At 68.4% G+C, this 56,317-nt stretch carries 52 protein-coding genes, 2 tRNA genes and 4 pseudogenes (1 of these 58 running past the window's edge); 34 read left to right on the top strand and 24 right to left on the bottom strand.

All coding sequences use genetic code 11. From position 1 onward, the window contains the following. The first annotated feature begins 130 nt into the window (after nucleotides 1-130). A complete protein-coding gene (locus BLV25_RS02665) occupies nucleotides 131-1,486 on the top strand; it encodes a glycine cleavage T C-terminal barrel domain-containing protein (RefSeq protein WP_092730632.1) in 1,356 nt (451 codons plus the stop codon). A gap of 15 nt (nucleotides 1,487-1,501) precedes the next feature. Here BLV25_RS02665 and BLV25_RS02660 read toward each other — a convergent pair whose 3' ends face one another. After that, on the bottom strand, nucleotides 1,502-1,771 hold the full coding sequence (locus BLV25_RS02660) for a hypothetical protein (protein WP_021074978.1): 270 nt from the start codon (nucleotides 1,769-1,771) through the stop codon (nucleotides 1,502-1,504). A gap of 230 nt (nucleotides 1,772-2,001) precedes the next feature. On the opposite strand from BLV25_RS02660, the gene BLV25_RS02655 reads away from it, so the two are divergent. From BLV25_RS02655 to BLV25_RS02640, 4 genes are all read left to right on the top strand, one after another. After that, entirely contained in the window at nucleotides 2,002-3,219 is a 1,218-nt protein-coding gene (locus BLV25_RS02655) for a hypothetical protein (protein WP_092730630.1), read from the top strand. Between the two features lie 172 nt (nucleotides 3,220-3,391). Beyond that, nucleotides 3,392-4,087: a helix-turn-helix domain-containing protein gene (locus tag BLV25_RS02650; RefSeq protein WP_092730768.1), complete on the top strand. Its 696-nt coding sequence runs from the start codon at nucleotides 3,392-3,394 to the stop codon at nucleotides 4,085-4,087. Between the two features lie 343 nt (nucleotides 4,088-4,430). Next, on the top strand, nucleotides 4,431-5,096 hold the full coding sequence (locus BLV25_RS02645; RefSeq protein ID WP_021074975.1) for a helix-turn-helix domain-containing protein: 666 nt from the start codon (nucleotides 4,431-4,433) through the stop codon (nucleotides 5,094-5,096). 46 nt (nucleotides 5,097-5,142) lie between these two features. Continuing rightward, a complete protein-coding gene (locus BLV25_RS02640) occupies nucleotides 5,143-6,282 on the top strand; it encodes a CBS domain-containing protein (RefSeq protein ID WP_021074974.1) in 1,140 nt (379 codons plus the stop codon). Nucleotides 6,283-6,351: 69 nt separating this feature from the next. On the opposite strand, the gene radB is transcribed toward BLV25_RS02640, so the two are convergent. Beyond that, nucleotides 6,352-7,062, bottom strand: coding sequence for a DNA repair and recombination protein RadB (gene radB, locus BLV25_RS02635; RefSeq protein WP_021074973.1), 711 nt, complete (start codon nucleotides 7,060-7,062; stop codon nucleotides 6,352-6,354). A gap of 157 nt (nucleotides 7,063-7,219) precedes the next feature. On the opposite strand from radB, the gene BLV25_RS02630 reads away from it, so the two are divergent. From BLV25_RS02630 to BLV25_RS02615, 4 genes are all read left to right on the top strand, one after another. Then, complete coding sequence (locus BLV25_RS02630; protein WP_021074972.1) at nucleotides 7,220-7,594, top strand: nuclear transport factor 2 family protein; 375 nt, start codon at nucleotides 7,220-7,222, stop codon at nucleotides 7,592-7,594. 57 nt (nucleotides 7,595-7,651) lie between these two features. Then, nucleotides 7,652-8,947 (top strand): TIGR00341 family protein, encoded by a 1,296-nt coding sequence (locus BLV25_RS02625; protein ID WP_321166976.1) that lies wholly within the window; start codon nucleotides 7,652-7,654, stop codon nucleotides 8,945-8,947. Between the two features lie 184 nt (nucleotides 8,948-9,131). Beyond that, nucleotides 9,132-9,893, top strand: a complete 762-nt coding sequence (locus BLV25_RS02620) for an SIMPL domain-containing protein (RefSeq protein ID WP_092730628.1) — start codon at nucleotides 9,132-9,134, stop codon at nucleotides 9,891-9,893. An 85-nt stretch (nucleotides 9,894-9,978) separates the two neighbouring features. After that, on the top strand, nucleotides 9,979-10,395 hold the full coding sequence (locus BLV25_RS02615; protein ID WP_021074969.1) for a MoaD/ThiS family protein: 417 nt from the start codon (nucleotides 9,979-9,981) through the stop codon (nucleotides 10,393-10,395). A gap of 28 nt (nucleotides 10,396-10,423) precedes the next feature. On the opposite strand, the gene hmgA is transcribed toward BLV25_RS02615, so the two are convergent. Further along, nucleotides 10,424-11,638 carry a hydroxymethylglutaryl-CoA reductase (NADPH) gene (gene hmgA / locus BLV25_RS02610; RefSeq protein ID WP_021074968.1) on the bottom strand — a complete coding sequence of 405 codons (1,215 nt, stop codon included), beginning with the start codon at nucleotides 11,636-11,638 and terminating at the stop codon, nucleotides 10,424-10,426. 140 nt (nucleotides 11,639-11,778) lie between these two features. Between hmgA and BLV25_RS02605 the strand changes: the two genes are divergently transcribed. The 6 genes and pseudogenes from BLV25_RS02605 to trpG form a co-directional block, all read left to right on the top strand. Then, complete coding sequence (locus BLV25_RS02605) at nucleotides 11,779-13,443, top strand: amidohydrolase (protein ID WP_092730626.1); 1,665 nt, start codon at nucleotides 11,779-11,781, stop codon at nucleotides 13,441-13,443. Nucleotides 13,444-13,665: 222 nt separating this feature from the next. Beyond that, the gene (locus BLV25_RS16645) at nucleotides 13,666-13,806 is read left to right on the top strand and encodes a rubrerythrin-like domain-containing protein (protein ID WP_021074966.1); all 141 of its coding nucleotides are present in this window, start codon (nucleotides 13,666-13,668) and stop codon (nucleotides 13,804-13,806) included. Nucleotides 13,807-13,982: 176 nt separating this feature from the next. After that, complete coding sequence (gene trpD, locus BLV25_RS02600; protein ID WP_092730624.1) at nucleotides 13,983-15,035, top strand: anthranilate phosphoribosyltransferase; 1,053 nt, start codon at nucleotides 13,983-13,985, stop codon at nucleotides 15,033-15,035. Then, on the top strand, nucleotides 15,035-15,679 hold the full coding sequence (locus tag BLV25_RS02595; protein ID WP_021074964.1) for a phosphoribosylanthranilate isomerase: 645 nt from the start codon (nucleotides 15,035-15,037) through the stop codon (nucleotides 15,677-15,679). The genes trpD and BLV25_RS02595 overlap by 1 nt, the downstream gene beginning before the upstream one ends. Then, a complete protein-coding gene (gene trpE / locus BLV25_RS02590; protein WP_092730622.1) occupies nucleotides 15,676-17,421 on the top strand; it encodes an anthranilate synthase component I in 1,746 nt (581 codons plus the stop codon). Before BLV25_RS02595 ends, trpE begins: the two co-directional genes overlap by 4 nt. Next, a pseudogene (gene trpG / locus BLV25_RS02585) lies at nucleotides 17,418-18,014 on the top strand (anthranilate synthase component II); the annotation flags it as partial. The gene trpE and the pseudogene trpG, both read left to right, overlap by 4 nt. A 149-nt stretch (nucleotides 18,015-18,163) precedes the next feature. Here the strand turns inward: trpG and BLV25_RS02580 are convergent. Further along, nucleotides 18,164-18,412 carry a hypothetical protein gene (locus BLV25_RS02580; RefSeq protein WP_021074961.1) on the bottom strand — a complete coding sequence of 83 codons (249 nt, stop codon included), beginning with the start codon at nucleotides 18,410-18,412 and terminating at the stop codon, nucleotides 18,164-18,166. A gap of 444 nt (nucleotides 18,413-18,856) precedes the next feature. Between BLV25_RS02580 and BLV25_RS02575 the strand changes: the two genes are divergently transcribed. Continuing rightward, nucleotides 18,857-22,021 carry an adenosylcobalamin-dependent ribonucleoside-diphosphate reductase gene (locus tag BLV25_RS02575; protein ID WP_092730618.1) on the top strand — a complete coding sequence of 1,055 codons (3,165 nt, stop codon included), beginning with the start codon at nucleotides 18,857-18,859 and terminating at the stop codon, nucleotides 22,019-22,021. An 87-nt stretch (nucleotides 22,022-22,108) separates the two neighbouring features. On the opposite strand, the gene BLV25_RS02570 is transcribed toward BLV25_RS02575, so the two are convergent. The 6 genes and pseudogenes from BLV25_RS02570 to BLV25_RS02540 all read right to left on the bottom strand — a co-directional run bounded on the left by BLV25_RS02570 (nucleotide 22,109) and on the right by BLV25_RS02540 (nucleotide 28,074). Next, nucleotides 22,109-23,095 carry a phytoene/squalene synthase family protein gene (locus BLV25_RS02570; protein ID WP_092730764.1) on the bottom strand — a complete coding sequence of 329 codons (987 nt, stop codon included), beginning with the start codon at nucleotides 23,093-23,095 and terminating at the stop codon, nucleotides 22,109-22,111. A 211-nt stretch (nucleotides 23,096-23,306) separates the two neighbouring features. Further along, nucleotides 23,307-23,396: an HVO_2523 family zinc finger protein gene (locus tag BLV25_RS18085; protein WP_303645821.1), complete on the bottom strand. Its 90-nt coding sequence runs from the start codon at nucleotides 23,394-23,396 to the stop codon at nucleotides 23,307-23,309. A 247-nt stretch (nucleotides 23,397-23,643) separates the two neighbouring features. Next, nucleotides 23,644-24,501 (bottom strand): annotated as a pseudogene (gene cruF / locus BLV25_RS02560) (bisanhydrobacterioruberin hydratase); the annotation flags it as partial. Then, nucleotides 24,491-25,561, bottom strand: a complete 1,071-nt coding sequence (locus BLV25_RS02555; RefSeq protein ID WP_256335639.1) for a prenyltransferase — start codon at nucleotides 25,559-25,561, stop codon at nucleotides 24,491-24,493. The gene BLV25_RS02555 and the pseudogene cruF, both read right to left, overlap by 11 nt. A 20-nt stretch (nucleotides 25,562-25,581) precedes the next feature. Further along, complete coding sequence (locus BLV25_RS02545) at nucleotides 25,582-27,153, bottom strand: phytoene desaturase family protein (protein ID WP_343123926.1); 1,572 nt, start codon at nucleotides 27,151-27,153, stop codon at nucleotides 25,582-25,584. 30 nt (nucleotides 27,154-27,183) lie between these two features. Next, entirely contained in the window at nucleotides 27,184-28,074 is an 891-nt protein-coding gene (locus BLV25_RS02540; RefSeq protein ID WP_092730612.1) for a dihydrodipicolinate synthase family protein, read from the bottom strand. Nucleotides 28,075-28,211: 137 nt separating this feature from the next. Between BLV25_RS02540 and BLV25_RS02535 the strand changes: the two genes are divergently transcribed. The 4 genes from BLV25_RS02535 (at nucleotide 28,212) to hmgB (ending at nucleotide 33,287) form a co-directional block, all read left to right on the top strand. Next, nucleotides 28,212-29,561: a sodium-dependent transporter gene (locus BLV25_RS02535; protein ID WP_021073322.1), complete on the top strand. Its 1,350-nt coding sequence runs from the start codon at nucleotides 28,212-28,214 to the stop codon at nucleotides 29,559-29,561. Nucleotides 29,562-29,677: 116 nt separating this feature from the next. Then, nucleotides 29,678-31,075, top strand: coding sequence for a sodium-dependent transporter (locus tag BLV25_RS02530; protein WP_092730610.1), 1,398 nt, complete (start codon nucleotides 29,678-29,680; stop codon nucleotides 31,073-31,075). A 73-nt stretch (nucleotides 31,076-31,148) separates the two neighbouring features. Further along, entirely contained in the window at nucleotides 31,149-31,835 is a 687-nt protein-coding gene (locus BLV25_RS02525) for a type IV pilin N-terminal domain-containing protein (protein WP_092730608.1), read from the top strand. A 108-nt stretch (nucleotides 31,836-31,943) separates the two neighbouring features. Next, nucleotides 31,944-33,287: a hydroxymethylglutaryl-CoA synthase gene (hmgB, locus tag BLV25_RS02520; RefSeq protein WP_021073319.1), complete on the top strand. Its 1,344-nt coding sequence runs from the start codon at nucleotides 31,944-31,946 to the stop codon at nucleotides 33,285-33,287. A gap of 42 nt (nucleotides 33,288-33,329) precedes the next feature. Here the strand turns inward: hmgB and BLV25_RS02515 are convergent, their stop codons facing one another. Then, on the bottom strand, nucleotides 33,330-33,743 hold the full coding sequence (locus BLV25_RS02515; RefSeq protein WP_021073318.1) for an RNA-binding domain-containing protein: 414 nt from the start codon (nucleotides 33,741-33,743) through the stop codon (nucleotides 33,330-33,332). After that, nucleotides 33,740-34,420 carry an AAA family ATPase gene (locus tag BLV25_RS02510; protein WP_092730606.1) on the bottom strand — a complete coding sequence of 227 codons (681 nt, stop codon included), beginning with the start codon at nucleotides 34,418-34,420 and terminating at the stop codon, nucleotides 33,740-33,742. The genes BLV25_RS02515 and BLV25_RS02510 overlap by 4 nt, the downstream gene beginning before the upstream one ends. A gap of 133 nt (nucleotides 34,421-34,553) precedes the next feature. Here BLV25_RS02510 and BLV25_RS02505 point away from each other — a divergent pair. Next, nucleotides 34,554-34,628, top strand: a tRNA-Arg gene (locus BLV25_RS02505). 328 nt (nucleotides 34,629-34,956) lie between these two features. On the opposite strand, the gene BLV25_RS02500 is transcribed toward BLV25_RS02505, so the two are convergent. The 3 genes and pseudogenes from BLV25_RS02500 to BLV25_RS02490 form a co-directional block, all read right to left on the bottom strand. Further along, nucleotides 34,957-35,244, bottom strand: coding sequence for an amphi-Trp domain-containing protein (locus BLV25_RS02500; RefSeq protein ID WP_092730604.1), 288 nt, complete (start codon nucleotides 35,242-35,244; stop codon nucleotides 34,957-34,959). Nucleotides 35,245-35,335: 91 nt separating this feature from the next. Continuing rightward, nucleotides 35,336-35,628, bottom strand: a pseudogene (locus BLV25_RS02495) (P-type ATPase); the annotation flags it as partial. 112 nt (nucleotides 35,629-35,740) lie between these two features. After that, on the bottom strand, nucleotides 35,741-37,126 hold the full coding sequence (locus tag BLV25_RS02490) for a permease (protein WP_039400732.1): 1,386 nt from the start codon (nucleotides 37,124-37,126) through the stop codon (nucleotides 35,741-35,743). Between the two features lie 180 nt (nucleotides 37,127-37,306). Between BLV25_RS02490 and BLV25_RS02485 the strand changes: the two genes are divergently transcribed. From BLV25_RS02485 to BLV25_RS02475, 3 genes are all read left to right on the top strand, one after another. Continuing rightward, nucleotides 37,307-37,681 (top strand): SHOCT domain-containing protein, encoded by a 375-nt coding sequence (locus tag BLV25_RS02485; protein WP_021072772.1) that lies wholly within the window; start codon nucleotides 37,307-37,309, stop codon nucleotides 37,679-37,681. 265 nt (nucleotides 37,682-37,946) lie between these two features. Further along, on the top strand, nucleotides 37,947-38,420 hold the full coding sequence (locus BLV25_RS02480; RefSeq protein WP_021072773.1) for a pyridoxamine 5'-phosphate oxidase family protein: 474 nt from the start codon (nucleotides 37,947-37,949) through the stop codon (nucleotides 38,418-38,420). Nucleotides 38,421-38,512: 92 nt separating this feature from the next. Continuing rightward, the gene (locus BLV25_RS02475) at nucleotides 38,513-39,730 is read left to right on the top strand and encodes a CBS domain-containing protein (RefSeq protein WP_092730600.1); all 1,218 of its coding nucleotides are present in this window, start codon (nucleotides 38,513-38,515) and stop codon (nucleotides 39,728-39,730) included. 109 nt (nucleotides 39,731-39,839) lie between these two features. Here the strand turns inward: BLV25_RS02475 and BLV25_RS02470 are convergent. The 3 genes and pseudogenes from BLV25_RS02470 to BLV25_RS02460 form a co-directional block, all read right to left on the bottom strand. After that, nucleotides 39,840-41,627 (bottom strand): annotated as a pseudogene (locus BLV25_RS02470) (HVO_2922 family protein). Between the two features lie 111 nt (nucleotides 41,628-41,738). Beyond that, nucleotides 41,739-42,215 carry an HNH endonuclease gene (locus BLV25_RS17625; RefSeq protein ID WP_218128593.1) on the bottom strand — a complete coding sequence of 159 codons (477 nt, stop codon included), beginning with the start codon at nucleotides 42,213-42,215 and terminating at the stop codon, nucleotides 41,739-41,741. A gap of 447 nt (nucleotides 42,216-42,662) precedes the next feature. Beyond that, nucleotides 42,663-42,734 (bottom strand) — tRNA-His (locus BLV25_RS02460). Between the two features lie 161 nt (nucleotides 42,735-42,895). Here BLV25_RS02460 and BLV25_RS02455 point away from each other — a divergent pair. Then, a complete protein-coding gene (locus BLV25_RS02455) occupies nucleotides 42,896-43,351 on the top strand; it encodes a DUF5814 domain-containing protein (protein WP_021072779.1) in 456 nt (151 codons plus the stop codon). A 39-nt stretch (nucleotides 43,352-43,390) separates the two neighbouring features. Here BLV25_RS02455 and BLV25_RS02450 read toward each other — a convergent pair whose 3' ends face one another. After that, nucleotides 43,391-44,533 carry a thiolase family protein gene (locus BLV25_RS02450; RefSeq protein WP_092730596.1) on the bottom strand — a complete coding sequence of 381 codons (1,143 nt, stop codon included), beginning with the start codon at nucleotides 44,531-44,533 and terminating at the stop codon, nucleotides 43,391-43,393. Nucleotides 44,534-44,679: 146 nt separating this feature from the next. Here BLV25_RS02450 and BLV25_RS02445 point away from each other — a divergent pair, with 146 nt between their 5' ends. Next, on the top strand, nucleotides 44,680-46,056 hold the full coding sequence (locus tag BLV25_RS02445) for an ATP-binding protein (RefSeq protein WP_021072781.1): 1,377 nt from the start codon (nucleotides 44,680-44,682) through the stop codon (nucleotides 46,054-46,056). Nucleotides 46,057-46,070: 14 nt separating this feature from the next. Here BLV25_RS02445 and BLV25_RS02440 read toward each other — a convergent pair whose 3' ends face one another. Next, nucleotides 46,071-46,577 carry a hypothetical protein gene (locus BLV25_RS02440; protein WP_021072782.1) on the bottom strand — a complete coding sequence of 169 codons (507 nt, stop codon included), beginning with the start codon at nucleotides 46,575-46,577 and terminating at the stop codon, nucleotides 46,071-46,073. A gap of 163 nt (nucleotides 46,578-46,740) precedes the next feature. Next, nucleotides 46,741-47,286, bottom strand: coding sequence for a DUF1684 domain-containing protein (locus BLV25_RS02435; protein WP_092730594.1), 546 nt, complete (start codon nucleotides 47,284-47,286; stop codon nucleotides 46,741-46,743). Between the two features lie 129 nt (nucleotides 47,287-47,415). On the opposite strand from BLV25_RS02435, the gene BLV25_RS02430 reads away from it, so the two are divergent. The 4 genes from BLV25_RS02430 to BLV25_RS02415 all read left to right on the top strand — a co-directional run bounded on the left by BLV25_RS02430 (nucleotide 47,416) and on the right by BLV25_RS02415 (nucleotide 50,673). After that, entirely contained in the window at nucleotides 47,416-47,907 is a 492-nt protein-coding gene (locus BLV25_RS02430; RefSeq protein ID WP_092730591.1) for a CBS domain-containing protein, read from the top strand. 117 nt (nucleotides 47,908-48,024) lie between these two features. Then, nucleotides 48,025-48,945 carry a DMT family transporter gene (locus BLV25_RS02425; protein ID WP_092730589.1) on the top strand — a complete coding sequence of 307 codons (921 nt, stop codon included), beginning with the start codon at nucleotides 48,025-48,027 and terminating at the stop codon, nucleotides 48,943-48,945. A 153-nt stretch (nucleotides 48,946-49,098) separates the two neighbouring features. After that, entirely contained in the window at nucleotides 49,099-49,752 is a 654-nt protein-coding gene (locus tag BLV25_RS02420; RefSeq protein WP_092730587.1) for a potassium channel family protein, read from the top strand. Between the two features lie 249 nt (nucleotides 49,753-50,001). Beyond that, nucleotides 50,002-50,673 (top strand): DUF7384 family protein, encoded by a 672-nt coding sequence (locus BLV25_RS02415; protein ID WP_394327109.1) that lies wholly within the window; start codon nucleotides 50,002-50,004, stop codon nucleotides 50,671-50,673. Nucleotides 50,674-50,974: 301 nt separating this feature from the next. On the opposite strand, the gene BLV25_RS02410 is transcribed toward BLV25_RS02415, so the two are convergent. Beyond that, nucleotides 50,975-51,601, bottom strand: coding sequence for a non-canonical purine NTP pyrophosphatase (locus BLV25_RS02410; RefSeq protein ID WP_021072788.1), 627 nt, complete (start codon nucleotides 51,599-51,601; stop codon nucleotides 50,975-50,977). Between the two features lie 103 nt (nucleotides 51,602-51,704). Beyond that, nucleotides 51,705-52,757: a siroheme decarboxylase subunit beta gene (ahbB, locus tag BLV25_RS02405; RefSeq protein WP_021072789.1), complete on the bottom strand. Its 1,053-nt coding sequence runs from the start codon at nucleotides 52,755-52,757 to the stop codon at nucleotides 51,705-51,707. Nucleotides 52,758-52,956: 199 nt separating this feature from the next. Between ahbB and BLV25_RS02400 the strand changes: the two genes are divergently transcribed. From BLV25_RS02400 to BLV25_RS02385, 4 genes are all read left to right on the top strand, one after another. Beyond that, the gene (locus BLV25_RS02400) at nucleotides 52,957-54,126 is read left to right on the top strand and encodes an anthranilate phosphoribosyltransferase (RefSeq protein WP_092730585.1); all 1,170 of its coding nucleotides are present in this window, start codon (nucleotides 52,957-52,959) and stop codon (nucleotides 54,124-54,126) included. A gap of 128 nt (nucleotides 54,127-54,254) precedes the next feature. Further along, entirely contained in the window at nucleotides 54,255-54,761 is a 507-nt protein-coding gene (locus tag BLV25_RS02395; protein WP_021072791.1) for a hypothetical protein, read from the top strand. Between the two features lie 89 nt (nucleotides 54,762-54,850). Next, complete coding sequence (locus BLV25_RS02390) at nucleotides 54,851-55,426, top strand: DUF5812 family protein (protein ID WP_256335632.1); 576 nt, start codon at nucleotides 54,851-54,853, stop codon at nucleotides 55,424-55,426. Between the two features lie 86 nt (nucleotides 55,427-55,512). Then, nucleotides 55,513-56,124: a TIGR00296 family protein gene (locus BLV25_RS02385; protein WP_021072793.1), complete on the top strand. Its 612-nt coding sequence runs from the start codon at nucleotides 55,513-55,515 to the stop codon at nucleotides 56,122-56,124. Nucleotides 56,125-56,148: 24 nt separating this feature from the next. Here BLV25_RS02385 and BLV25_RS02380 read toward each other — a convergent pair whose 3' ends face one another. Then, a protein-coding gene (locus BLV25_RS02380; RefSeq protein WP_021072794.1) for a nicotinate phosphoribosyltransferase crosses the window boundary here: on the bottom strand, nucleotides 56,149-56,317 show its 3' end. Its footprint extends 992 nt past the window's final position; only the last 169 of its 1,161 coding nucleotides appear in the window; its start codon lies beyond the right edge, outside the window — the gene reads right to left on this strand; its stop codon occupies nucleotides 56,149-56,151.

Here is a 56,317-nt window from a genome sequence, read left to right as displayed (position 1 = left end):
CTCTCCGGGTAAATGCACTGTATGAGGCCTGAAAAGCCATATTCGGAGATCGGATCGGATTCCGAACACGTCGCGGTCTCGAAAGTGACGCCTTTCTTTTATAGTGGTGGGGAACTGACACCGTGTACCGATGTCACAAGACGACCATCCGAACCATCCGAGCGTCGACCAGTCCGACCGCGTCCTTCCCAGGAACCTCCGACAGACGGGGGATCCCGGCATCGAGATGCTGGTGTCCACGCGCGTCCGCAAGTCGCCCTTCTTCCACAAGTCGTTCAACGAGGAGGGCGCCTGGCGGTGTACGGTTTACAACCGGATCTATCACCCGCGCGGGCTCGTCGAGCCCGAGGACGGCGGCGCGATGGCCGAGTACGAGGCGCTGACGAACAGCGTCACCCTCTGGGACGTCGCCGTCGAGCGCCAGATCCGGGTCAAAGGCCCCGACGCCGAGGCGCTGACCGACTATCTCATCACGCGCGACGCGACCGACATCGAGCCGATGCACGGGCGGTACGTCATCCTCTGTAACGAGGACGGCGGGATCCTCAACGACCCCGTCCTGCTGCGGGTCGCCGAGGACGAGTTCTGGTTCTCCATCTCCGACTCCACGCTGATGCAGTGGATCCAGGGCGTCAACGTGGGGATGGACTTCGACGTCGAGGTCGACGAGATCGACGTCGCGCCGATGCAGATCCAGGGACCGCTCTCGGAGGACGTGATGGTCGAGGTGGTCGGCGAGGAGGTCTCGGAGATCCCCTACTACGGTCTGATGGAGGCGGAGATCAACGGCGCCGAGGTGCTGGTGAGCCAGACCGGCTTCTCCGGCGAGAAGGGCTTCGAGATCTACGTCAAGGACGCCACCAAACACGCCGAGCGCGTCTGGGACCCCGTCCTCGACACCGTCAAGGACCACGGCGGGATGCAGATCGCGCCGGGCCACCACCGGCGGATCGCGGCCGGCATCCTCTCGTGGGGACAGGACATGGACCACGAGACCTCGCCGTTCCAGGTCAACCTCGGCTACCACGTCCCCGACGACAAGGACGGCGACTACATCGGCAGGGAGGAGCTGGAGCGGCAGAAGGCGCGGATCGAGGACGGCGAGTATCCGTTCAACCTCAAGCTCGTCGGGTTGAAACTGGCCGGCGAGCCGATCCGCGATTACGCGTCCGACTTCTGGCTGATCTCCGACCCCGAGACGGGCGAGGAGTGCGGCTACGTCACCTCGCCGTGGTGGAGCCCGGACCTCGAGACCAACATCGCGCTCGGGTTCGTCCCCGCCGAGAAGCTCGAGGCGCCGCTCGACGACCGCGTCTACGACGCCGACCTCGACACCGAGTTCCGCGTCCACCTCCCCGACGAGTACGCCGAGGAGCCGGGCGAGCCGGTGTTCGCGACCGTCGCGAAGGTGCCGTTCAAGGAGTCCGTCAACCCGAGCGCCCGCGAGCAGGCCAAGCTGAGCGCCAAGCAGGAGGCCGAGGAGTAATACGCGGAGGAGGGCTCAGCCCCGCCGGCGCTCGCGCTCCCGGTAGACCGGGCGGAGGTCGGTGGCGTCCTTGTCGTACCCGAGCCAGACGCTCAACGCGGCGGCCGCGAACACGAGATACACCGGGAAGCACGCCACCAGGAGGAAGCCGACGAGGAGCAGCGAGGCCTCGCCCGCAGCGTAGAGGCCGGCCATCGCGACCACGCCGAGAACGGCGGCGGCGATCAGTCCCAGCCGGAACGCGTGCGCGGCGTCCGGGCCCGGTGCGGTCTTCACCCGTTCCATTGCGTCACGGTCCGTGATGCGGGAATAAAACGGTGTCACTTCGCCGGTTTCGCCGTCGCGTGTCACCCAGTGACGACCTCGCACGGCACCGTCGGCCGATCCCATACGACACCGTCGGCCGATCCCATCTGGCACCCTCACGGCGGATCCGCCCGACGCCGACCGATTTAAAAACCTTCATAATTCATCGTGTGTCTTCATGCGGCCGCAGCGCGATGGGTCCGTATATCATGGGCATCGGTAACCGACTCCAGGAGCTGGGCCGGTTCCTCGACGAGTGCGAGCGTCGCGGCGAGGCCGTCGACGACGTCGACGTGGCGGCGATCACCGGCGTCGAGGCGGACCGACTCACGGCGAACCTCGAGGTGACGCTCTCGATCGATCCGACCGCGGACCGGACCGCCCTTCGGGACCCGCGTGTCGGCCCCGACGGAACCGTGCGGTTCGCGCTCGCGTCGACGACCGAACTGACGCCCGCGACCGACCACGACGTCGCGGCGCGTCCGACCGGCGCCGATCTCGGCGCGGACGGGACCGTCACGGTGACGCTCGCGGCGACGGTTCCGGCGGATGGCCCCCGGGCCGACGGGTTCGATCCGGCCGTCGAAGCGGATGGGGACGCCGAGACCGGGAACGCCGAGGTCGCGGCCGATGTCGCCGACGTCGACGCGGCCGTCAGCGAGGACGACGCGGATGCGGGCGCCGCCGAGGACGACGCGACCGAAACGGCGCTGCCGACCGTGGCGGGATCGGAGACGGCCGAACCGGGTGAACCGGCGGACGCTGACACGTCGGCGACGGCGTCCTCCGTTGACGGCCAGGCGGCGTCGGTCGATGCCCGAACGGACCCGGACGATCGCGAGACCGCGACCACGTTCACATCCGACCGCGACGTGCCGCCGTTTAAGGATCCCGACCTGCTGGCGGAGGTCTACGAGGCTTGCGGGACGTTCGCCGAGATGGCCGATGCCCTGGAGATGGACGTCACCGGCGAGACGGTCCGCCGGTACATGATAGACTACGACATCCACGAGCCGAACACCTACCGGACCGGCGACGCGGCGGACGACGCCGACGACCGGCGGGACGACGCGACGTCGGCGACCGGCCCGTCGACCGAGACCGACCGGCCCGCCTCGGATTCCGATTCCCGCGACGTCGATCACCCGACCCCGTCCGCCGACGCCGACCAGCCCGTCGTCCTCTCGGACGGGATCGGTCTCCCGGAGGACGTGACCGTCGACGCGCTCATCGAGACGGTGATGCGGTCGAACACGATCTACGAGGTCAAACGCGACGTCGACGTCGACCGCGAGGACGCCCTCGAGCTGCTCAGGGAGCTGAACCTCCTGGAGTTCGTCGTCGGCCAGCTCGCCACCGAGGGGGAACGCGAGACGACCCGCGAGGACATCATCGAGTGTCTCCGCGAATCCTCGGCCGCGCAGTGACTCGCCGGCGAACCGTCGATCCGCTTCGGCGGCGTGACTCGGCCGGTCGACGTACGCTCGACCTGACGGCGTACGCTCGACCTGACGACGTACGCTCGACCTGACCACTCGACCGATACCGCCGGTGGAACTTTCCCGTGCGAGCGCATCCCTCCGATCGGACACCCCGTCGATGACCACCTTCGCCGAGGTACGGTTCGCCCACGAGGACGGCGCGCTCGCGGACACCTTCGCGTCGGCCCCGGAACTGGACGTGCGCGTCCTGCCCGAGACGAGCACGGACCCCGAACGCGAGGTCTACGTGCTCAAGTTCGGTACGACGCCTCCCGACGTGGTCGCCGAGACCCTCGAGCGGGACCGGACGGTCGAGACGGTCCACCCGATGCCCGAGTTCGACCGGCGGAACCTCTGGGGGGTCACCTTCGCGGAGACCGCGGTCCTGCTCGCACCCCAGGTCACGCGCCACGGCGGGTTCGTGATCGACGCCCGGAGCGCCGCGCCGGGACCCGAACCGACGCCACGGGGCTGGCACGAGCAGTGGCTGCTCCCCGACCGGGAGGCCCTCCACGACGTCTGGCAGCACGCCCGCGAGGCGGGCTTTTCCTTCGAGGTCGTCGACGTCCGGCAGCTGCCGGGCGCCGACACGGAATATCCGGTCCGCGACGCGCTCACGGAGAAACAGCGCGAGGCGCTCGTCGTCGCCTACGAACTCGGCTACTTCGCGGACCCCCGTGAGGCCTCCCTGGCGGACGTCGCCGCCGAGCTCGGCTACTCCGCCTCGGCGGTCGGCGGCCGTCTCAAACGCGGGATCCGTGCCCTGATCGAACGGACCCTCCTCGTGGATCGGCCGGATCGACCACGCCAGTGATGCAGCGGGCTCGTCCTCGATTCGTTCTCGACTCGTCCTCGATTCGTTCTCGACTCGTTCTCGATTCGGTTTCGACGCGTTTTCGGGTCGTTTCGGGCAAACGTTTTATGCCGGATCGACGAAGGTGACGCATCCGACGATCCGTGATCACTGATACCACTGTGGTGGGTGGCCGGGGAAGGCGTAACCGACCCCCGTCGACCGAGCGGCGATCATCCGTTGACCGACGTCCGGCAACGGAACGGCACCTCCCCCCGACTCCTGCCCGACTGCTGCGCGACCGCCGCGCGGCAGTTCCGCGCGGGCGGTCGACGGGGAGCGCACAGCCACGCCGACACACACGATGATCGTCTCGACCAGCGTCTACGTCGCCCATCCCGACCTCGCGCTCTCGCCCACGATCCGGGCGCTCCCGGACGCGGAGATCGGCGTCGTCTCCGACACGGGAACCGACCCGGTTCACGACGGTCACGTCTTCTGGGTCGAAGCTCCCGACTTCACGGCGTTCGAGGAGGCGCTGGCGGCGGACCACACCGTCGCGTCCTTCACGTCGGTCACCGAGTCCGACCCGCGCCGCACCTACCGGATCGAGTACACCGACGCCGCGACGCTGATCACGCCGCCGGTCTCGGCCGCCGGCGGGCTCGTCCTCGAGTCACGGAGCCACCGCGACGGCTGGAAGCTGCGCCTGGAACTGCAGGACCACGAGACGATGGAGGAGCTGAGCGCCTTCGCCGACCGAAACGGGATCCGGTTCACCGTCCTCGAGCTCCGGCAGACCGAGGACCCGGCCGAGGAGTCGGCGTTCGGGCTGACCGAGCCACAGATCGAGGCGCTGGTCAACGCCTACCGCAACGGCTACTACGACGATCCCCGCGAGATCACCCTCGAGGGTCTCTCGGAGCTGCTCGGGATCTCGCGGACGGCCGTCAGCGGTCGCCTCCGTCGCGGATCGGCGCGACTGATCGAGGAGGTCCTCGTCGACGATGAGCCCCTCGACGAGGAGTGACTCCCGTACTTTCAATACCCGTCCGGCTCTAGGTTCCGATTGGACCATGAACATTGCTGATATCGCGGTGCCGGAATACGTCGAGGTCGACGTCGACGAGCGTCTCGCCAAGGTCCGCTCCCTCTTCGACCGGGAGAACCCGAAGGGCATCATCGTCACCGAGGACGGCGATTACGCGGGGGTCGTCGGGGAGAAACAGCTGATCCGCTCGCGGATGGGCGACGACACCAAGGTCTCGGCGGTGATGAAACCGGCGCCCGAGATCGCCCGCCGTGAGGACATCCGGGAGGCCGCCCGGCTGCTCATCGAGGGGAACGTCAAGATCGCGCCGGTGTACGACGGGGAGAAGCTGTACGGGATCATCACCGAGGACGGGATCCTCGAGGCCGTCATCGACAGCCTCGACGCCAACACCGTCGACCAGGTGTACACGGCCGACGTGGTCACCATCGGCGAGAAGGAACACGTCGGGCAGGCGATCAACCGGCTCCGGAAACACGGCATCTCGCGGCTCCCGGTGCTCAACGAGGCCGGGAGCCTCACCGGGGTCGTCACCACCAACGACATCGTCGACTTCGTCGTCCGCGACCAGGACCGACAGGGCAGCGGCGACCGCGCGGGCGACATCGACCGAATGCTTGATCTGCCGGTCTACGACCTGATGTCGAGCCCGGCGCTCACCGCGCGCCCCGACGAGACCACCAAGGCCGCCCTGGAGCGGATGTTCGACAACAACGTGGCGGGGCTCGTCGTCACGCCGGACGACGAGGGGTCGGTCACCGGGATCATCACCAAGACCGACATCCTCCGGTCGCTCACCTTCACCGAGGAGGAGTCGATGGACGTCCAGATCACCAACATCGAGCTCCTCGACACGATCTCCCGCGACCACGTCATCGAGTCGATCCAGGACGTGACGAACAAATACGAGAAGATGCAGGTGCTCCACGCCCACGTCCGGCTGCAGGAACACAAGGAGAAGCTCCGCGGCACCCCGCTCATCCAGTGTCAGATCCGGCTGCGCACGAGCAAGGGACAGGTCATCGGCACCGGCGAGGGCTACGGCGCCGAACACGGCTTCCACGTCGCGCTCGACAAGCTCGAGCGGAACGTCCTCGAACTCAAGGGCGTCAACGCCGACGAGGAGTACCGCGGCCAGCTGCTCCGGAAGCTCGGCGAGCTCTAGACGTCGCCGACGACGCTCGCTTTTTTGGCCGGTCCGTCCGCGACGTGGACGGCGTCGATCCCCCTCGATTCAAAAGGGGTCGGGCCCGCCCGACGGGCCCGCGGGCTCGATCCCCGATCCGGTGATCCGGAACGTCGCCTGGTCCCCGGTTTCCTTCGACCGGTGTTTCTCGAGGGTCGCCCGACGGTTCCCGCCGCGGAAGCGGTCGACGCGGAGCACCACGCCGGTCCAGTGTTCCAGGGTGTGTCCGCCCAGCGGCCGGGCGCGGTCGCTTTCGGGGTCGGTGAACACCTGGTTGGTGATCACGACCGCCAGGTCGTGGCGTCGCGCCAGCGAGAGGAGGTGGGTGACCTGGTCGGCGACCTGCCGGAGCGACTCGCCGCGCTCGGCGTCCCCGGTTCGTTCGAGCCGGTAGAAGCCGGTCGCGGAGTCGAGGACGATCAGGTCGACCTCCGTGGCGAACTCGGCGGCGTCCCGGACCGCCTCCTGCTGGTCGGCGAAGTCGTACGCCTCCGTGATGATCAGCCGGGAGGCGACCGACTCGACGTCGCCGTCGGTTTCCGCCGCGGCGATCTGGCGGAACCGATCGATGGAGAGGCCCTCCGTGTCGATGTACAGCACGCTTCCGCCCTCGGCGGCGACCTCGACGGCCGCCGACAGCGCCAGGTTCGTCTTGCCCGCCGCCGGCGGGCCGTAGATCTGCGTGACGACGCCGCGCTCGAACCCGCCGCCGAGCAGGTCGTCGATCGGGTCACAGCCGAGTGAAACGGGGTCGCTCACCCGCGGTGATACACCCGCCCCCGAGAAAAGCGGCGCGGATCGGCCACGGACTGGTCGTCGTCCGCGACCCGAGGTCCTCCGTTCGGGCTTGCACTTGTGACGGTTCCGACGGATCGGCACCCGTGACGTTTTGAGCCGGGGGCCACACCGGTCACCTATGGGCGGGCACGACGCGCGACCGGACGGGACCGAGCCGCGGAACCGAGCCCGGCGGTACTACGAGGCGATCGACGCCGGCGACTACGCGACGCTTCGGGAGCTGCTCGCGCCGTCGTTCGTTCACGACCGTCCGGATCGAACCCTGGAGGGGCGCGACCGCTTCGTCCGGTTTATGCGCGAGGAGCGACCCCGGACCGACACGCGCCATACGATCGACGGCGTGTACGCCAACGGCGAGGACGTGGCGGTTCGGGGACGGCTGCTCGACGACGCGGGCGCGGAGCTGTTCGCGTTCGTCGACGTCTTCGAGGCCGTCGACGACGGGACGGACGAGGACGTGGTCTTCGCCACTCTGCGGACGTATACGCGGTGACGTCGCGCCGGTTCGACGACCCCGGGTTTTTAACTCATCACGACGCCACCGGGAACTGTGCGACTCGTCCAGGTGATGATCCCGGCCGGCAAGCGCGCGGCGATCCTCGAGGCGCTCGACGACGAGGGGATCGACTACGTCGTGACCGACGAGACGAGCGGCCGCAAATACACGGGCGTCGTCTCGTTCCCCCTGCCGACGGCCGCGGTCGAGCCGGTCCTCGACCGGCTGCGCGAGGTCGGGATCGACGAGGAGACCTACACCGTCATCGTCGACGCCGAGACGGTGATCTCCCGGCGCTTCGAGCAGCTCGAGGAGCGGTACGCCGAGGAGTCCGAACACAGCCAGGACCGGATCGCCAAGGAGGAGCTCCAGACCAAGGCGACGGACCTCGTCTCGGGGATCCGGACGTACGTCCTGATGACGGTCATCTCGGCGGTCATCGCCACCGCCGGGCTGCTGCTCGACTCGCCCGCGACGGTCGTCGGATCGATGGTGATCGCGCCGCTCATCGGCCCGGCGATGTCGGCCGCCGTCGGGACCGTGGTCGACGACGACGAGCTGTTCGATCGCGGCGTCCGGCTCCAGGTGCTCGGCGTGGTCCTGGCGGTCGGGTCGGCGGCCGTCTTCGCGGCGGGGCTCCGGGCGCTCAACCTCGTCCCGCCCGGCCTCGATCCGCTCACGCTTGCGGAGGTCTCCGAGCGGCTCGCCCCGAACGTGCTCGTCCTCGCGGTGGCGCTCGGGGCCGGGATCGCGGGCGTCCTCTCGCTGATGACCGGCGTCTCCTCCGCGCTCGTCGGCGTGATGATCGCCGTCGCGTTGATCCCGCCCGCCGCGGCGGTCGGGATCGGGATCGCCTTCGGCATCCCGCGACTCGCGCTCGGGGCGGGCGTGCTCGTACTCGTCAACGTCCTCTCGATCAACCTCGCCGCGCTGGTCGTCCTGTGGTACGAGGGCTATCGCCCGGACTCGTGGTTCCGCGAGGCGGAGGCCAAGTCGGCGCTGTTCAAGCGTGCGGCGCTGCTGGTCGCGGCGATCGCGGTGCTGTCGGTCTTCCTCGGCGGCGTCACCTACGACACCTACGTCGCGTCGACGACCGAACAGGACGTTCGCGAGGCCGTCGAGGCCGAACTCGAGCTCGCGGAGGCCCAGCTGGACCTCATCGAGCTCGAGATGCAACGAACCGGTCGGATACCGCCCCTCCGGACCGAACGCGTGGTGATCACGGTCGGGGCCGAGCCGGGAGCGACCGTCTCCGGGCTCGCGGATCGGCTCGACGCCCGGATCCAGCCGGTCGTCGAGGGGCCGGTCGCGGTCGAGGTCCGCGTCCTGACCGTCGACCGCTCGGGGTGACCCGCCCGTAACGGCGAACTGCTCGCTCGATCCGGCCCGACTCCGACGCGGCCGACACGGCCGACGCACGCGGTAGCTGACGCGGGCGGTGGCCGAGGCGAGCAGCGGATGCCCAACAACGATGGCACAAGCGGCTCTTTGTGCCATCGCTGCCTTAAGGGCCGTCCCCGTCCCAGGGACGCGTATGGACAGACGACTCATCGGCGCGCTGGTGGTCATCGCCGCGGTCCTCCTGGCCGGCTGTGCCGGCGTTTCCGGGGACCCCGCCGCCACCGGGGCGACCGACGCGGCACCCGACCGAACCGTGGAAGTGACCGCCGACGGCGAGGCGACCGCCGAGCCCGACCGGGCGACGATCACCGTCGCCGTCGAGGCGCGCGGGAACTCCTCGCAGGCGGTCCGCGAGGAGATCGCGGCCGACGAGTCCGAACTCCGGTCGGCGCTCGCGGACTGGGGCATCCCCGACGACCGGATCCGAACGACGCGATACGACATCCGCGAACGCCATCCGAGACCGGAGGCGGAACGTGAGGGTGCAGAGCCCGAGTACGTCGGGGTTCATCAGTACGAGATCGAGCTCCACGACGTCGACGCCGTCGGCGAAGTCATCGACGTCGCGGTCGACGCGGGCGCGGACCGCGTGCAGCGCGTTCAGTTCGGGCTGAGCGAGGAGCGCGAGGCGGAGCTGCGCACGACGGCCTTCGAGAACGCCGTCGAGAACGCGGACGGCCGCGCCCGGATGCTCGCGAACAACACCGGGCTCGAGATCGTCGACGTCTACACGATCTCGACGATGGACGACCACGTCTCGCCGTACCGCGCGGAGCCGATGGCGGTCACCGAGGACGCCGCGGGGAACGGCGGCGCGACGACCTCGATCGAGACCGGCGACGTGAGCGTCGACGTGCAGGTGCACGTGGTCTTCGAGGCCGAGACGACCGATTGAGGATCGAGGCCGGGACGACCGTTCGAGATTCGAGACGAACATCTTCGGGAAGGTGAATAGGGGCGTGGAGAACCAACATCCCGATATGCAGACGACAACCGAGGCCGCGGGGCAGGACGCGCCGGCGGAGCGCTCGACGGAGACGACGGTGACGGTTCGCTGTACGGGCCACGTCCGGACCGCGCTCGACCGGTCGGAGTTCGAGTACCGGTTCGAGGGCGACACGCTGCGGGAGTTCCTCGACGCCCTCTTCGCGGACTACCCCGAGCTGCAGGACCTCCTCATCGCCGAGTCCGAGGACGAGTCGACCGCGCACGGCTGGGCGCCCACGCCCGAGGAGCTGCCGGGCACGTGGCGCAAGAACCCCGTTGGCGAGCAGACGGTCGCGTACGCCCGCGTGCTCGTGAACGGCCGGTTCAACGAGAACCAGGAGGGGTTCGATACGGAACTCGACGACGGCGACCGGGTCGCGCTGGTTTACCCGTTCATCTTCTGCTGTTAGCAGTTGTTAGCGTGGTCCGGGCGGTGCACTACCGTCCCAGATCGGCGTGCGCCGACGAGAGGTGTCGCGACCCGAGCGCGGCCAGCAGCGACAGCTCGCCGGCGAGCGCCCCGACGGCGATCGCCTCCGCGAGCGCGTCGGCGTTGCTGCCCGCCGGGTTGCCGCCGCCGCGGACGCCGAGGATCTCGAGGCCCTCGGCCTGGGTCGGGAGCTTCGTGCCGCCGCCGACGGTGCCGACCTCCAGGCTCGCGATCGAGACGGAGACGTAGAGGTCGCCGTCGTCGGTCACCTCGGCGGTCGTGATCGCGTTGGATCCCTCGACGACCTGCGCCGCGTCCTGGCCGGTTGCGAGGAACATCGCGGCGACGACGTTCGCGACGTGCGCGTTGAACCCGAGGGAGCCGGCCTTCGCCGACCCGACCAGGTTCTTCCGGGTGTTTATCTCGGCGACCGCCTCGGGGGCGGTGTGGAGCCGGTCCGCGACCACGGCCGCGGGGATCGTCACGTCGGCGGTCACCGAGCGTCCACGTCCCTCGATCGCGTTGATCGCGGCCGGCTTCTTGTCGGTACAGAGGTTCCCGGAGAGCGCGACCAGCGAGGCGTCCGTCTCCGCCTCGATCAGCTCGCAGGCCTCGCCGGTGGCGATGGTGGCCATGTTCATCCCCATCGCGTCCTTCGTGTCGTAGCGGAACCGGAGGTAGACGTTGTTGCCGACCACGTAGGGCGTGACGTCGGTCACCTCCCCGTGACTGGTCGTCGACTCGGCCGCCTCGCGGAGCCGGTCCGCGTTGTCGCGCGTCCACGCCGCGAGCGCCTCCGACTCGACGATCCCGTCGGTTTTGAACGCCGGCGCGCGGGTCATCCCGGTCTTCGTCACGCGCGCGGTCGCGCCCCCGGCCGCATCGAGCACGCCACAGCCGCGGTTGACCGACGCGACGAGCGCGCCCTCGGTGGTCGCGAGCGGGAGATAGCGCTCGCCCGAGAGCGCCCCGCCCGAGACGGTCACGGGGCCCGCGACGCCGAGGGGGATCTGGACCGCGCCGATCATGTTCTCGACGTTCGGCTCCGCGGCGGCGGCCTCGAAGGCGTACGCGCCGGTCGTCTCCAGGTCGGCTCCCGACGCCTCGGCGACGAGCAGCCGTCGTGCCGCGGCCGCCGCGTCCGCGTCGGCGTGGTCCTCGAGTTCGTGCAGGCGGATCTCGCCCTCGCGGACGCGCGCCGCGAGCTCCTCGGCGGATGACATACGCGGGTGTGCTCGCGGCGCGGGCTAAGGCGTGTCGGTTCGACACCCCGACGCGGAATCGGCATTCCGACTCGAAGCCCGAACCGGCATTCCGACTCGGAGCCCGAACCGTTAACCCGATTCGCGCCGGTCGAACGGGTATGACCGACGCCGCGGACCTCGTCCTGCTGGACGGGGAGATCCACACGCTCACGGACCCGGACGAGACGCACGAGGCGCTCGCGGTTCGGGACGGCGAGATCGTCCGTCTCGGGTCGAGCTACGACGTCGAGTTCCTCGTCGGGACCGGGACGACCGTCATCGACCTCGACGGACGCGTCCTCCTGCCGGGATTCATCGACGCGCACACGCACGTGACGACCGCCGGCCGGAAGCTCGTGCACGCCGATCTGTCGGCCGCGACGGGGCCGGCCGACGCCGTCGACCGGCTGCAGGCGCGCGCCGACGAGCTGGACGAGACCAAGGAGTCGGCCGATGCGGAGACGTCGGTCGATGCGGAGACGTCGGCCGATACGGAGGAACACGTCGACGCGACGGAGGATACAGCCGGCGACTCCTGGGTCATCGGTTACGGCTACGACGAATCGACCTGGAGCGAGGACCGGTACCTCACCCGCGAGGATCTCGACGGCGTAGAGACGGACCGGCCGGTGGTCGCGTTCCGGGAGGATATGCACGTCGCCTCGGTCGACTCGGCCGTCCTGGACCGGTTCGCCGGATCGATCCCCGACGACTGCCTGCGGACCGACGCCGGCGAGCCGACGGGCGTGGTCGTCGAGGAGGGGATCGACCCCATCCGGGACGCCACCGACCCGGACCTCGCCGAGACGCGCGAGCTCGTCACGGCAGCCCTCGCGGCGGCCGCCGAGAGGGGGATCACCGGCGTTCACGACATGGTTCGCCGCTCGCACGCGCCCCGCGTCTACCGGGAGCTCGACGCGGCCGACGAGCTGCCGGTCCGCGTCCGGATCAACTACTGGAGCGACCACCTCGACGCGCTCGTGGAGACCGGGCTCCCGACGAACGCCGGGACCGACTTCGTTCGGGTCGGCGCGATCAAGTCGTTCACCGACGGCAGCTTCGGGGGGCGCACGGCGAAGCTCTCCGAGCCCTACGCCGACGCGCCCGGCGAGACCGGCCAGTGGGTCGTCGAGCCGGACGAGCTGGCCGCCCTCGCGGCCGATGCCGCCGGAGCGGGCTACCAGGTCGCCGCCCACGCGATCGGCGACGAGGCGATCGACGCGGTCCTCGACGCCTACGAGGAGGTGGCGGAGGCGAGTGATGCCGATGCCGGCGCGGGTGCCGCGACCGCCGGCGAGGCGCGGCATCGCGTCGAACACGTCGAGCTGGCGACCGACGAGGCGATCGACCGGATCGCCGCGGGCGACGTCGTCGCCTCCGTCCAGCCGAACTTCCGCAAGTGGGCGGTCGACGGCGGCCTCTACGAACGCCGGCTCGGCGACCGAACCGCGAGGACGAACCGGTTCCGCGACCTGCTCGACGCCGGCGCGGCCCTCGCGTTCGGTTCCGACGGAATGCCGATGGACCCCCTCGTCGGGCTCCACTGGGCGGTCAACGACCCCGCCGGGGACCAGGACCTCTCGGTCACCGAAGCCCTGCGTGCCTACACCCGTGGCGCCGCCGCCGCCGGCTTCGACGAGGACCGACTGGGCACGATCGAGGTCGGGAAGCGGGCCGACCTCGTCGCGCTCGGCGACTCGCCGTGGGAGCGTCCAGACTCGCTCCGTGACGTCGACGTCGACCTGACGGTCGTCGACGGCGGGGTCATTTATAAGGATCTCTGACCTCCGATCGAGCGTATTTATCGGAATCCGACCGCAGTCGCGGATTATTTATCAGTATATTCGACGGCAAGCGACCGTCTCGAGTCATCCGTTCCGTGAGCCATCTCACCATACGCCGTGAGAATCGGGACCGATGATCGAGATCGACGGCCATCAATGCCTCTGATCAATATAAGGTGTTTCAGGGTTTGAATTATATGTATCGAACGTTCTATTCGTAATATGCGACCAAAAACTGACGTCGAAACCGAATCGGTATACGAATGTTTCGACTGTCTCGCTCGAACGGTCGACCCCGAGACCCCGACCTGTGACGACTGCGGCGGCGACCTGTGGCACATCGGCCGATCGCGCGACATGTGAGTCGTCGACCGCCACACTCCGGCTGCCGACCGTCACATCCGTTTTTTCGTTCTTGATCGCGAGTGATCTCCATCTCGAATGGAGGCCTTCACGCCGGGGCCGCGTCGCCGACGACACGCTTAAGACGATGTACAGATATGTACACTACAAGACGAACCTATACATCGGTGTCCACAATGAACATCACAACCATCATCGAACGCGTGACCGAGGGCGAGGACCTGACCGTCGAGGAGGCCCGGGAGGCGGCCCGCATCGTCTTCGAGGAGGCCACGGAGGCACAGATCGGGGCGCTGCTGGCCGCGCTTCGGACGAAGGGCGAGACCGAGACGGAGATCGCGGGGTTCGCGACGGGGATGCGCGACGCGGCACGGACGATCGACCCGGACCGGGAGTACCTCGTCGACACCTGCGGCACCGGCGGCGACGACTACGACACGATCAACGTCTCCACCACCGCGGCCATCGTCGCGGCCGGGGCCGGTGCCGCCGTGGCCAAGCACGGCAACTACTCGGTCTCGTCCTCCTCGGGGAGCGCCGACGTGCTCGAGGTGGCCGGCGCCGACGTCGAGGCCGAGCCGCCGGCGGTCGAGGCGGCGATCGACGAGGACGGCATCGGCTTCATGCTCGCGCCGGTGTTCCACCCCGCGATGAAGGCCGTGATCGGCCCGCGCAAGGAGCTCGGCGTCCGGACGGTCTTCAACGTGCTCGGACCGCTCACGAACCCGGCCGGGGCGGAGGGACAGGTCCTCGGCGTCTACGACGCCGAACTCGTCCCGCAGATCGCCCGGTCGCTCGCACACATGCCCGTCGAGCACGCGCTGGTCGTCCACGGGTCCGGGATGGACGAGATCGCGCTCCACGACGAGACGGTCGTCGCGGAGGTCGAGGGCGAGGACGTCACCGAGTACACGATCGAGCCGGCCGACCTCGGCCTCGAGCGCGCGCCGATCGAGGCCGTCACGGGCGGCGGCCCGGAGGAGAACGCGGCCGACCTCCGCGGGATCGTCACGGGCGACGTGACTGGACCGAAGCGCGATCTGATCCTCGCGAACGCGGGCGCGGCCGTCTACGTCGCGGGGCTGGCCGACTCCCTCGAGGCGGGCGTCGACGCCGCCGCCGAGGCGATCGACTCCGGCGCCGCCGCCGAGAAGTTCGCTGCACTGTGCGGCGATACGGCCGAGTCGGAACGCGAGGACGCCGACGTCGGTGCCGAGGCGGACGACTGATGGCCCGCGCGAAGGTCTGCGGGCTCACGCGCGGCGCCGACGTCCGCGCGGCGATCGAGGCCGGCGCGGACGCGGTCGGAGCCATCACCGAGGTTCCGGTCGACACGCCCCGCGAGGTCGACCCGGCGACCGCGGCCGACCTGCTGGCCGGCGTGCCGCCGTTCGTGACCGCCACGCTCGTGACGATGCCCGACTCGCCGGAGCGGGCGGTCGAGCTCGTCCGGACCGTCGGCCCCGACGCGCTGCAGCTCCACGGCGAGTGGACCGCCGAGGAGATCGGCTACGTCCGCGCGGAGACGGGCGTGAAGGTCCTGCTCACCGTCGACGCCGACGACCACGCCCGCGCCGAGCGAGCCGACGAGGCGGTCGACGCGCTCGTCGTCGACTCGACGACCGAGGAGGGCGCGGGCGGGACCGGACGAACCCACGATTGGGAGGCGACGGGACGGCTGGCCGCCCGGCTCACCTCGCCGGTCGTGCTCGCGGGCGGGCTCACTCCCGAGAACGTCGCCGAGGCCGTCGAGACCGCCGATCCCTACGCCGTCGACGTCGCCTCCGGCGTGGAGCTGACCGGCGGTCGGAAGGACCACAACGCGCTCGCCCGGTTCGTCCGCAACGCCGGCCGGGAGGTGACGCTCGCGTGACGTCCCGCTCGGAACCCGCCGATCGGCTCGCCGATCCGCCTGCGGACCTCGATCCGTCGCTGTCCAGGGAGGCGTTCGTCGATCACGTCGCCGACGCCGATGGCCCGGCCGTGGTCCGGATCGCGGTCGAGCTCGACGTCGACGTCTCGCCGCTGACCGCCTCCGCCGCGCTGGCCGACCGGAGCGACCACGGCTTCCTGCTGGAGTCGGCCGAGAAGGTCGCCTCGAGCGACCCGGACGGCGCCTTCGCGCCCGGCACCGACGCCGACCGCCACGCGCGGTACTCGTTCGTGGGGTACGACCCCGAGGCGGTCCTCTCGGTGTACCCCGACCGGACCGACCTGACGCGGCTCGGCCCCGCGGCCGACCTGCTCGCGGAGCCTGCGGACGCTGATGTGAGCTCGAACGGCGACGGGATCGGCCCGGACGCCGGCGACGTTCTTGACCGCGTTCGCGGCGCGTTTCCGAACGTGGAGCGTCGCGGGTTCCCGGAGACGGACCGCCAGACGCTCTCGGGCGGGTTCGTCGGGTTCCTGGCGTACGATGCCGTCTACGATCTCTGGCTCGAGGAGGTCGGCGTCGACCGTCCCGAGCCGGTCGGTCCCGACGCCGAGTTCTGCCTCACGACGCGGACGCTCGTCTTCGACGAGGTCGCCGGCACCGTCGACCTCGTCCTCACGCCGGTCGTCACTCCCGACGACGACCCGGGTGCGGTCTACGACGACCGGCTCGCGGAGGCCGCCGGCGTCCGCGCGGACCTCCGGGATGCCGCGGATCCGGAGCCCGGCGGATTCACCGGACTCGCCGAGACGGCAGATCCCCAGGCGGCCTACGAGGCGGCCGTCCGGACCACCAAGGAGCGCGTCCTCGACGGCGAGGTCTATCAGGGCGTCATCTCCCGGACGCGGGAGCTGTACGGCGACGTCGACCCGATGGGCCTGTACGACGCGCTGCGGGAGATCAACCCCTCGCCGTACATGTACCTCCTGCGTCACGGCGACCGGTCGATCGTCGGCGCGAGTCCGGAGACGCTCGTGTCGGTTCAGGGGGATCGGGTCGTCTCGAACCCGATCGCCGGAACCTGCTCCCGCGGGGAGAGCCCGGTCGAGGACCGGCGGCTCGCCGGCGAGATGCTCGCCGACGAGAAGGAGCGCGCCGAACACACGATGCTCGTCGACCTCGCGCGCAACGACGTCCGTCGCGTCTCGGCGCCGGGATCCGTGCGCGTCGAGGAGTTCATGAACGTCCTCAAGTACAGCCACGTCCAGCACATCGAGTCGACCGTGACCGGGACGCTTGCCGCCGACGCGGACGCCTTCGACGCGACGCGGGCAACGTTCCCCGCGGGCACGCTCACCGGGGCGCCGAAGGTGCGCGCGATGGAGATCATCGACGAGCTCGAGCGGTCGCCCCGCGGCGTCTACGGCGGCGGCGTCGGCTACTACTCCTGGACCGGCGACGCGGACTTCGCGATCGTCATCCGGACGGCGACGATCGACCACGGCGTCCCGATGGACGCGGTGCCCGAGGTCGAGCCCGATGCGGCACCCTCGGAGAACGGGACGACCGACCGGGGGGCGACCGACCGGGGGACGACCGACCGGATCACGATCCAGGCCGGCGCGGGTCTGGTCGCGGACTCGGTGCCCGAGGCGGAATACGAGGAGACCGAACAGAAGATGGACGGAGTGCGCGCCGCGGTCGAGACGATCCGGGAGACGGGAGGTGACGCGGACCGATGACGACCCGGGTCACCTTCGTGGACAACTACGACTCGTTCACGTACAACCTCGTGGAGTACGTCTCCGAACAGCCGCTTCCGGGCGGCGTCGAGACGACCGTCCTGAAGAACCGGGCAACGCTTGCGGACGTCCGGGAGACCGACCCGGACGCGATCGTGATCAGCCCCGGCCCGGGGCATCCGAAGAACGACCGGGACGTCGGCGTCACGACCGACGTGCTCCGGGAACTGTCCCCGACCGTTCCGACGCTGGGCGTCTGTCTCGGGCTCGAGGCCGCAGTCCACGAATACGGCGGCTCGGTCGGGCACGCGCCCGAGCCGGTTCACGGCAAGGCCTTCCCGATCGACCACGACGGGGAGGGCGTCTTCGCCGGCCTCGATCAGGGATTCCGCGCGGGGCGATACCACTCGCTGATCGCGACCGACGTTCCCGACTGCTTCGCGGTCTCGGCGACGACCGACCACGACGGGACGGCGCTCGTGATGGGGATCCGACACCGTGCGCACCCGATCGAGTGCGTCCAGTTCCATCCCGAGAGCGTCCTCACGGGCGTCGGCCACGACGTCGTTCGGAACTTCCTGACGGAGGTGGCCGCGGCTGGTTCGGCGGACTCGACGGATCGGGCAGGTTCAACGGATTCGACGGATTCGGCGGAGCCGGTGGAATCGACTGACTCGACGGTCCCGATGGAGCGGTAGTCGCCTCACGACCTCGACCCGGTGCGCTCGACCCCGAACGGCGGCTACAGGAGTCCCGACGTCGACAGCAACAACAGCAGCGCGACGACGACCGCGGCGATCGTGACGAGTTTCCAGGCGATCGCGAGCACGACCCGGCCGATCACGATCACGATCGCGACCGCGACGAGCGCGATCAGCACCTGTCCCAGCGGGGTGGACACGAACCCCGGCTGCAGGGGGAGCGTCCCGACCGTCGCCGCGAGGTCAGCGGTGACGGCCGTGGTCTCCGGGACGGGAAGAATGCCGTTCATACCGTCCCGGAGGGGCACCGACGGCATAAGTCTGTGGCCCATCGACTCGCCCCGTCCGACATTTATAAGAAGGTAGTCAAATCGCCGTCGGATCCGCGCCGTTCGGCCCGTTTCGGGGCGCTTCATCGTCGACGTGTATCCGCGTCGTGGAACCGTCCCGCACCTCGAACACCCCTTCGATTCGACTGTACGACCCGCCGACTGCTGCCGATTCACGGAGCCCAGGATTCACTTTCGCTCCGGAGGGAGCATCCTTATGTGGATCGCCGAACGACTACGAAGACGTACGTGCGCGGGGCGGTTCCGCGCCGACGAATACTACTCACGTATCCGACACGATCGCCCACGTGGACCGGGAAGGGAAGATACAAGGGTCCACCACGACAGTCCCATATCACGATAGATGCACGAGACAGCACACGATCGAGGGGGCGTCATCCCGCGATGAGCGGGAGCGATCTCTCCGCCGACGAGCTCGAACTGCCGATCAAACGAACCACGGGCGAGACGCTCGAGGACCGACTCACGGCCAACGCGTATCACAACATTCTGCCCGCCCGCTACCTCCGGAAGGACGCCGACGGGAACCAGATCGAGACCCAGGAGGAGCTGTTCGTCCGCGTCGCGAAGAACGTCGCGCTCGCGGAGGCGGTCTACGAGGCCGAGAAACGGGACGTCGAGATCACGGTCACGCCCGACCAGATCAAGCCCGACCACCCGCGCCGTGACGAGCTCGCGGCCGAGGTCTTCGGCGCGGGCGTCACCGCCGGCGACGATGCGGAGACGACGCTCACCGCCCACAACGTCAACAAGTTCGCCTACGAGACGATCGTTCCCGAGCTACCGGACGGGATCCGCGACCACGTCGAGGAGACGGCCGCGACGTTCCGCGAGGGGATGGAGTCGCTGTCCTTCATGCCGAACTCGCCGACGCTGATGAACGCCGGCGACGAGCTCCAGCAGCTGTCGGCCTGTTTCGTCGACTCGCCCGCCGACGACATCACCGACATCCACCAGACCGCCAAGGAGGCCGCGGAGGTCTTCCAGAGCGGCGGCGGAATGGGGTATGCGTTTTGGAAACTCCGCCCGTACGGTGATTCAGTTGGATCGACCGGCGGCATCGCCTCCGGACCGATCACCTTTATGCGCACATACGACCAGATGTGCGAAACGATCGCCCAGGGCGGCGCGCGGCGCGGCGCCCAGATGGGCGTGATGCGCGTCTCCCACCCGGACGTCATCCAGTTCATCCACGCCAAGAACAAGGACGTCTCCCTGGCGCACTCGCTGCGGCTCAACGACCCGGACGACTACACCCACACCTCCTTCAAGGACGCCCTCGACGAGGCCCGCGAGCTGATCGACGACGAGGGGCGCGTCCCCAAACACCTCCGGAACGCCGTCGAGGGCCACCTCTCGAACTTCAACATCTCCGTGGGCGTCACCGACGACTTCATGGAGGCGCTGTACAACGACGAGGAGTTCGTCTTCACGAACCCCCGCACCGAGGAGCCCCACATCGCGACCGAGGAGACGAAGGAGCTCTACGACATGTTCGACCTCGGCCACCACGTCGAGGTCGGCGAGGAGCTGTCGGTTCCGGCCGACGAGATCTGGGAGCACATGGTCGAGGGCGCCCACGAGAACGGCGAACCCGGCGTCATCTACCTCGAGCGGGTCAACAAGCAGCACTCCTTCGACGTCGAGGAGCATCCCGACCACCGAATCCTTGCAACGAATCCCTGCGGAGAACAGCCGCTCGAGGAGTACGAGGCCTGTAACCTCGGCCACATCAACCTCTCGACGCTGGCGGATCTGGACGCGCCCGACTGGCGCGTCTGGAGCGAGGAGCACGCCGACGAGTACGACTCGACGGAAGCGGCCGTCGACGCCTTCCTCGAGGAGGCGATCGACTTCGAGGAGTTCGACCAGCGCATCGACTACGGCACGCGCTTCCTCGAGAACGTGGTCACGATGTCGGACTTCCCGGTCCCGGAGATCGAGCAGAAGGTCCGGGATATGCGGAAGATCGGCCTCGGCGTGATGGGGCTGGCCCAGCTGTACATCCAGCTCGGCGTCCGGTACGGCTCCGAGACCGGCAACGAGATCGCCGGCCAGCTGATGACCCACATCAACCACGTCTCGAAGGAGACCTCCCACGAGCTGGCCGAGGAGCGCGGCTCCTTCAACGACTGGGCCGACTCGAAGTACGCGGACCCGACGGAGTACCGCGAGTGGTTCGAGCACCACACGGGGCTCGACGCCGACGACTGGGCGGACGGCTACCCGATCCGCAACCACAACACGACGACGATCGCGCCGACCGGCACGACCTCGATGGTCGGCAACACGACCGGCGGCTGCGAGCCCATCTACAACGTCGCCTACTACAAGAACGTCTCCGACGACGTGCAGGGCGACGAGATGCTCGTCGAGTTCGACGACTACTTCCTGCGGACCCTGGAGGCCAACGACATCGACGTCGACGCGGTCAAACGCGAGGCACAGGAACAGATGGCGGAAAACGAGTTCGACGGCGTCGAGGGGCTCGAGACGGTTCCGGACCCGATCGGCGAGCTGTTCGTCGTCACCGGCGATCTGTCGGGCAAACAGCACGCGGCGGTGCAGTGTGCCTGCCAGCGCGGCGTCGACTCGGCAATCTCGAAGACCTGCAACTTCCCCAACTCGGCGTCGGCCGAGGACATGGACGAGGTCTACCGCTACATCTACGACCACGGCGGGAAGGGCGTCACCGTCTACCGCGACGGCACGCGCTCGAAGCAGGTGCTGACGACCCGCGCGAAGAACGCGGAGTTCGCCGACGAGTCCGAGGCGGCCGAGACGATCGTCGAGCAGATCGAGGAGGTCTTCGGCGGCGTCGAGGCGTTCCTCGACAACGAGGACGTCCGGGCGCAGCTCGACGCGGAGATCGACGAGCTGCTCGCGGCCACCGAGCGGCCGACGGTCAACTACGCGGAGACGCGTCCCCGTCCCGACTCGCTGAACGGCGTGACCCAGCGGATCGAGACGGGCTACGGCAAGCTCTACGTGACGATCAACGAGGACGAAAACGGCGGTCCCTTCGAGCTGTTCGCCAACATCGGCCACTCGGGCGGCTACACGAACTCCTTCACGGAGGCGCTCGCGAAGGTCATCTCGACGGCCCTGCGCTCCGGCGTCGATCCGAACGAGATCGTCGACGAGCTGCAGGGCACCCGCAGCCCGAAGGTCGCCTGGGACAAAGGCGAGCAGATCCAGTCGATCCCGGACGCCATCGGCACGGCGCTGCGTCGCTACCTCGACGACGAGATCGACAAGGGGATCCCCCAACAGCAGTCCCTGAGCGAGCTCGAGGAGAACGGCGCCGGGGACGTGCCCGCCACCGGCGCGGAGCAGACTGACGGCGGCGGAGTCGCCGCCGACGCGGCGGCCGGCGAGTCCGGTCCGGCGCCGGGGGCCGACGGCGCGGCCGCCGAGCCCGACCAGGACGCCACGCAGGACCTCATCGCCGCCGGCGAGTCGCCGGAGTGTCCGGAGTGTGGCGGCCTCAGCCTCTACTTCTCGGAGGGCTGCAAGACGTGCGAGTCCTGCGGTTGGTCCGAGTGCTGACGCTGCAGGGATAACGGCGCCGACGTTCGTTTTTCGGTTCGTTTCGGCTTCGTGGGTCGGTTCGCTTTCGTTGCCGCCGGCCGGTCCTCACCGCGAGAGGTACGACACGATCCGACAGTTCCGCCAGCTGTGGCCGTGCGCGGTTCGGGTCGGCGCGTCGACGTCGAAGGAGTCGACGGCGGCGTAGAAGGCGGTCTCCGGGTCGTCGTGTCGCCGGAAGAGCCACCAGGTGCGCGCGAGCAGGCGGAGCCGCCGCGCGAGCGAGAGCTCGGGCGTTTGTGAGAGCGTGTCGTATCCCAGCTCGCGGATCAGCCGGTGGTGGTCCGCATAGAGGACGGCCGCCAGCAGGACCGCGAGCTGGCAGTCCTCGGGCAGGTACCGGATCCCCGCCACGCCCTCCGCGTAGAGGTCCTCCGTGCGGGCAAGCTCCGCCCGGATCGCGGCGGCGACCGACTCGTCGAAGCGCAGCTCGCGGACCTGTTCGACCGAGGCGCCGTGCTCGCGGAGCGTCTCGGCGGGGAGATAGACCCGGTCGCGCTCGCGGACGTCCTCGCCGACGTCACGCAGGAAGTTGCTCATCTGGAACGCCTCGCCGAGCTTCGTGGCGTGGGGGAGCGCTCGCTCCGGGCTCTCGACGTCCATCACCGCGGTCATCATCCGGCCGACCGCCGCGGCCGAACCGTCCATGTACGCCTCGAGGTCGGCGTACGTCTCGTAGCGCGACCGGTCGACGTCGCTGGCCATCGCCTGGAGGAACGCCGCCACGTCCGCCCCGGCGATCCCGGTCTCGGCCCTGAGGTCCCGGAACGCCGCGAGCACCTCGTCGTCGGGACCCTCTCCCGGCGGCTCCTCGCCGAGGACGACCCGGCGGATCCGTTCGAGCTCCGCTCGTTGCTCGGCCGGCGGGGCGGCGTCGGCCGCGTCCACGATCTCGTCGGCGACGCGGAAGAACCCGTAGAGGACGTACGTGGGATGCCGGATCCGCTCGGGCAGGAGACGCGTGGCGACGTGGAAGGTCGCCCCCGTTCGCCGCTGGATCCGCTTGCCGCGGGCGACCCGGTCGTCGGCGATCATCGGCCACCCCTCGGCGCGTCGCGATCGGCCGTCACGGAGCGATCGGACGTGGATGTGCGGGTTCCCATACCATCGGATCACACGGGACGTAGACCCATAATTGTTCGTGCGGTTTCGCTCCGTGACGGCGCTGCCGCCCGCCGATCACCTCGGTTATACCTCGCCTACCGGACAGATCGTGTGTCCCCGACGAGCCGGGTCGTCGGCTTCGTCAATAGAAGGTGTCGCTGCAGTCGTAGATCACGCCGTGAGCCGGACAGACGTACTTGCAGTGGCGGTGGACCATCGGCTCCGCACACAGCGGACAGGGTCGCCCCCCGGTCCCGTCGACCGTGTCATCAGTCGGGAGCGACTCTCCGGACTGCCCCGACTCGCTCGCCTGCTCCGACTCGGTTGACTGCCCCGACTCGCTCGTCTGCCCCGACATACCGGGGAGTAGCCGCCGTCCGCCCTTAACTCCGATCGATCTCGGGATCTCGCTCCCCCTCATCGTGGGGTGCGTCCCGCGAACCGCCGGCGTGTCTCCACGTCCCGCGCTCGCGGGGATCGAAGACGCGCGCGTCGAACCGGCCGGCGCGGACGAGTCCGACGCCGAAGGCCGCGGCCACCGCGGCCGGCAGAAGGGCTCCGAACCGGAGGCCGATCACGCCCCAGAGGATCACGAAGCTCACCATATCGTCGAGCATGAACGGACACGATTCGAGCCGGGCGAGCAGCCGGTCGCGGTCGAAGGCCCGATCGAGCGCGAGGACGGCGACGGTCGCCGAGAGCACCCAGCCGAGATAGTTCGAGAGCGGGACGCCGTAAAAGGCGCCGCCGGCGTCGTAACGCCAGAACCCCAGCGCGACCGCGCCGGGGTCCAACACGACGTCCATCGCGACCACGGCCGCGATCACGGTCAGCAGGCGGACGGCCGGGTGGTCGGCTCGCGGGCCCAACAGCAACAGACTTAGCAGGTAGGCGTTCACCACGAGCGGGATGAAGAAGACCGGAAGCGCGAGCGGGACGCCGCCGAGCATCGGCCCGAGGTCGACCCCGTAGGTGAACGCGCCGTAGGGCCAGCCGGTGGCCACGCCGACCGCCTCGATCGCGTAGGTGTAGGCCACGAGCACGCCAAGCCACCCGGCTGCTCGTCGGTCGACGAGCGGCAACACGCCGGCGACCAGCGGGGAGCGCATCACCAGCACGCCGACCAGCAGGAACCACGGGTTGAACGCCAGCGGGTCCGGCAGCCACCCCGCCGCGCTCGCGACGAGCGAGACCGCGCCGACGACGGGGAACACCACCGCGATCGTGAACCGGTTTCCGGCGACGATCCGGTCGAACGCGGCCTCGACGCCAGCGCGCGTTCGCGGAAGGCGGCTCGCCGTCAGCCCCGCGGGTCCGTCCGTGCCCTCACGCGACACCCGCGATCACCTCGATGAGGGCCCACGTTTCGATGAGGGCCCGAACCTCGGCGGGGGCCACGATCCGACTGAGCCCCCCGATCGTGAGGGCCGCGCCGACGACGGTGTTGAGCGCCGGGAACCACCAGTAGGCCCGGTCGACCGCCACGTCGGTCAGGGCGATGCCCGTGACGAAGACCGGGTAGACGCCCACCAGCGCCCCGAGACGGACGTCGACCAGCGAGAACGCGGCCGCCGCGAGCGTCCAGCAGCCGACACAGTAGCCGTAGGCACGCCGCTCGCCGAGCGCGGTCGCGGTCGTCCGGATCCCCGCTTCCCGGTCGGGTTCGATGTCGGGGATCGCCGAGAACGTGTGCATCGCCATCGCCCATATCCAGGCGCCGGCGAGGGCGGCCGCGGGCGGGTGGGCTCCCGACGCCGCGACGTAGGCGGCCGCGCCCGGCAGGACGTAGAGTCCGTTCGAGGCGGAGTCGAGCAGCGGCGTCGTCTTGAACCGGGTCGGCGGCGCGCTGTAGCCGACCGCGAGGAGGAAGAACCCGACCAGGTACGGCCACGCGATCGGCGGCGTCACGGCCACCGTCACGAGGCCCAGGAGGCCGGTAGCGATGATCGCAGCGGCGACGACTCGGTCGCCGCGCCACCGTGCCTCGCGCGCCTGTTGGGTCGCCTCGTTTTCCGTTTCGACCGCCTCGCCTCCTGTTTCGACCGCCTCGCCTCCTGTTTCGACCGCCTCGCCTCCTGTTTCCACCGCCTCGCTTTCCGTTTCGGTCCGTCCTCCAGCCTTCTTCGGGTTCTCGGCGTCGATATCGGCGTCGAACCGGTCGTTGACGCCGTACAGCAGGACGTTTGCCGGCACGAGGAAGTAGCCGAACAGGACGAGCGCGGTCGGAGCGACCAGCTCCGGGGCGGAACCGCCGCCGTAGACCGTGCCCACGACGACCGGGCCGGCCAGGTAGAACCAGAATCGGGGGCGTGACAGCACCAACAGGTACCGGAGCCGGTCACGAACGGTCGGTTCCGTCCGAGTTCCGCCCCCGTCGCCGCCGGTCGTGCCGTCCATCCCGTCCGTCTCGCTCGCCGTCACGATCCCGTCACGTACTCCGCAGTCAGTTGGCCGCTGATGAGACACATCGGGACGCCGATCCCCGGCGTGGTGTACGAGCCGGTGAAGTAGAGTCCGTCGACCGCATCCGAGACGTGCGGCGGTCGAAGGAGGGAGGTCTGCCGGAGCGTGTGCGCGAGCCCGAGCGCGGACCCCCGGTAGCCGTTGTACCGGTCGGCGAAGTCGCTCACCGAGAACGTCTCCTCGAGGACGATCCGGTCGCGCAGGTCGGTACCCGTGTGCTCGGTGATGTCCTCCAGGACCAGGTCGCGGTACCACGACCGCGTCTCCGGGTCGTCATCCAATCCGGGGGCGATCGGCACGAGGGCGAAGAGGTTGCTGTGGCCCGCGGGGGCCACCGTGTCGTCGGTCTTCGAGGGGACACAGAGGTAGTAGGCGGGGTCGCGCGGCCACTCCGGGTCCTCGAAGATCCGGTCGAAGTGCTGCTCCCACTCGGTGGGCAACACGAGCGTGTGGTGGGCCAGCTCGGGGACGTCGCCCTCCACGCCGAGGTAGATCAGAAACGCCGACGGCGCGTACGTCCGGGACTCCCAGTACTCGTCGGTGTACTGTCGCTTTTCGGGCGGCAGCAGCTCCCGCTCGGTGTGGGCGTAATCGGCGTCCGAGATGACCAGATCGGCGAGATACCGCCGGTCGTTCGCGGCGTCGACCGCGAACCCGCCGCGGCGCCCCTCGATCGCGGTGGCTTCGGCGTCGGTCACGTACTCGACGCCCAGCTCCGCGCCGAGATCGACGACCGCGTCGACGACCGCGCCGATCCCGCCGTCGGGATAGTAGACGCCCATGTTGAAATCGACGTGGCTCATCAGGTTGTACAGCCCCGGCGTGTTCGTCGGCGACCCGCCCAGAAACACGAGGGAATACTGCATCAGCTGCTGGAGCTTCGGGTGCTCGAAGTACCCCTCGACGTGGTCCTGCATCGAGCCGAGCAGCGAGAGGCCGTGGGCGTGCCGGAGGACGTCGCGGTCGACGTAGTCACGGAGCCGCGGCCGGTCCTCGTAGACGAAGTGCTCCATCCCGACCTCGTAGGTGTATTCGGCCTCCGTGAGGTACCGCTCGAGCGCCTCGCCGGCGCCAGGCTCGTAGGATTCGAACAGCTCCTTGTTGGCCTCGACGTCGGGACCCACGTCCACGCTGTCGCCGTCCTTCCAGAAGACGCGATAGTGGGGATCCAGCCGGGAGATCGAGTAGTAATCGGACGGCGACCGGTCGAAGTGACCGAAGAACCGCTCGAAGACGTCCGGCATCAGGTACCACGACGGGCCCATGTCGAACCGGAAGCCGTCGGTCTCCAGCCGGCTGGCCCGGCCGCCGAGCTGCTCGTTCTTCTCGAGGAGGGTGACGTCGGCGCCGGCGTCGGCCAGATAACAGGCCGTCGAGAGGCCGCCGAACCCGCCGCCGATGACGACGACCGACTCGCCCCCAAGCGAGTCGATCTCCGGATCCACGTCCATGGCGATCGTACGGGCGTCCGCGACATAAAAGCCGGCGCGACGTGCCGCGACTGCAGCAGTTTCGAGCTCCGTCACGGCCGCGATCCTTCCGTCCCGTGTCGACGCTCAATCCTCGAGCGCCGCGAGCGCTGCGTCGACCCGGTCGGCGATCGCGGACCGGTCGGCGACGGGGAGCAGTGGCGGCCGGACGTCGGCGTTCGGAACCACGCCGCGATGTGCCAGCGCCGCCTTCGTCGCCGGAGCGAACCCGTGGTCGGTACACGCCTCGAAGAGCGGGCTGATCGCCCCCTGCTGGAGTTCACGGCCGCGGGGATCCTCGGCGTGCTCGAAGGCCGCCCGGAGGACTCGCGGCACGACGTTCGAGAGCGCGTTGATCCCGCCGTCGCCACCGGCTCGGAGCGCGGGGACCAACAGCGCGTCGTAGCCCTGGAGACACCGGAACGCGTCGGGCGTCTCCCGGACGAGCCGCGAGAAGTACGCCAGATCGCCGCTTGAGTCCTTGATCCCGATCGTCCGCTCGTGGTCGGCGACCGCCGCGACCGTTTCGGGCTCGATCCGCGTGCCGACACACTGTGGGATGTTGTACAACAGCACGGGAAGCGGCGATCGGTCGAGGACTGCCTCGAAGACCCGTCGGTTTCCCTCGGGGGCCGTCGCGGTCGCGAAGTACGGCGCGACCACGGCGGCCGCGTCGGCGCCGGCCGCTTCGGCCGCCTCGATCGCGGCGACCGTCTCCGGTACGTTCGTGGCGGCGGCGCCGGCGATCACCGGCACGTCGACCGTCTCCGCGGTCACCTCGATCACGCGGCGGCGCTCGGTGCCGGTCAGGCTCGGGAACTCGCCGGTCGTGCCGCAGGGGAAGACGGCGTCGATCCCGGCCGCCTCCAGGTGCTCGAGGAGGGCGACGAGCGCCGGCTCGTCGACCGTGGCTCCCTCGTCCGTGAACGGCGTCACGATCGGCGCGGCGATCCCCGCGAGCTGCTCTCTGACGTTCATATCCGACCGATCGGTCGGGGTTTATAAATAACCGCCACACGATCCCCGACGTCGGCGTTTCGGTGACGGATCGCGCGAACGCGGCCGACGGCCGGAATCACAGGGATTATCGGGAGCAACGGCGAATCCGCCGACACATGGCACAACGAGAAACCTGGGCGACCCGCGTCGGGTTCGTCCTCGCGGCGATCGGTAGCGCGGTCGGACTCGGGAACCTCTGGCAGTTCCCGTTCAAGACGGCGACCAACGGCGGCGCGGCGTTCGTCGTCTTCTACCTCGCTGCCGTCTTCCTGATCGGCTTCCCGGCGATGCTCTCCGAGTTCGTGCTCGGCCGCCGGACGAAACGCAACGCGATCGACGCGTTCGGTCGGCTCGGCTCCGGACCCTGGCGGGTCGCCGGCGCGCTCGCCGTGGTCACCGGCTTCTGGATCCTCTCGTATTACAACGTCGTCGGCGGGTGGGTCCTGCGGTACATCCTCGGCAGCGTGAACGGCGCGTACTTCGCGAACCCCGGCGAGTACTTCGCCGCCGTCTCCGCCGGTCCGGGTGCGGTCGTCGCGCAGGCCGTCTTCCTGGCGATCGTCGTCGGGATCGTCGCGCTCGGCATCGAGGACGGCATCGAGAAGGCGACGAAGGTGATGGTGCCGAGCATCGTCATTCTGATGGTGGCGCTGGCGATCTGGGTGGCGACGCTGCCCGGATCCGGCGAGGGGTACGCGTTCTTCCTGTCGCCGGACCTCTCCACGATGATCGAAAACGCCGGCACGATCATCCCGTTCGCGGTCGGGCAGGCGTTCTTCACCCTCTCGCTCGGGATGGCGATCATGATCACCTACTCCTCGTACGTCGGCCGCGACGACAACCTCATCCTCGACGGCGGGTCGGTCGTCGTCACGAACACGCTCGTGGGGATCCTCGCCGGCCTCGTCGTCTTCCCGATCCTGCTGACGATCGGCGCGGGTGCGGACATCACCACCGAGACGGGCGGCGCCGGCGCCCTGTTCGTCGCCACCGCCGCCGGGTTCGGGTCGATCCCGTTCGGCCGTCTCTTCGGCGTCGTCTTCTTCGGCGTCGTGTTCATCGCCGCGCTCTCCTCGGCGATCAGCCTCCTCGAGGTGACGGTCTCGTACGCCAACGACAACTACGACGTTCCGCGGCCGGCGCTGTCGGTCGCCATCGGCGTCGCGCTCTTCCTGCTCGGGGTTCCCTCCGCGTGGAACACCGGCTGGCTGACCTGGTTCGACAACATTGCCTACCAGCTCCTGCTCCCGCTGTCGGTGCTGCTCACCGTCCTGTTCGTCGGCTGGGTGCTGGGGCGGGAGGCCGTCGACGAGCTGCTCTCGGGCGCCGAGGGGTACGCGACGTTCGGCACGGTCTGGATCTGGACGATCCGGCTCGTGGTCGTCGGCGGCGTCCTCCTCACGCTCGGGCTCGGGATCAACGAGCTGTTCCTCGTCGAGGACGCGGCGTTCTTCGCGCCGTTCTGACGCGGTTCCTCGCCGCTCCGTTTTCGACCGCGGTCCGCCTCCGTTCCGGCTTTCGGCCGGTCCCGCCGCGGCTCGTCTCGTCAGCCTTTTTCGCGCCGGCACCCGAGCGCACGACGATGACGAGATCCACGTGGCGGACCCGAATCGGGTTCATCCTCGCCGCCGTCGGCAGCGCGGTCGGGATCGGGAACATCTGGCGGTTCCCGTGGCTGACCGCGGAGAACGGCGGCGCGGCGTTCCTGACGGTGTATCTCCTGTTGGTCGTCGGGGTCGGCGTCCCGGGACTCATCGGCGAGTTCGTGATCGGCCGCCGGAGCAACCGCAACCCGGTCGGGGCCTTCGACGAGCTGGCCGGCCGGTGGTTTCGCCCGCTCGGCGCGGTCGCGCTGCTCGCGTCGACCGTGATCCTCTCGTTCTACTCGGTCGTCGGCGGCTGGATCCTCCGGTACACGGCCGCGAGCACGACCGGCGCGTACTTCACGGCGCCCCAGGAGTACTTCGCCGCGATCGATTATGGGCTCGGCGCGGTCGGCTTTCACGTCCTCTTTCTGGCGATGACCGTCGCCATCGTCTACCTCGGCGTCGAACGCGGGATCGAGGTGTCGACGACGGTGATGGTGCCGGGGATCGTCCTCCTCTTCGGCGCGCTCGCGGTCTGGGCATCGACGCTGCCGGGCGCCGGCGGCGGCTACGACTTCTACCTCTCGCTCGACGTCGCGTACCTGCGTGAGAACCTCTTCAGCGTGCTTCCGGCGGCGGCCGGACAGGCGCTTTTCACCCTCTCGGTCGGCGCCGGCACGATGCTCACCTACTCCTCGTATCTCGGCGAGGACCGGTCGCTGGCCGCCGACGGCACCCTGATCGCCGTTCTCAACACCGCGATCGGCGTGCTCGCCGGCCTGGTCATCTTTCCGCTGTTGTTCTCGCTTGGCGTCTCGCCCGGTCAGGGCGGTCCGGGCGCGCTGTTCGTGAGCCTCGCCGGCGCGTTCGCCGAGCTTCCCTACAGCCGCCTCGTCGGCGTCGTCTTCTTCGGCGTCGTCCTGCTGGCCGCGCTCTCCTCGGCGATCAGCATCCTCGAGGTGCTCGTCGCCTACCTCGTCGACGAACACGGCCTCTCACGGGAACGGGCGACCCTGGGAACGGGCGGGCTCTTTCTGGTCACCGGGAGCATCGCGGCGCTCTCGCCGGCGGTCTTCGCGCTGCTCGCCGACACGCTCGCGAACGTCGTGCTCACGGCGGGGCTGCTCGGGTTCCTGCTGTTCGACGGCTGGGTTCTCGGGCGGCTCGCCCGCGAGGAGTACGCACGCGGCGCCGGGCCGATCGCCCGTCTCTTCGAGCTCCCGTGGTACTACGCGATCGCGGTCGTCCTGCCCGTCTTTCTCGCGTTCACGCTGGTCACCGGCGTCGGCGGGATCCTCGGGATCGGCATCTCGACCCGCGGGGCCGCGGCGGTCGCGGTCCTCGGCGTCGGCGGGGCGATCCTCGCGCTCCGCCGGCACGGCGTTCCCGGGTGATCCGAGACCGCGTGATCGGCGCGGACGACTTTCGAGGGGTACAATTATACCGTTTCGAACCCTGAATAAACCCGTGCGCGCACAGTCGTCGGCAATCGGGGGGATCATGATCCTCGGCGTCGTCATCGCCGTCTCGACCACGGCCGGCGTCGCCGGACTCGCCGCCGTGACCGACCAGGCCGCCGATCGCTCGTCGGCGACGATGGTCGAGACGGAGCTGAACGCCTCCGCGGTCACCGTGACCCACGCCGGCGGCGACGCGATCCCGGCCGCCGACGTTTCGATACGGATCGACCACGGCGGCACGGTCGATCGCTATCGGCTGAACGGGACGGACGGTCCCGGAGACGTCACTCCCGTCGACGCCGAGACCTGGCAGCCCGGCGACGAGTGGCGACTCGCGTCGCCGCCGTACGACCCCGACGACGCCGTCGTCGTCGAGGTGATCCACGATCCCTCCGGCGAGACCCTCGACCGGACGACCCGTGACCCGACCGGGGACGAACCGGACGAACCGGACGACGCCGGGAACGGTGACGCTGGAGACGGGGATGACGATCAGGCCAGCGACGATGACGACGCTGACGACGACAACGACAACGGCGATGACGGCAAGGACGATGGCGACGCTGACGACGATAGCGACGCTGACGACGATAGCGACGCTGACGACGATAGCGACGCTGACGACGAGGATGACGATAGCGACGATGACGACGATGACGACGAGGACGACGAGGACGAGGACGAGGACGACTGACGCTGGTCGGGCCACCCGGTCGACTCGGCTTCCCGGCCGCCGGCGTTTCGACGGACGACGTACCGTCCCATCGACAGGCCCTTATGGGCGGTTCTCGAACGCCGGAGTATGACTGCCGTCGGCATCGACGCGATCGAGATCCGAACGGGCAAGCTACAGCTCGACCTGCCGAACACCTTCGCGCCGCGGAAGGGCGAGGACCCCGAGAAGTACACGAAGGGACTGGGCCTCGAGACGTCCTCGTTCCCGGACGTCTACGAGGACATCGTCACGATGGGGGCCAACGCCGCCAAGCGACTGCTGGACCGAAAGGGGATCGAGCCCGACGAGATCGGTCGGATCGACGTCGCGACCGAGTCGGCCTTCGACCACTCGAAGCCGGTGTCGACCTACATCGCGGGCTGTCTCGAACAGGTCTACGACGGCGACTTCAGACACGCCAACAAGGGGGAGCGAAAGTTCGCCTGCGTCTCCGGCACCCAGGCGATCGACGACGCCTACAACTGGATCCGCGCCGGCCGCAACCGCGGACGGGCCGCCCTGGTGATCGCGACGGACACGGCGCTGTACGAGCGCGGCGACCCCGGCGAGGCCACCCAGGGGGCGGGCGCGGTCGCGATGCTCGTCACCGAGGATCCCTCGATCGTCGAGCTGTCCACGGACCAGGGCTACGGGAGCATGGACGAGACGGACTTCCTCAAACCGAACCAGCAGTTCCCCAGCGTCGACGGCAAGCGCTCGATGCAGGTGTACCTCGCGCGAATGCGCGAGGCGCTCGAGGACTACGAGTCGGTCGCCGGCGCCGTGGAGCCCGACACGGTCGCGTACGCGCCGTTCCACACGCCGTTCCCCGGGATGGTCCGCAAGGCCGGCCTCTTCGCCTACCGACACATCACGCGCAACACCCCCGTCGAGGACGAGCTGGCCGACGCCATCGGGCGCCAGCCCCGGGAGGCCGACTACGAGTCTCGAGAGGCCTACGAGGAGGCGATCAGCGAGTATATGGACGCGCTCAAGGGAACCGACCGGTATCAGGGATGGTACGCCGACACGATCGAGCCGACCCTCGAGCTCTCGCGGGTCGTCGGCAACTGGTATACGGGGTCGGTCCACCTCGCCCGCGCGAGCGCGCTGCGGCACGCGGTCGAGCGCGGCCTCGACGAGGAGTTCGTCGGCGAGCGCCTGCTGGTCGGATCGTACGGCTCCGGCGCACAGGCGGAGATCCACTCCGAGACGGTCCAACCCGGCTGGCGCGAGGAGATCGAGGCGCTCGACGTCGACGAGCAGCTCGCGTCCCGGTACGACCTGTCCTTCGAGGAGTACACGCAGGTCCACGAGGTCCACGATTACGACAAGTCGGTCGACGTCGAGGCGTTCACCGCGCCGGACGGCGAGTTCGTCTTCACCGGCTGGGGCCGGATGAACGAGCGCACCTACGACTACGTCGAGTAGCGCGCCGCGTCCCCGACGTCCTCCGTTCAGGGTGGGTGGGACTCAGACGTCCGGGTCGATCGGCACGCCGTCCTCGGTCCGCGGGGCGACGTGGTCGATGAACGACTCGACGTCCGGCTCCCGGACCGTCACCGACACCTCGATGTCGCCGAGCTCGTCCGGCGATCCGACCGCGAAGGTGACGACCCCCTCGAAGGCCGGCTGTTTTTTGATCGCGAACTCGAACCCGTCCTCGTCGGCGGTCTCGAGGAACACGCGGCGAGCCGTATCGAGGATCTCCTGGTCGTGAAGGACGTCGGAGAAGGGGTCGAGCGTGTGCGTCTCCGCGATCAGTCGCCCGTCGCGAAACTCCAGGTCGGCCTCCGGGAAGACGTTCCGGACCGCGTCGGCGACCCGGTCGGTCACCTCCGTGTCGTTGACCGGCGCCTCGATCCGCACGTCGATGCTGTAGATCACGACCCGTCACCCCGGCTGGCCCGGTCGGTCCGGACGACGTCGGCATCGGCTGGGTCGTCGGCCGCCGCCTCGACCCCGAGCAGGTCCCGAACCCGGTCGCGGAACGCCGACAGCGAGCCGGTGTTGTCGATCTCGACGTCGGCCGCCTCGATCACCTCGCCGAGGCCCAACTCGAGCTCCCGCTCGTCGCGCTCGCGGAGGGCCTCGACGTCCGCGTCGGCCGCGTCGCGGCCGCGGTCGGCGAGCCGCTCCGCGCGGACGTCGAAGGGCGCCCGGATCGCCACGAGCGTGAAGTCGTCGCCGAACGCCTCGCGGAACCGCTCGAGCTCGACCGGCGACCGGAGCCCGTCGACGAGCACCGTGTCGGCGTCGCTCGCGTCCCCGTTTGCGTTCGCATCCGTGCCCGAGTCCCCATCCGCGCCCGCGCCCGAGTCCGCATCCTCGATCGCCTCCCGGATCCGGGGCACGGTTCGGGCCGCGATCGCGTCCGGTCCCTCCTCCTCGCGGAGCTTGCCGGCGATCCGGCCGTGGTGTTCGGCCGGATCGAGCCCGCGGTTTCGACACGCCTCGCGGATCACGTCGCCCATCACCACGACCGGGATCCCGGCCTCGTCCGCGACCGTCGCCACTTCCCCCTTTCCGCTTCCGGGAAGCCCGACGGTACCGATGACTCGCATTACCGGTTCGTCGGCCATGCCGGCCATTAAGCGCTGCGGAGCGACCCCGGTCGGGGTGTCGGCGTCGTGATCGTCGGCGAGCGGCGGGGGTGAACCTCATCGCTTATAAGCGATCGACCGTACGTGCGAGTGAGGGCACGTAGCTCAGCCCGGATAGAGCGTCGGACTTCTAATCCGATGGTCGTGGGTTCGAATCCCACCGTGCCCGTCCAGCGAGGTGCATCGCGGCGAGCGAACCGGCACGCAGAGGATTCGAACCCTGGAATTCACAGCCCGCACAACCGAACGAAGCGAGGCGAGCAGGCCTGTCTGGCTCCGGTTCGAATCCACCGCGCCCGTTCCGTTATTGTGCTCTGTTGAATCCGCAATACACTAACCGACAGATACGAGCGAAGGAACGACGGATTCAGCGGCGAACTGTGGCTCCATCTCCAGCCCATTGCTGTCATCGGATTCAACAGAGCAGTCCGATCAGCACCTGTTCCGGTTATCCCCGTCCACGACCGGTCCTAGTCGGTTGCGTTGGTCTTCCTCGTTTATTCGATCTCGAGACTATCCGAGCCGCCCGCAGCGCCCTCACTGTTCTCATCCCACTCGAGCTCGAACTCGATGCTCAGCTCTCCAGGGCCACCGGCCGGCCCTTCCCGTTCGGCTTTGACTTCGAATGTCGGACGTTCCGGGGGGTCCATCGTGACGGACTCTTCCCCCGCCCTCAGGGTGATCGAATCCCCCTGTTCGAGCTTTTCGACGACGTTCCGGAGGTACGACGCGATTTCGTCTCGGCTCCGGGCACTCTCGGATTTGAACAGGACTTCTTCAGGCATACACTCCCATTTACACCCCCTGCTCGGATAAGTGGTCCTCTCAACCTCACACCGAGATTTTTCTCGTTACGCTAGGTGGGAGACCTTCAGGCTCCTCGACGTCCGAATCATTCTCCTCGACGATACGTCAGCAGGGACACTCGCGCCCGGTCGGACGAGTACGAGGTCGCCCTCGGAGAGTTCACTGACGGGGACCTCCTCGGTCTCTCCAGCGTCAGTGATCCGCTCGTCGGTGTCCGGCATCAGCTTCGCCAGTTCGTCGACGGCGCTCGAAGCTCGGCGTACCGACCGCATCACGATCCGGTGGCCGAGCAGTATGCCGTCGATCAGCGTGACGAGCTCCCGGAAGAACGCCGACTGAGTCGGGAAGACCACGCTTGCGATGTAGAGGATGCGACGGTGGTTCCCTCCACAGTCATACCGAAACCGTTCTCCGGTTCCCCAACTGCCGACACCAAGGATGTTCAGCTGGGATACGGGAACCTTCAGACGTCCATCAGTGGTCGTGGCCCTCCATCACCATCGGATGCCCGGTGACGTATTCGTCGGGATCCTCTTCGAAGGCCTCCTTGCAGGTCTTCGAGCAGAAGTGGTACCTCTCGCCGTCGTGCGTCGCCGCTGGCTCGCTGTCGTCGGTCCGCATACCACAGACGGGGTCACGGTACTGGCCGGGCGCACCGAGGCCGCGTCGATAGACGTACAGCAGGAACCCCGAGAGCGCGAAGGCGATGAGGTTGAGGTAGAACGTGTAGTTGAGCTCGAAATACGTCTGCTCGGTCGCCGTCTCGCCACCCGCCAGATCTGGAACGATGCCGAGGGCGTCAAACAGCAGCTCCATGAGGAAGCCGGTGAACGCCATCGTGACGAAGAAGACGCCGAGGATGTACAGCATGATCTTCCAGCCGTAGTACTTCCGGTAGACGTTCAATACGGGAATCGTGATGAGGTCGGCGTAGACGAACGCGATGACGCCCGCGAAGCTAATGCCGCCGCCCCAGAGCGCGACCGCGAACGGGACGTTGCCCATGCTGCCGACGAAACTGACGACGGCGATGGCGACGCCCATGATCGCGTGCTCGGCGGTCACGAGCAGGCCGTCGCCCCGGATGAACAGGGTATTCCAGACCCACTGGGGGACGAAGACGATGACGAACCCGGAGATGAGAAAGCCCGCGATGACGTCCTTCCAGATCATCGACCACTCCTTGCGGTACTGATTGGCGATCTTGTACCAGCCACCCCACGAGCGCAGTTCCTCGCGCCACCCGCCGCTACTCGACGTTTCCTGCAGGTACGTCTCCATACAGCCCTCCGAACAGAATTTGAGCGTCTCACCGCCGTCAGTCGTGAGGGTGTACTCGTCACTGCCTTCCATCCCGCAGGTCGGGTCTTCGGTGACCCCCGCCTCGTGATCGCGCTCGTTGAGCGTCTCCCGAACCTCGTCGAAGAGGTTTTCGGGGAGCGTGAGGTGGACGATCACCGCCATCACGGCGATGAGAATGAGTCCACCGAGTAACTCTGCGACCAGAAACTCCCAGCCGAGCAGAATCAGAATCATCAACCCGAGTTCGACGATGAGGTTCGTCGACGCGAACATAAACGCGAGGAAGTTCACCGCGTGCGCCCCCTTCTTGAACAGCCCCTTTCCGATGGCGACAGCGCCGAAACTACAGCCACTACTGGCCGCGCCAAACGCAGTCGCCTTGGTGAGTCCGCTCAGATCGCCGTCACCCAGCACCTGTGCCATTCGTTCCTTGGAGACGTAGACCTGAACGAGACTCGTGACCGTGAGGCCCATGATGATCGCCCACGCCGCCGTCCAGAGGAAGCCCACACCGATACGTAGAGCTTCGAAGACGCCATCAACCATCGTCGCCACCATAGGTATACTTTCGAAGGGATCATCTATTGCAGTTTTCCTTCAGATAGTTCGGGTCATAGCCGTAATGAGTGGTTACTTCAAAAGAAATCGGTAGGAGAAACACGCAGGTCAAAGGCACAACCGCATTGAATAGTTAGTGCGTAGTATTACCCGAGGCCCAAACTCACGGAGGGATACAATATGCCGACGAATTCAGACGATACGCGACTTGTTACGCTCCTCCTCGTTATCATCGGTGCGTTCGTCATCTTCCCGTTGTTCTTTATGGGCTTCGGGATGATGGGATTCGGCCCGATGATGGGTGGGACGTGGGGCGGTCATATGTGGGGCGACGGGACGATGCCTGGCTGGATGTTCATCGTCGGCATCGTGATGCAGCTGCTGTTCCTCGCCGCCATCGTCGGTGGTGGGTACCTCATCTACCGCGCGATTACGGGAGATGCGAGTGATTCAGACCAAGCACTCGAAGAGCTTCGGCTCGCCTACGCACGCGGGGAACTGACTGACGAGGAATACGAACAGCGACGGGAGGCGCTTGAACGAGATACCTATTGAAACCTTAAAGCGCAATTTATGTTGGATATGTTGATGATTGTCTCTTTTTCTAAACACAATTGGGATGCTATGTGGCCTGGATTCGTATCTTCGTTTAGGCCTTCCTACCGCGTCCGCTCGGTATCCAACGGTTTCTCGGTCGTTCCGGAATCGCGTCGCTCCGTCCGGGATATATAAGGCCCATCCGCACGACGGACGGTACATCCACGGGGACGAGCGCCGAACCCGTCCCCGGTTGCGGTCACCGCCGCAGGACGTGTCCCCAATGACGACGCAGCCATCCGACGACCGGCCGATCGAGGGCGAGACGATGAGCGACGCGGCGATCGACGCCGTCCTCGAGACCCACGGCACGGGAACGCTCGCGCTCGCGGACGGGAACGACGCGTACGCGATCCCGATCTCGTTCGGCTACGACGCGGGTCGGGTCGTCTTCGTTTACTGGCAGTTTGGTTCCGGGAGCCGAAAGGTCGCGTTCACCGAGGCGACCGACAGCGCGTGTTTGACCGTCTTCGAGCACCGGTCGCCGACCGACTGGCGGAGCGTCGTCGTCCGCGGACCGATGGCCCCGATCGAGCCCGACGAGCGAACGACCGTCGGGAAGCTGATGGACGAGAACGCCTGGGTGCCCGACCTGTCGGTCCTCGAGGAGCGCCGCCTGTCGCCGGTCCCCTACGAGCTGTCCATCGAGGAGGCCACCGGACTCCGCGGGGTCGACGCCGACCCGCTGACGCGGTAGTTCGGGGAGTTCGAGGCGGTCGGCCGGCCGTCCGTGGCTGCCCGGCGGCGTCCCGCCGCACGCTTTTAACCGAGGCGCCCGAACGGATCCCTATGCGAGGCATCAAGATCGGGAGCGCCTTCGGCATCCCGATCAGACTCAACTGGACGTTCCTGCTGGTCCTGCCCTTCTTCGCCTTCCTGATCGGCCAGGACATCTCGATGATCGCGTCGACGATCGGCGGCGCGCTCCCGGTGGCGATCGACGCCGAGGCCCTCTCGGGCGGATCGCTGCCTTGGGTCCTCGGGCTCGCATCGGCGCTGGGACTGTTCGTCGGCGTCCTGCTCCACGAGTTCGGCCACTCCCTGGTGGCGATGCGGTACGGCTACGAGATCGACTCGATCACGCTGTGGCTGCTCGGCGGGCTCGCCAGCTTCACCGAGTTCCCCGAGGATTGGCGCCACGAGTTCTGGATCGCGATCGCCGGCCCGGTCGTCTCGATCATGGTCGGGGTCGGTTGTTACGCCCTCCTCCTGCTCACGAGCGGCATCCCGTCGGGCTCGCTCGGATTCCCGGGCGGGATCGACGCCGTCCGGTTCGTCTTCGGCTACCTCGCGGTGTTGAACGTCGTCCTCGCCGTGTTCAATATGCTGCCGGCGTTTCCGATGGACGGCGGCCGGGTGCTCCGGGCGCTGCTCGCGCGCAACGCGCCGCACGCGGAGGCGACCCAGCGTGCCGCCGCGATCGGGAAGACCTTCGCGTTCGTCCTCGCGATCGTGGGGCTGTTCTCCAACTGGTTCCTCATCTTCCTCGCGCTGTTCATCTACATCGCGGCCTCCGGCGAGGCACAGCAGACGACCCTCAACGCCGCCTTCGAGGGCGTCACGGTCGCCGACGTGATGACCCCGGCGCCCGAGCTCGACGTCGTCACCGAGGAGACGACCGTCGCCGAACTGATCGACCGGATGTTCCGCGAGCGCCACACCGGCTTCCCGGTGATGGACGGGGAGACGCTCGTCGGAATGGTGACGCTGGAGGACGCCCGCGGGGTCGACGAGGTCGAACGCGACGCCTACCGGGTCGAGGACGTGATGGAACGCGACCTCGTGACCGTCTCGCCGGACACCGAGGCGATGGACGCGCTCCAGACGATGCAGCGCAACGACGTCGGCCGGCTCCCGGTCGTCGACGCGGACGGGAACCTGGTCGGACTCGTCTCACGGACCGATCTGATGACGGCGTTCAACGTCATTCGAAACAGCGGTCGGCCGACGGCGATCACCGGCCGCGCACTGGCCGGCGACCGCGGCGTCCCCTCGATCAACCGCTGACCGAACGATCTCCGGCCGACCTCCGGATGGCGACCGGCCGATATCCGGTTGACGACTGGACGATCCCCTTTCCCCCGATCGATGCTGAAAGCGGTCGGAAGCCGACCCGCTACTCGTCGGTCTCGGTCTCCTCGGCGCCCGGCGCGTCCCGCTTGACGCTCTCGACCGCGTTCACCGCGGCGGACCGCGAGGTGTATCCTTCGCCGGAGTCGGCGAGCACGTTCCCGTTCCGGTGACGGAGCCGCCAGCGCCACTCGCCGGCGTTGTCCTCGTAGACCTCGAAGGCGGCGTCCTCGAGGTCGAGAACGTCCGCGTCCGGAACGTATTTTTGGACCCGTTCGACCGCGTCCGTCACGTTGCGTTTCGACGCGTATCCCTGCCCGGAATCCGCGATGATGTTGCCGTTGTCGTGGCGGAGCCGCCAGCGCCACTCGCCGGCGTTGTCCTCGTAGACCTCGAAGGTTGCGCCCATGGTTCGAGTACTACTGTTCGGGCAGCGACATAACTGTACCGCCGACCGGGACACGACGGGATGCGACGCGCCCGGCGGGGAGGAACGCCTTCGAGGAACGTCGCCGGCGTCCTACTCGTCGTCGAGGGTTTCAAGCGGCGCGTCCGTTGCGTTCGATCGGACGCTCTCGATCCCCTGGCGAGCCTTCGACCGCGAGGAGTATCCCTGTCCCGAGTCCGCGAGGATCTCGCCGTTCTCGTGGATCAGCCGCCACCGGTATTCCCCGGCAGCATCCCGATAGAGCTCGAACGCCGTCGGGTCGATCCGGAGGTAGTCCGCGCTCGCGACGTGCGAGCGGACGCCGTTCATCGCCCGAACCGCGTTGGGTCGGGAGGCGTATCCCTCCCCCGAGTCGCCGAGCACGTTGCCGTTGTCGTGGCGGAGCCGCCAGCGCCACTCCCCGGCGGTATCCTCGAAGAGCTCGAAGCGACTCTGGCTCGCGACCGATTCCGAGGGAACGGCCAGGTCCGGATCGTCGGCGTCGTCCGGCACCGAGACGTCGGCGGCGGTCCCATCGCCCGCCGCGGCCGTGTCCTCCTCGTCGGATACGTCGTCCCCGTCGGTTGCATCGTCCCCGTCGTCCGCCGCCTCGCCGTCCGCCGCCGACGCGGCCGGTTCGATCCGCAACACGCCCGCTCCGAGGGCGTTCCGCATCACGCTGTGCATTCCCTGTTGGCACTTCTGCCGGGAGCTGTACCCCTGCCCGGAGTCGGCGATGACGTTACCGTTTCGGTGTCGGAGCCGCCACCGGTACTCGTCGGCCGCGTCCTCGTACAGCTCGAACCGTGCCCGGCTGCTTCGGACCGACTCCAACTCGCCCTCGGTCGCCGCCAGCTCCTCCTCCAGCTCGCGAACGCGGGTCTCCGTCTCCTCGAGCTCCGCCGTCGTCCCCGCGGCCGTCTCCTGCAGTTGCTCGTGTTCCTCGTACACCGGGTCGGTGACGATCGGGACGATCGCTCCCGCGAGGGCGATGAGCAATATTCCGAGCGCGTAGAGAGCCATCACGCCCGTATGCCCGGCGCCCGGCGTCCAGCTTCCCGGATACACCACCACGAACCAGGCGATCGCGACGACGCAGATCCCCGTTCCGATGGTCGCCAGCGTGGTCGCTCGCTTTCGAAGCGGGAACCGAACGATCGACCCGAGCATCACCACCGGGGCTCCGATCCCGCTGAGCACGACGCCGAACTGACGGTACGCGTAGTTCACCGCTCCCGGGCCCGAACCGCCGGCGTTGCCGGCCGTATACAGGATCACGCCGAGGAACGTGAGGACGACCCCGAGCGCGAACAGCCAGTAGCCGCGCACTTCGTCGTCAGTCCGTGGCGTTCCGATACGGTCCGCGTACACGTCCGTGAGCCGATCAGATCTTCGTTCATCCGACATATGATGTCTATCGCCGTGTGGATACTTACCAGTATGGGTCAGCTTAGTGGTCCGGTCTCGGCGTACGGCGAGCATCCGAGAGACGTGTCGCTACGTTCCTCGATCCGGGAATCAGCCGGTCAACGCGGCCGCCTCACGGAGCCGAGTCTCGCGGATCCCGCCGTATTCAGCCCGCCGATGGCATCCCGGACACAGCGTCACGACGTTCCCGAGGTAATGGGCGTCGGCGATCGTGTGGCGGTCCGACTCCGCGAACAGCCGGACCGGGAGAAGGTGGTGGACGTCGGGGTTCCGACCCAGCTCCGACCGCGTCGTGCCGCAGTTCACGCAGGCATACCCGTCGCGCTCGAGCGCCTGCCGGCGAACGGCCGCCCATCCCGGCCCGTAGTTCCGGTCGCTTCCACCCCTCCAGTTCGGGTGTCCCTCCCCCGCGAACGACTCCGAGAGCCAGGCTGACCGACACTCGATCGAACAGAAGTGCACCTTGTCGCCGAGTTCGCTCGGATGACGTTCGAACTTCTCGTCGCACTCGTGACAGGTAATGGTTCGTTTGCCGCCCTTCCAGCGAGGATTCCGTTCCCCGTCCACGTTCGGGCGTGTTCGCCACCTTCGCTCTTTCACACAGTCCGGACAGAACTTTCCCGGCTTCTCGGAGGGATAGTACGTGAACGTCGCTTCACATAACTCACAGATCGTTTCGGTTTTCGCGCCGCGGTAGTTCCCGTTGTTCGTGCCCCCATACGGATCGGCAGCATCGAGACAGTCATCGGAACAGTATTTCTTTTCGTGGGAGCTGTGGAAGTCGGATCCACAGTGCGTACACGTTCTGTTCGGTAGTTTTTCGCCGTGAACCTGAGAATGATGAACGCCGAGGCCGCGTTTCGTTTCGAACGATCGATCGCACGTCGGACACCGGTGAGCCATATCGCGATTACGGTCGCGATCCGATATCAATCTCCACCGTACGGTGAAAGTATATGATCGGTATCGATCCCAAGGACTCACTCGAGATAGAAAATATAAATTAATTTATGAGTCCGGGTGCGAGAATCGAACCCGCCTCTCAGCCTCCACAAGGCTGAAGGATAACCACTACCCCAACCCGGACACGCAGCCGTATCTATCGCGGTGTGACGGATATACGTTACGACTTTTTCCGTTCCGTGTGACGATTCAGCATACGGCGGCGGCATCCTTCCTCCGTCGATCCGGTGGACGGTGCGACACCACGTCCCTTTTACTCGCCCGACGTCTATTCCGAGCCAACTGTGGCGATCACGGACAAGATCTACGTGAAGAACCACCGCCAGCTGGCCTCCCAGCTGGAGGCGAGCCTGCCGAAGGGAGCCTTCGCCGGCGCGACGCTCGATCTCCTGTTCACCGGCGACGGGATCGCGAACCTCGATTCGGCGACCCGCGATCGGGTCCTCGACTTCGCCGAGGACTTCCTGGATTGCGACTGCGACCAGAACCCTTACTGCGGCTGTCCGGAGCGGAAGTTCACCCGCTATCTCCTCGAGCTGCGGGCGGAGGGACTCGGACCGAACGCGATCGTCGACGTGATGACCGACGATTATATGGTCTACGCGTACACCGGCGACGTGCGGTCGTTCCTCGACGATTCCATCCGGACGATGGAAGCCGTCGAGACGCTGGCGGACGTCGACGGGCATCCGGAGATGGCGGATCGTGCCCGGCAGGCGAAACGCGACCTCTCCGGGTAGGTCGTCCGCTGGTTTCCGGACCCCATCCGAGGCCGATCGTTACCGTTTGAACTCGATCGCGGCTCCCTGTCCGAACCCGACACAGAGCGTCGCGAGCCCGCGGTCGACGTCGCGGACGTTCATCTCGTGGACCAACGTCACCGGGAGCCGGGCGCCCGAGGCGCCGAGCGGATGTCCGATCGCGATCGCGCCGCCGTTCACGTTGAATCGGTCATCGGGAATCCCGAGCTCCCGTTTCGAGTGGACGCACTGCGAGGCGAACGCCTCGTTGAGCTCCACCAGGTCGTAGTCCTCGATCGCCGTCCCAGCTCGCTCGAGGAGGCCGCGAGTCGCCGGCACGGGCCCGATCCCCATCACGGTCGGGTCGACGCCGGCGACGGCGTTCGTGCCGACCTCGGCGAGCACGTCGAGTCCGTGGTCCGCGGCAAAGGCTCGGCTCGTGACGAGCGTCGCCGCCGCGCCGTCGGATATCTGGGAGGCGTTCCCGGCCGTGACGGTACCGTCCCCGGTGAATGCGGGCGGCAGCTCGGCGAGCGCCTCCAGGGAGGTGTCCGGGCGGATCCCCTCGTCGGTCTCGACGATCCCGTCGGGCGTCTCGACGGGAACGATCTCCCGGTCGAACCGACCGGACTCGGCGGCCTCGGCCGCCCGTCGATGGCTCCGCACCGCGTATTCGTCCTGTGTTCGACGGCTCACGTCGTACCGCTCGGCAACCGTCTCGGCGGTCATCCCCATCTGCAGCCGGAAGACGTCGTACCGTTCGGACAGCTCCGGATGGAGGTCCTCGTAGGTGCTCGTGTCCATCGGCACCCGGGACATGTTCTCCACGCCGCCGGCGATGATGCACTCGCGGTTGCCGGCCGCGATCGCGTCCGCGGCCGAGATGATCGCCTGCATCGAGGAGGCGCACCACCGGTTGATCGTCGTCGCCGGCACGCCCTCGCCGAGCTCCGACAGCAGCGCGATGACCCGCGCGACGTTGTTGTCCTGTTCGCCGCGCTGCTGGGCGACCCCCCACATCAGGTCGTCGACGTGGTCGGCGGTGAGGCCGGTCGTCTCGAGGATCCGGTCGATCAACGTGACCGACAGGTCCTCGCTGCGCACCTCGCTGAGGACGCCGCCGTCCTTCCCCTGCGGCGTCCGCCGGGCGACCGCGATCACCGGAGTGGTATCCCGCGACATACCGATCGGTCGGACCGGCGCCGGCTTAAATACGGGGACTGCACGCCGCTATGGTCCTCCGATCCGGACCGTCGGCGGCTCCGAGCGCGTCGTTCGACCCGGGTGCTTCGACGCGCTTAAACGCCGCCCGTCCCAACCCTTGGGGGATGAGTGACCCGGCCCTCGACGTGGTCGAATTCGTGTTGACGACACACCTCTATACGGACCGCCGCGACCTCGACGAGAACGATCTTCCGCCGCGATTTCGACAGGTGTTCTGGACCGACGCGCCGGGCGAGGACGGCCCCGGCGGCGTCGAACGACCGCTCAAGGCCACCGACGAGACGGTCCGAACCGCGACCGGCGTCGAGCACCCCTGGGAGGCCGTCTCCGACCTCCTGTTCACGCAGCGAACCGACTTCTCCGGCGAGATCTCGCTCACCCAGCCCGAGATGGCCCTCGAGTGGGTTCACGAGCGGGCCGACGACGACCGGATCGCGACCAACCCGACGCTCGCGGCCGCCCTCGAGGACCACGCGGACCTCGAGACGACCGTCACCCACGAGGCGGCGCGGGACAACAACCGTCCGATCCACGCCGACCGCGTCTGGATCGACGCCCTCCTCGAGGAGTACTTCGACGAGGAGGAGGACGCCGAGATGCTCGATCTCGTCAACGTCCGCGCGCCGGAGGAGATCGAGACGACGCTCGACGACCTGGTGCTCACCGGCGACCAGGAGGACGAGATCCAGAAGCTCGTCAAGGCGATCGAGCACCGCGAGTACCTCGCGAGCATCGGCCTCCGTGAGATCGGCAAACTCCTGTTCGTCGGTCCCCCCGGAACGGGGAAAACGACCGTCTCGAGAGCGCTCGCACACGAACTCGGCCTGCCGTTCGTCGAGGTGAAGCTCTCGATGATCACGAGCCAGTACCTCGGCGAGACGGCCAAGAACGTCGAGAAGACCTTCGAGGTCGCCAAGCGGCTCTCCCCGTGTATCCTCTTCATCGACGAGTTCGACTCGGTCGCGAAGACGCGCCGGTCGGACGAACACGCCGCGCTCAAGCGCGCCGTCAACACCCTGCTCAAGTCGATCGACGACATCTCGCTGGTCCGCGACGAGGTGTTGCTCATCGGCGCGACCAACCACCCGGACCAGCTGGACGCGGCCGCGTGGCGACGGTTCGACGAGATCGTCAACTTCCCCAAACCGGACCGCCAGATGCGGGCGGACATCCTCCGGATCGTCACCCAGGAGATGGACATCGCCGACTTCGACCCCGACGCGATCGCCGAGTTGACCTCGGGACTGACCGGGTCGGACCTCCGGATGGTCCTCCGTGAGGCCGTCCTCCGCGCGCTGACCGAGGAGCGAATGACCCTCACCCAGGCGGACGTGGTCGCCGCCGTCGAGGACTTCGAGGAGCGGGACAACCTGAAGAACATGGACATGATCGAGGGCGAGGGCGCGGAGATCGTCGGCGACGGCGGTTCCGGGTCACACGGTCACGACCACGACCACGGCGACTCCAGCCACGACGAATAGTTCTCTCCGGCCGTTCAGAATCCGCCCCGTTCCTCGCTCGACGTTCCCAACGCGCTCACTCTGACCTCGTGAGTCCGCGATCGGGCCTCCGCAGTGATCTCGATCGCCACCGTCTCCGCGATCCGGTCGCGGACCGCGTCCCGCCAGTCGGCGACCGCGGCGGCGTGTCGCTCCCGATGCGTCTCGACGTCGTAGGCGCCACGGTCGCGGAGCCGGTCCTCGGTCTCATCCGGATCGGGATACGGCGGCGGATCGACGACGAGGGACCGGGGATCGACGTGTACCGCTCCGGCCGAGAATGCCCCCGAATCCCGGTCGTTCGTCGCCGGACCGGACGCGGTGGCCGCCGCATCGTGCAGCCGCGCACGCATTCGTCCCGAGAAGGGCGGCGTCACCCGGAGCACCGTCCGTCGGCCGCCCCGTTCCCGTGCCTCGAGCGCGGTCACGACGTCGTCGGCGTGGACGACGATGACGCGGATCCGCGTCGGATCAGCATCCTGATCCGTGGGATCGGTAGCCATACGTTGTGGCACGCCGTGGCGACTGAAAATTCCGCGGATGCGCTCCTCGCCGGCGACGTCCAAACGGCGGCTTCGGGTGACGGTCACCGGACGGCGGCTCCGGGTGACGGTCACCGGACGGCGGCTTCGGGCGTAGCTTCGGACGACGATCTTCGGCGATGAATCACCAAGGCGGCGTTTGCTCACCCGCATACACGGCGACCTCGAGCCAGTTCTCCTCGGGCGGGAGGGGACACGAGAACGTCTCCGTGTACGCACAGAACGGGTTGTATGCCAGGTTGAAGTCGATCGTGACCTCGTCGCCGTCGGCGAGATCCTCGTCCGGTTCGAGCTCGATGTAGCGGCCGTTGTGGTACGTCTCCTGGCCGGTCGTCTTGTCGCGGAACGGGACGAACAGGGCGGCGTCCGGCTCGCCCTCCTGCCGGTACGCCGCGAGCGTCAGGTCCGTCCCGTGCAGCTCGAACGAGAAGGTCACGACCCGAAGATACCGGACGTTCGGGCCGGCGGTCGTCTCGAGCTCGACCGGCTCCGGGTCGTCGTGGACCGTTACGGTCGCCGGGACGCGATAGTCCGGATCCGGATCGAAATACGCCAGCCCGTCGAAGGAATCGCGACGTTCCGGCGGGATCGGCGACTGCGGGTGGTCGCCGAAGAACTCGTCCTTCTCCGCACGGCTCTCCTGCACCCGGCGCACGTAGTCATCGGTCATACCTTCGGATCGAACCTCGAGCCGTATGAGCGACCGGATCCGTGGCTGGAGAACGACCGGATCCGTGGCTGGAGAACGATCGGTCCCGCGGGCGGACCTTTTACCTTCCGGGCCGACCGAGGGGAGGATATGCAGGCCCGTGATCTGATGATCACCGACGTGCGGACGGTGTCGCCGGACGACGACGTGGCGGACGTGCTCAAGCGGTTCGCACGCGTCTCCTTCTCGGGATTCCCGGTCGTCGACGACGACCGGTATCTCCTCGGGATAGTCTCCGAGTCGGATCTCGTCGACCTCTTCGAGCCCGAGGACGAGACCCTCTGGATCCCGATCGGCTTCCCGCCGTTCGTCGACACGCTCACCTACCAGATCGACGTTCCGTGGGGCGACATCGACACGGGCCTCGACTTCGTCCGCGAGTCCGGCCGCCCGATCTCCGAGGTGATGACCACCGACGTCGTCACGGTTGAACCCGACGCCGACGCCGACGTCGTCCTCGACCTGCTCGCCGGCGACCCGGACGTGAACCGCGTCCCGGTCGTCGACGCGGAGGGGCGGCTCGTCGGGCTCATCGCCAGACAGGACGTCATCCGGGCCGTCCGCGATCGCGGGTTGGACTGACCGGCGGATCGACGCGCCTCGCCCGGATCGGTCCGTCATCCGGCTCCGGCACGCCGCCGGACGTCGACCGCCGTCGGGCTTCGAAACGCTCAGGACGTCCCCCCTCCCACTGCCGACGTGAGCAGCTACCGAAACCTCCTCCTGTTCCTCCTCCTCGCGGCCCTCTGGGGGTCGGCGTTCATGGCGATCAACGCCGGGCTCGAGTACTTCCCGCCCGTCCTGTTCGCGGCGTTCCGGTACGACATCGCCGCGGTCGTGATGCTCGGGTACGCCGCCCTCGTCGTCGACGACCCGATCCCGCGAACCCGCGGCGAGTGGACCCTCGTCGCGATCGGCGGCGTCCTCCTCATCGCGGCCTATCACGTCTTCCTGTTCGTCGGCGAATCCGATCCGCACGTGACGAGCGCGGTCGCCGCCGTCCTCGTCAGCCTGTCGCCGGTGTTGACGACCGTCTTCGCCCGCGGGCTTCTTCCGAGCGAGCGGCTGACCGCCCTCGGAACCGTGGGGCTCCTCGTCGGTCTCGTCGGCGTCGTCATTCTCACGCGGCCGGATCCCGGAAACCTCCTCGGCGACGGAACCATCCCGAAGCTGCTCGTGTTCCTTGCCGCCGCGGCCTTCGCGCTCGGCACCGTCCTCACCCGCACCGTCGATGCCGAGTTGCCGATCGAGACGATGGAGGCGTGGTCGATGGCCATCGGCGCGGCGATCATGCACCTCGTCTCCGCCGGTCTCGGCGAATCGATGGACGAGGTCGTCTGGTCCCTTGAGGCGGTCCTCGCACTGGGCTATCTGTCGATCGGCGCCAGCGCGGTCGGGTTCCTCGTCTTCTTCGACCTCCTCGACCGGCTCGGTCCGATCGAGATCAATCTCGTCTCGTACGTCGCACCCGTCTTCGCGGCGCTTTCGGGATGGGTGTTCCTCTCGGAGACGATCACGCCGACGACCGTCGTCGGGTTCCTCTTCATCTTCGCCGGGTTCCTCCTCGTGAAACGCGAGGCCATCCGGGCCGAGGTCGCCCGCTACCGCTCGACCCGGTGAGTCGTTCGGGTCGGCGAGTCCCGGCCGATGCACCGACGGAATCGACGCGTTTTCGGAGTCGTGCGGCCGTCGCGACTCGTCCTGTGACCGACCCTTCCTATGGGTGGTACTTTCTCACATAGGTTTTTGACGCCGGTTGCCGTACGCCGACGTATGAGAATACTCGTCGTCGGATTCGGACGGGTCGGTGCACGAACCGCGCGGGTGCTCGATGCCGAGGGCCACGAGGTGACGGTCGTCGACGACGACCACGGAAAGGTACTCAGAGCTCGGGAGCGCGGGTTCACGACGATCGAGGGCGACGGGGGCGACCGCTCCGTGCTCGAGACGGGCGGGATCGACGAGGTCGCGGCCGTCGGCGGGCTCACCGGCACGGTCGAGACGAACCACCGGATCTGTCGGATCGGCTCCGAGTACGGCTGCCGGACCGTGATGCGTCTCAGCGAGGACGTCGACCCCGAGGTGTACGACCGATACGAGGCGGACGCCGACGAGGTCATCTACCCCGAACGGTTCGGCGCCGCCGGCGCGAAGACGGCGATCCTCGGCGGCGACTTCAACGCGCTCGGGGATCTGACCGAGGGGTTACAGCTGATCGTGGTGCGGATCGACGCGGACGCACCGGTGGTCGGCGACCACGTCAACGAGATCGACCTCGGCGACCACGGACGCATCTACGCGCACGGTCGTGACGGCGACCCGCTGACGATCCCGCTTCCAGGCACCGCGGTCGAGACGGGTGACCGGCTGGCGATCCTCGCGGTCACCGGCGCGATCGAGGACGTCGAGTCGACGCTCCTCGGCTGAGACGCCGGTCGGAACGAGTGCGACCGTTCCGAACGAGCGTGTGACGGAGGGGCGCGCGGGGTGAGGATGGGGGAACTGCGGATGGTACGCGCCCGGTGGATCCGGTCGCCGCGACGACCATAAATCCACGTCAGACGCGCGGCGGCCACCTGACGATCGCGGTCGCTGCTCGGAACCTTCCGTGCCCGTGGAGTCGCCGAATCCACGCAGTCCGTAAACGGGATGGTCGCCCGCACCCTTCGACGGAGCGTGCACTGGGGTGACCTCTTCGATCGGCACTCCGCGGAACAGACGGTCGCGGACGTCCGCACCGTGCTCGAGCGCCGACGCTCGATGGGGTCGGAGGAGGAAACGCGGCCGGAGGAGGAAACGCGGCCGGAGGAGGAAACGCGGCCGAAGACGGGAACGGGGGACGCCCCCGATCACGGCGACGCGTCGACTGCCGACGGCGATGATGGCCCAGACATCGACCGGATCGTCGCCGACGCGGACGTGTTGGCGGCCGATCTCCTGGTCGGCGGAGCGGCGCGTGCGGCGCTGGATACGGTCCGGCGCCATTCGTGGCTCACGCTCGTCGCGACCCCGGAGCTCCTCGCGGACGCACGAGCGGTCATCGCCGACCTCGCCGATCCGGCCCTCGCGTCCGCGTGGCACGCGCTCGCGGCGGACCGGATCGTGCTCGTCGAGCAACCGCCGGGGGATCACCCCGCGCTCGCCGCGGCCTATCACGGCGGCGCGATGCACGTGCTCTCGTTCGATCCGGCACTCACGAGCGCCGCGGCCGGAGTGGCGATTCGCGATCGGGTTCCGATCAGCGTTCGGGAGCCGCAAGCGTTCGTCGCCGTGTTCGACCCGGAACGGGTTTATCCGACGGTCGTAGGGGGGGAGTATCCGGGCCCCGACCGCGATCCGCGCGAGTAGCCGAATGACGCCGCAGTCGTGAGGGTTGACCCGTCCAGCGGCTCCCGTTCACGGATTCGTCGTCGTGGACCCGACCGCGATCCGACTCCTCGTTTCCACGGCGGTCGACATCAGTGGCGAACAGGCGACACGCACTCGTTGCGGGTGGATCGCACCCTTCCTCGACGCTGCGTGTCGCGCAACCGCGTGGACGCCGAGGCCGGCAAGGCGGGCACGCGGTCGGGTGGCGCCCGATCCCACATATACCTCCGCCGCCGGACCGGCGGCGGTCGACTGCCGGCGGGAACCGCCGGGCGAACCGCTACCGCTGGGCGAACCACTCGGCGAACTTCGCGAGCGCGCGGCCGCGGTGGGAGACCGCGTTCTTCCGTTCGGTGTCCATCTCCGCGAACGTCGTGCCGTCGTGTTCGAAGATCGGGTCGTAGCCGAACCCGCCGTCGCCGCGCGGGGAGACGATCGTCCCCGGGACGTATCCCTCGAAGAGCTTGACGGGCAGCGCGGCCCGGTCGGCGTCGTCGTCGGGGCCGGCCGCGGCCGCGACGACGCGGTCCTCGCGGTCGATCGGGTCCGGCGTCGCGGCGAACCCCTCGCCGTCACAGTAGGCAAGCACGCACCGGAAGGCCGCGCGCCGGTCCTCGAGTTCGGACGCGACCTCCCAGACCCCCTCGACGCCGAGGGTGTTCTCGACGTACGAGGAGTACGGGCCGGGAAATCCGCCGAGCCCCTCGATGAACAGTCCGGCGTCGTCCACCACGACAGGCTCACCGGCGTGTCGGTGCGCCTCGCGGGCGCCGTGGGCGGCGATCGGGCCCAGGTCGTCGCTCTGGATCTCGGTGTAATCGTACGCCAGCCGGTCGATCGACTCGTCGGGGAGGTACGACTCCGCCTCCCGGATCTTCCCCGGATTGGTCGTCACGTAGGTGAGCATATCGGAGGCTCGCCGAGCGAACACGAATAGTCGTCGGTCGCCGACGACGGTGGCGCGGGCTCCTTTATCAGGGAGACCGGGCTCCTCCGCGAGGGGAACCGGGCTACTCCGCGAGGAGGTCCTCGTAGCGCGCACCCGTCTGCTTCAGCGTCTCCGTCGAGTAGAGCCGCTCGTGGGGGACCGGCAGGTGGTCGGCGGCGAGCTCGTCGATCTTGGCGTCCACCGCGTCGGCCTCCCGGCCGTGGATCATGGTGAACAGGTTGTACGGCCAGTCGTGTTCGGGGCGACGCGGCCGGTGGTAACACAGCGTCACGTACGGGAGGCTGCCCACGCGCTCGCCGTACGCGTCGAGGTCGTCGTCCGGCACGTCCCAGACGACCATGCAGTTGTTCCGGAAGCCGGTGACGACGTGGTTGACGACGCAGCCGATCCGCTTGATGCAGCCGTCGGCCAGCAGTCGCTCGATCGCGTCCCTGACGTCCGCCGGGGACGCGTCGATCCCGGCGGCGACGTCCCGGTAGGGCGTCGCCGAGAGCGGGAGGCCGTCCTGGATGGCTATCAGGAGGTCGGCCTCCAGCGGCGACAGGTCGCCGCGCGCGTCCTCGGCGATCCGGGTCGCCGAGGCGTCCGTCCCCGCCACGGATTCGCGGGCGAACCGGTCCCGGTTGACGACCGGAAACTCGAGGTCGATGTAGTAGTCGGTCAGCATCGGGAGCGCGAGCACCGAGCACCCGGTTTCCGACTCGATCTCGGAGAGGATCTCGTCGCGCCGCTCCCGGGAGCCGGCGGTGACGACGAACCACATATTCCACTCGTGGTCGCGGCGGTAGTTGTGGTTCACCTGCCGATAACCGTTCACCGTCGCGGCGATTTCATCGAACCGGTCCTCCGGCGCCCGTACCGCGGCCAGCGTCGAGGAACCGATGACGGGCGGATTTAACACGGCGCCGAACCGGCGAAAGACGCCCGCCTCCCGGAGGCTACGAACGCGCTCGAGGACCGCCTCCCCGTCGACGTCGTGACCCGTCTCCGCGGCGATCGCGTCCGCGACGGTCTCGAACGGGCGGTCGACGACCGGAAAGCCGCTCTGGTACCCGTCGATCAGCGCGGCGTCGACGGCGTCGAGGTCCGCACGCCAGTCGGCGTCGAGGCTCATTATCCCCGGTAGGGTCGCCGCGTATCTACGGCTTTCGGAGCGGGCGCGTTTCGTTGTCGAGGCGGGTCTTGCTCCGTCCGACGTGATCCGGGCCCGATTCCGGGCCCCGACGCGGGGAACGTCCGGACGACGCCGGGGTCATCGGCGACGCGCCGGCGGCGAACGGGACGCTTTTGCGCCCGGCGCCCGAAGTCGGCGTATGGCGAACGCGACCCTCGAGTTCGGCGAGTGGCCCCTCGAACGGCTGATGACCGAGGTTTGCGGGTCAGGTCCGAAATCCGCCGCGGACCTGACGCGCGAGCAGGCGACGGAGGCGTTCGAGCGCATCCTGGCGGACGAGCCGGATCCGACGACGCTGGGCGCGTTCTGGCTCGCCAACCGCTGGAAGAAGAACGTCCCCGAGGAGCTGGCGGCCTTCACCGACGTGATGTGCGAGCGCGTCGACTACGCCGAGCCGGACGCGGACCCGGTCGACTGCGGCGCCAACTACGACGGGAAGGGCGACACGGCGATCCTCGGCGCCGCGGCGGGGATCGTCGCCGCCGCCGCCGGCACCCCGGTCGTCGCCCACTCCGGCGACCGCGTGCCGACCCAAAAACAGGACGCCTACAAACACGTCCTCGACGAGCTCGGCGTCGCGACCGAGCTCACCCCCCGCGACTCCGCGGCGATGGTCGACGAGACCGGGTTCGGCTTCTACTACCAGCCGGCGTTTAACCCCGCGATCGACGCCCTCCACGACCGGCGCGATCGGATGGGCGTTCGCACCTTCGTCAACACGATCGAGACGCTCGCGAACCCCGCGGGCGCGGACGTCCACCTGGGGTCCTTCTACCACCTCGCGTTCGCGAAGAAGATCTGCGACACGTTCGCGGCGAGCCGGTTCCACGACCTGGATCGGGTGATCATGTTCCAGGGGATGGAGGGATACGACGACATCCGCCCCGGCTACACGAAGGTGGCCGATTGGCGGGCAGCCGGCGCTTCGGACGGGGCCGGCGATGCCGATGCTGCCGGCGATACCGACGCCGTCGACGAGGACGCTGACGCTGCCGGGGACGCCGCCGATGACGGTGACGACGTCACGACGTTCACCGATTACGAGATCGAGACCGCGGAGTACGGAATGGACTTCGAGACGGACGACCTGGCGGTCGACGACGTCGCGGCCGACTCCGCCGCGATCACCGAGGCGGTCCTCGCGGGCGATCGGACGGACCGCTTCGCGGACGCGATCGCGCTCAACGCGGCGTTCCGGATCTACGCCCGCGACGACGTCGACACGCTCGCGGACGGGCTGACGGCGGCACGCGAGGCGATCGACGACGGTTCCGCAGCGGCGGTTCTCGAGGAGCTGCAGGCGTTCTGATCCCGGGTTCCCTCGACGATTTCGCCGGCGATCTCCCCCTCACGCCCGGTCCGGTTCGACCGATTCGCCCCGGTCAGGGTCGGACCGAGGTCGCGGGGTTTATCGCTCGCAGACTCCAAGCGTCGACGATGACCGAGGCGTATCGCGGGGCGCTCGGCGCGTTCCCGTACGCGGTTCGCGCCAGCGACTCGTGGTTCTTCCGCGTCTACTGGCTCGTGGGGTCGCTCGCGGCGCTGTTCGTCGCCCTCGTCGTCGCGATGGGGCTGGTCGTCGAGCTGGCCCGGACCACCGAACTGGTCCGCGGCGGGCTCGTCTCGTTCTCGCGGTCGCTGTTCGTGCTCGTCGGATTCCTCGCGGTCGGCCCGCTCGTGGCCCCGGTCCTGCTGGTCGCGCGGCGCCACCGTCTCGGAAGCGACGTCCACCCGCGGTACGACCAGGCGCTTGCGGCCTGCGGGTACGCGTTCCTCGCGTCGCTGTACCTCGCGCTCGTGATCTCCGCGCCGCCCGAGTTCCAGTCTCCGACCGACTCGGCGCTGCTGGAGCTGTTGTACGCCGCCCACCCGCTGCTCGGGATCCTCCCGCCGCTCGTGGCCGCCGCGGCGATGGGCCTCGTCCACCGACGGCTCGGCGCGTGAACGGTTCTCCCTCCCGTGTCGCTCGCTTTCGTCCGGATCGCGGGGCGTGGCTCGAAACCCCGAAAAGGGTCGACCGCCTACCCGGGCGTATGACCGACGACGAGACCCCCGCGCCATCCTCCGGCGGGAGCGGGGCTGATGGTGACGACGTCTCCGTGGACGGCAATGACGCCCCCGCGGACGGCAATGACGCCCCCGCGGACGGCAAAACCGGAACCTTCCTCGTCACTCACGCCGACGCGGACTCGGCGGTGTTCCGGGACGTCCACGACGGCCAGGTGCATACCGTGAGCTCGAACCCCGGCGTCGAGGCCGAGGACGTGATCGAGGCCACGATCGCGCCCGATCCGCCGCTCGAGGTGGCGTATCAGGTCGTCGCGGTCGAACGGCGGTGGACCGTTCCCATCGAGGATAGCGGGGAGCCGCCGACGACCCAGGAGCGATCGATCGCCGACGACCAGCCGGTCGGCGAGCTCACGCGGGAGCCGCGCGCGGGCGTCGGGGAGCTGCACGTGCTCACGGTGCCCGAGGGGACCACCGAGGAGGCGGTCGCCGACGTCCTCGAGGACCGCGAGGGAACGCTCGCCCGCGCCGCCAGGTTGGGCGTGAACCGCGTCGAGGTCCGCTCGGCGCCCGGCGTGGTGAGCGTTCGATACCTTCCCTGAGCGCCGTCCGCCGCCGGGATCGGATCCTTCATCATCGTTCACGCGGAAGGAACACGTTCAAGTCGTCCGCCCGCCTGTACACTGATATGTCCGAGGTCCAGGCCGTTCGGCTTTCCTACGAGGACGGCGCGCGAGCGGTCGAACTGGCGCGCGAATCGGTCGAATCGTTCGTACGACACGGCCAGCGCGAACAGCCGGGCAGCATGCGTGACGCCTTCTACAACCGGACCGGCGCGTTCGTCCGCCTCCAGTCGACGCGCGGCCGGGGCCGGCTCCGCGGCTGTGCGGGGACCTACAGCGAGGGCGACCAGCTCGGCCACGCCATCGTCGACGCGGCGATCACCGCCGCCTCCGACGACTCCTGCGGCACCGAGGTCGGCCCCAAGGAACTCGACTCGCTGCAGATCTCGGTGTGTATCGTCTCGCGAACGACGCTCACGGACGACCCGATCGCCGACCTCGAACTCGGCGTCCACGGCGTGGCGATCGACGCCGGGGGGAACCACGGTTGGATGTATCCGATGTTGCCCGTCGAGAACGACTGGTCGAAGGCGGAGTTCCTCTCGCGCGCCTGTCGAAAGGCACAGCTGCCGCCGACCGCCTGGCAGGAGGAGGACACGATGGTGACGCTTATCGAGGGCCAGGTCTTCCGCGAGCGCGAGGACGGCGGCGCGGTCGAGGCGTTCTCGGCCGAGTGAGTCGCGGCTCACCCCGGTCGACGACTACTCTTTGGACCCGTACCCGACCCGCTCGGCGTCCGCGAGCGCTCGCTCGGCGGCCGCGTCGACGTCGAACGTCCGTTCCGCGACGATCTCCCCGTCCCTGATCAGCGGCGCCAACAGCGGCTCCCCGTCCGCGGGGCCCTCGCGGTCGGCCAGCCCGACGTGGTGG

Source organism: Halopenitus persicus, assembly GCF_900107205.1.
In the GTDB taxonomy this organism is placed as follows: domain Archaea; phylum Halobacteriota; class Halobacteria; order Halobacteriales; family Haloferacaceae; genus Halopenitus; species Halopenitus persicus.
This window is presented reverse-complemented; position numbering and strand designations above follow the sequence as displayed.

Bases quoted from the DNA above. Each gene is read 5' to 3' on its own strand.
- BLV25_RS02510 (WP_092730606.1), bottom strand. From the start codon at position 34,420: ATGCGAGTCATCGGTACCGTCGGGCTTCCCGGAAGCGGAAAGGGGGAA.
- BLV25_RS02395 (WP_021072791.1), top strand. From the start codon at position 54,255: ATGACCGAGGCGTATCGCGGGGCGCTCGGCGCGTTCCCGTACGCGGTT.
- BLV25_RS02430 (WP_092730591.1), top strand. From the start codon at position 47,416: ATGCAGGCCCGTGATCTGATGATCACCGACGTGCGGACGGTGTCGCCG.
- BLV25_RS02475 (WP_092730600.1), top strand. From the start codon at position 38,513: ATGCGAGGCATCAAGATCGGGAGCGCCTTCGGCATCCCGATCAGACTC.
- BLV25_RS16645 (WP_021074966.1), top strand. From the start codon at position 13,666: ATGCGACCAAAAACTGACGTCGAAACCGAATCGGTATACGAATGTTTC.
- BLV25_RS02410 (WP_021072788.1), bottom strand. From the start codon at position 51,601: ATGCTCACCTACGTGACGACCAATCCGGGGAAGATCCGGGAGGCGGAG.
- BLV25_RS02445 (WP_021072781.1), top strand. From the start codon at position 44,680: ATGAGTGACCCGGCCCTCGACGTGGTCGAATTCGTGTTGACGACACAC.
- BLV25_RS02400 (WP_092730585.1), top strand. From the start codon at position 52,957: ATGGCGAACGCGACCCTCGAGTTCGGCGAGTGGCCCCTCGAACGGCTG.
- BLV25_RS02620 (WP_092730628.1), top strand. From the start codon at position 9,132: ATGGACAGACGACTCATCGGCGCGCTGGTGGTCATCGCCGCGGTCCTC.
- BLV25_RS02640 (WP_021074974.1), top strand. From the start codon at position 5,143: ATGAACATTGCTGATATCGCGGTGCCGGAATACGTCGAGGTCGACGTC.
- BLV25_RS02655 (WP_092730630.1), top strand. From the start codon at position 2,002: ATGGGCATCGGTAACCGACTCCAGGAGCTGGGCCGGTTCCTCGACGAG.
- BLV25_RS02530 (WP_092730610.1), top strand. From the start codon at position 29,678: ATGACGAGATCCACGTGGCGGACCCGAATCGGGTTCATCCTCGCCGCC.
- BLV25_RS02500 (WP_092730604.1), bottom strand. From the start codon at position 35,244: ATGCCTGAAGAAGTCCTGTTCAAATCCGAGAGTGCCCGGAGCCGAGAC.
- BLV25_RS02650 (WP_092730768.1), top strand. From the start codon at position 3,392: ATGACCACCTTCGCCGAGGTACGGTTCGCCCACGAGGACGGCGCGCTC.
- BLV25_RS02490 (WP_039400732.1), bottom strand. From the start codon at position 37,126: ATGGTGGCGACGATGGTTGATGGCGTCTTCGAAGCTCTACGTATCGGT.
- BLV25_RS02535 (WP_021073322.1), top strand. From the start codon at position 28,212: ATGGCACAACGAGAAACCTGGGCGACCCGCGTCGGGTTCGTCCTCGCG.
- BLV25_RS02570 (WP_092730764.1), bottom strand. From the start codon at position 23,095: ATGATCGCCGACGACCGGGTCGCCCGCGGCAAGCGGATCCAGCGGCGA.
- trpD (WP_092730624.1), top strand. From the start codon at position 13,983: ATGAACATCACAACCATCATCGAACGCGTGACCGAGGGCGAGGACCTG.
- ahbB (WP_021072789.1), bottom strand. From the start codon at position 52,757: ATGAGCCTCGACGCCGACTGGCGTGCGGACCTCGACGCCGTCGACGCC.
- BLV25_RS02420 (WP_092730587.1), top strand. From the start codon at position 49,099: ATGAGAATACTCGTCGTCGGATTCGGACGGGTCGGTGCACGAACCGCG.
- BLV25_RS02645 (WP_021074975.1), top strand. From the start codon at position 4,431: ATGATCGTCTCGACCAGCGTCTACGTCGCCCATCCCGACCTCGCGCTC.
- BLV25_RS02390 (WP_256335632.1), top strand. From the start codon at position 54,851: ATGACCGACGACGAGACCCCCGCGCCATCCTCCGGCGGGAGCGGGGCT.
- BLV25_RS02480 (WP_021072773.1), top strand. From the start codon at position 37,947: ATGACGACGCAGCCATCCGACGACCGGCCGATCGAGGGCGAGACGATG.
- BLV25_RS02605 (WP_092730626.1), top strand. From the start codon at position 11,779: ATGACCGACGCCGCGGACCTCGTCCTGCTGGACGGGGAGATCCACACG.
- hmgA (WP_021074968.1), bottom strand. From the start codon at position 11,638: ATGTCATCCGCCGAGGAGCTCGCGGCGCGCGTCCGCGAGGGCGAGATC.
- BLV25_RS02440 (WP_021072782.1), bottom strand. From the start codon at position 46,577: ATGGCTACCGATCCCACGGATCAGGATGCTGATCCGACGCGGATCCGC.
- BLV25_RS02595 (WP_021074964.1), top strand. From the start codon at position 15,035: ATGGCCCGCGCGAAGGTCTGCGGGCTCACGCGCGGCGCCGACGTCCGC.
- hmgB (WP_021073319.1), top strand. From the start codon at position 31,944: ATGACTGCCGTCGGCATCGACGCGATCGAGATCCGAACGGGCAAGCTA.
- BLV25_RS02630 (WP_021074972.1), top strand. From the start codon at position 7,220: ATGGGCGGGCACGACGCGCGACCGGACGGGACCGAGCCGCGGAACCGA.
- BLV25_RS02580 (WP_021074961.1), bottom strand. From the start codon at position 18,412: ATGAACGGCATTCTTCCCGTCCCGGAGACCACGGCCGTCACCGCTGAC.
- BLV25_RS02575 (WP_092730618.1), top strand. From the start codon at position 18,857: ATGAGCGGGAGCGATCTCTCCGCCGACGAGCTCGAACTGCCGATCAAA.
- BLV25_RS02450 (WP_092730596.1), bottom strand. From the start codon at position 44,533: ATGTCGCGGGATACCACTCCGGTGATCGCGGTCGCCCGGCGGACGCCG.
- BLV25_RS02485 (WP_021072772.1), top strand. From the start codon at position 37,307: ATGCCGACGAATTCAGACGATACGCGACTTGTTACGCTCCTCCTCGTT.
- BLV25_RS02435 (WP_092730594.1), bottom strand. From the start codon at position 47,286: ATGACCGATGACTACGTGCGCCGGGTGCAGGAGAGCCGTGCGGAGAAG.
- BLV25_RS02555 (WP_256335639.1), bottom strand. From the start codon at position 25,561: ATGGACGGCACGACCGGCGGCGACGGGGGCGGAACTCGGACGGAACCG.
- BLV25_RS02665 (WP_092730632.1), top strand. From the start codon at position 131: ATGTCACAAGACGACCATCCGAACCATCCGAGCGTCGACCAGTCCGAC.
- BLV25_RS02385 (WP_021072793.1), top strand. From the start codon at position 55,513: ATGTCCGAGGTCCAGGCCGTTCGGCTTTCCTACGAGGACGGCGCGCGA.
- BLV25_RS02660 (WP_021074978.1), bottom strand. From the start codon at position 1,771: ATGGAACGGGTGAAGACCGCACCGGGCCCGGACGCCGCGCACGCGTTC.
- BLV25_RS02615 (WP_021074969.1), top strand. From the start codon at position 9,979: ATGCAGACGACAACCGAGGCCGCGGGGCAGGACGCGCCGGCGGAGCGC.
- BLV25_RS02540 (WP_092730612.1), bottom strand. From the start codon at position 28,074: ATGAACGTCAGAGAGCAGCTCGCGGGGATCGCCGCGCCGATCGTGACG.